Source organism: Streptomyces sp. NPDC088553, assembly GCF_044752965.1.
Lineage (GTDB): Bacteria > Actinomycetota > Actinomycetes > Streptomycetales > Streptomycetaceae > Streptomyces.
The window spans coordinates 55,905-113,575 of the sequence record NZ_JBIVMG010000007.1 but is presented as its reverse complement, the minus strand read 5'-3'; the positions used below and the strand labels follow the sequence as shown (position 1 = coordinate 113,575).

Annotated in this window: 45 protein-coding genes (1 of these 45 only partly in view); 16 read left to right on the top strand and 29 right to left on the bottom strand. The window is 71.0% G+C overall.

Features of this window, described 5'->3' with window-relative positions; all coding sequences use genetic code 11:
- From ACIP8Z_RS24330 to ACIP8Z_RS24270, 13 genes are all read right to left on the bottom strand, one after another.
- Positions 1–936, bottom strand: the 5' portion of a protein-coding gene (locus ACIP8Z_RS24330; protein ID WP_402086759.1) for a hypothetical protein. It extends 3 nt beyond the left edge of the window; only the first 936 of its 939 coding nucleotides appear in the window; its start codon is at positions 934–936; its stop codon lies off the left edge, out of view.
- Positions 937–1,128: 192 nt separating this feature from the next.
- Positions 1,129–2,298, bottom strand: coding sequence for an ABC transporter ATP-binding protein (locus ACIP8Z_RS24325; protein WP_402086756.1), 1,170 nt, complete (start codon positions 2,296–2,298; stop codon positions 1,129–1,131).
- On the bottom strand, positions 2,291–3,274 hold the full coding sequence (locus tag ACIP8Z_RS24320) for an ABC transporter ATP-binding protein (RefSeq protein WP_402086754.1): 984 nt from the start codon (positions 3,272–3,274) through the stop codon (positions 2,291–2,293). Before ACIP8Z_RS24320 ends, ACIP8Z_RS24325 begins: the two co-directional genes overlap by 8 nt.
- Before the next feature lie 6 nt (positions 3,275–3,280).
- On the bottom strand, positions 3,281–4,267 hold the full coding sequence (locus ACIP8Z_RS24315) for an ABC transporter permease (protein ID WP_402086752.1): 987 nt from the start codon (positions 4,265–4,267) through the stop codon (positions 3,281–3,283).
- Entirely contained in the window at positions 4,260–5,183 is a 924-nt protein-coding gene (locus tag ACIP8Z_RS24310; protein WP_319310063.1) for an ABC transporter permease, read from the bottom strand. The genes ACIP8Z_RS24315 and ACIP8Z_RS24310 overlap by 8 nt, the downstream gene beginning before the upstream one ends.
- An 82-nt stretch (positions 5,184–5,265) precedes the next feature.
- Positions 5,266–6,894, bottom strand: coding sequence for an ABC transporter substrate-binding protein (locus tag ACIP8Z_RS24305; protein WP_402086750.1), 1,629 nt, complete (start codon positions 6,892–6,894; stop codon positions 5,266–5,268).
- 177 nt (positions 6,895–7,071) lie between these two features.
- Positions 7,072–8,157: an ABC transporter ATP-binding protein gene (locus tag ACIP8Z_RS24300; protein ID WP_402086748.1), complete on the bottom strand. Its 1,086-nt coding sequence runs from the start codon at positions 8,155–8,157 to the stop codon at positions 7,072–7,074.
- Positions 8,150–9,208, bottom strand: coding sequence for an ABC transporter ATP-binding protein (locus tag ACIP8Z_RS24295; RefSeq protein ID WP_402086746.1), 1,059 nt, complete (start codon positions 9,206–9,208; stop codon positions 8,150–8,152). Before ACIP8Z_RS24295 ends, ACIP8Z_RS24300 begins: the two co-directional genes overlap by 8 nt.
- A 12-nt stretch (positions 9,209–9,220) precedes the next feature.
- The gene (locus ACIP8Z_RS24290; protein ID WP_402086744.1) at positions 9,221–10,168 is read right to left on the bottom strand and encodes an ABC transporter permease; all 948 of its coding nucleotides are present in this window, start codon (positions 10,166–10,168) and stop codon (positions 9,221–9,223) included.
- Positions 10,161–11,093 (bottom strand): ABC transporter permease, encoded by a 933-nt coding sequence (locus tag ACIP8Z_RS24285; protein WP_030320650.1) that lies wholly within the window; start codon positions 11,091–11,093, stop codon positions 10,161–10,163. Before ACIP8Z_RS24285 ends, ACIP8Z_RS24290 begins: the two co-directional genes overlap by 8 nt.
- A 174-nt stretch (positions 11,094–11,267) precedes the next feature.
- Positions 11,268–12,905, bottom strand: coding sequence for an ABC transporter substrate-binding protein (locus tag ACIP8Z_RS24280; RefSeq protein ID WP_402086741.1), 1,638 nt, complete (start codon positions 12,903–12,905; stop codon positions 11,268–11,270).
- A gap of 530 nt (positions 12,906–13,435) precedes the next feature.
- Positions 13,436–15,337, bottom strand: coding sequence for a translational GTPase TypA (gene typA, locus ACIP8Z_RS24275; RefSeq protein WP_385565472.1), 1,902 nt, complete (start codon positions 15,335–15,337; stop codon positions 13,436–13,438).
- 349 nt (positions 15,338–15,686) lie between these two features.
- Entirely contained in the window at positions 15,687–18,137 is a 2,451-nt protein-coding gene (locus ACIP8Z_RS24270) for an ABC transporter family substrate-binding protein (protein WP_402086739.1), read from the bottom strand.
- A 250-nt stretch (positions 18,138–18,387) separates the two neighbouring features.
- Here ACIP8Z_RS24270 and ACIP8Z_RS24265 point away from each other — a divergent pair, with 250 nt between their 5' ends.
- Genes ACIP8Z_RS24265 through ACIP8Z_RS24250 form a run of 4 tightly spaced genes read left to right on the top strand, consistent with a single transcriptional unit; the run spans position 18,388 to position 22,186 of the window.
- Positions 18,388–18,615: a hypothetical protein gene (locus ACIP8Z_RS24265; RefSeq protein WP_383865093.1), complete on the top strand. Its 228-nt coding sequence runs from the start codon at positions 18,388–18,390 to the stop codon at positions 18,613–18,615.
- Between the two features lie 16 nt (positions 18,616–18,631).
- The gene (locus ACIP8Z_RS24260; protein WP_030320640.1) at positions 18,632–19,453 is read left to right on the top strand and encodes a hypothetical protein; all 822 of its coding nucleotides are present in this window, start codon (positions 18,632–18,634) and stop codon (positions 19,451–19,453) included.
- A 1-nt stretch (position 19,454) separates the two neighbouring features.
- On the top strand, positions 19,455–21,416 hold the full coding sequence (locus ACIP8Z_RS24255; RefSeq protein ID WP_402086736.1) for a fumarate reductase/succinate dehydrogenase flavoprotein subunit: 1,962 nt from the start codon (positions 19,455–19,457) through the stop codon (positions 21,414–21,416).
- Positions 21,413–22,186, top strand: coding sequence for a succinate dehydrogenase/fumarate reductase iron-sulfur subunit (locus ACIP8Z_RS24250; protein WP_402086734.1), 774 nt, complete (start codon positions 21,413–21,415; stop codon positions 22,184–22,186). The genes ACIP8Z_RS24255 and ACIP8Z_RS24250 overlap by 4 nt, the downstream gene beginning before the upstream one ends.
- Here ACIP8Z_RS24250 and ACIP8Z_RS24245 read toward each other — a convergent pair.
- Together ACIP8Z_RS24245 and ACIP8Z_RS24240 are read right to left on the bottom strand one after the other, a co-directional pair.
- Positions 22,164–22,958: a transglutaminase domain-containing protein gene (locus ACIP8Z_RS24245; RefSeq protein WP_402086732.1), complete on the bottom strand. Its 795-nt coding sequence runs from the start codon at positions 22,956–22,958 to the stop codon at positions 22,164–22,166. The genes ACIP8Z_RS24250 and ACIP8Z_RS24245 overlap by 23 nt on opposite strands.
- Before the next feature lie 130 nt (positions 22,959–23,088).
- Positions 23,089–24,087: a hypothetical protein gene (locus ACIP8Z_RS24240; protein ID WP_402086729.1), complete on the bottom strand. Its 999-nt coding sequence runs from the start codon at positions 24,085–24,087 to the stop codon at positions 23,089–23,091.
- 200 nt (positions 24,088–24,287) lie between these two features.
- On the opposite strand from ACIP8Z_RS24240, the gene ACIP8Z_RS24235 reads away from it, so the two are divergent.
- Both ACIP8Z_RS24235 and ACIP8Z_RS24230 read left to right on the top strand, forming a co-directional pair.
- The gene (locus ACIP8Z_RS24235) at positions 24,288–26,393 is read left to right on the top strand and encodes a TPM domain-containing protein (RefSeq protein WP_402086726.1); all 2,106 of its coding nucleotides are present in this window, start codon (positions 24,288–24,290) and stop codon (positions 26,391–26,393) included.
- Positions 26,394–26,447: 54 nt separating this feature from the next.
- Complete coding sequence (locus ACIP8Z_RS24230) at positions 26,448–27,155, top strand: PspA/IM30 family protein (RefSeq protein WP_402086723.1); 708 nt, start codon at positions 26,448–26,450, stop codon at positions 27,153–27,155.
- A gap of 80 nt (positions 27,156–27,235) precedes the next feature.
- Here ACIP8Z_RS24230 and ACIP8Z_RS24225 read toward each other — a convergent pair whose 3' ends face one another.
- The 6 genes from ACIP8Z_RS24225 to ACIP8Z_RS24200 form a co-directional block, all read right to left on the bottom strand.
- Positions 27,236–29,806, bottom strand: coding sequence for a SpoIIE family protein phosphatase (locus ACIP8Z_RS24225; protein WP_402086721.1), 2,571 nt, complete (start codon positions 29,804–29,806; stop codon positions 27,236–27,238).
- Between the two features lie 144 nt (positions 29,807–29,950).
- Positions 29,951–30,373, bottom strand: coding sequence for an ATP-binding protein (locus tag ACIP8Z_RS24220; protein WP_402086719.1), 423 nt, complete (start codon positions 30,371–30,373; stop codon positions 29,951–29,953).
- A gap of 143 nt (positions 30,374–30,516) precedes the next feature.
- Positions 30,517–30,969, bottom strand: a complete 453-nt coding sequence (locus ACIP8Z_RS24215; protein WP_402086717.1) for a (deoxy)nucleoside triphosphate pyrophosphohydrolase — start codon at positions 30,967–30,969, stop codon at positions 30,517–30,519.
- 40 nt (positions 30,970–31,009) lie between these two features.
- Complete coding sequence (locus ACIP8Z_RS24210; protein WP_030320624.1) at positions 31,010–31,189, bottom strand: SPOR domain-containing protein; 180 nt, start codon at positions 31,187–31,189, stop codon at positions 31,010–31,012.
- Positions 31,190–31,343: 154 nt separating this feature from the next.
- Positions 31,344–33,104: a purine-cytosine permease family protein gene (locus ACIP8Z_RS24205; protein ID WP_402086714.1), complete on the bottom strand. Its 1,761-nt coding sequence runs from the start codon at positions 33,102–33,104 to the stop codon at positions 31,344–31,346.
- A 158-nt stretch (positions 33,105–33,262) separates the two neighbouring features.
- Complete coding sequence (locus ACIP8Z_RS24200) at positions 33,263–34,015, bottom strand: GntR family transcriptional regulator (protein ID WP_209496631.1); 753 nt, start codon at positions 34,013–34,015, stop codon at positions 33,263–33,265.
- 237 nt (positions 34,016–34,252) lie between these two features.
- On the opposite strand from ACIP8Z_RS24200, the gene ACIP8Z_RS24195 reads away from it, so the two are divergent.
- Complete coding sequence (locus ACIP8Z_RS24195) at positions 34,253–35,590, top strand: glycoside hydrolase family 18 protein (protein WP_402086711.1); 1,338 nt, start codon at positions 34,253–34,255, stop codon at positions 35,588–35,590.
- A gap of 187 nt (positions 35,591–35,777) precedes the next feature.
- Here ACIP8Z_RS24195 and ACIP8Z_RS24190 read toward each other — a convergent pair whose 3' ends face one another.
- Together ACIP8Z_RS24190 and ACIP8Z_RS24185 are read right to left on the bottom strand one after the other, a co-directional pair.
- Positions 35,778–36,983: a DUF4190 domain-containing protein gene (locus tag ACIP8Z_RS24190; protein ID WP_402086709.1), complete on the bottom strand. Its 1,206-nt coding sequence runs from the start codon at positions 36,981–36,983 to the stop codon at positions 35,778–35,780.
- A 250-nt stretch (positions 36,984–37,233) separates the two neighbouring features.
- Complete coding sequence (locus ACIP8Z_RS24185) at positions 37,234–38,805, bottom strand: S8 family peptidase (protein WP_402086706.1); 1,572 nt, start codon at positions 38,803–38,805, stop codon at positions 37,234–37,236.
- 175 nt (positions 38,806–38,980) lie between these two features.
- On the opposite strand from ACIP8Z_RS24185, the gene ACIP8Z_RS24180 reads away from it, so the two are divergent.
- Positions 38,981–40,117: a threonine synthase gene (locus ACIP8Z_RS24180; RefSeq protein WP_402086703.1), complete on the top strand. Its 1,137-nt coding sequence runs from the start codon at positions 38,981–38,983 to the stop codon at positions 40,115–40,117.
- Positions 40,118–40,236: 119 nt separating this feature from the next.
- Here the strand turns inward: ACIP8Z_RS24180 and ACIP8Z_RS24175 are convergent, their stop codons facing one another.
- From ACIP8Z_RS24175 to ACIP8Z_RS24165, 3 genes are all read right to left on the bottom strand, one after another.
- Positions 40,237–41,004, bottom strand: a complete 768-nt coding sequence (locus ACIP8Z_RS24175) for a DUF4232 domain-containing protein (protein WP_402086701.1) — start codon at positions 41,002–41,004, stop codon at positions 40,237–40,239.
- Between the two features lie 138 nt (positions 41,005–41,142).
- Positions 41,143–43,788, bottom strand: coding sequence for a BTAD domain-containing putative transcriptional regulator (locus ACIP8Z_RS24170; RefSeq protein WP_402086699.1), 2,646 nt, complete (start codon positions 43,786–43,788; stop codon positions 41,143–41,145).
- Between the two features lie 277 nt (positions 43,789–44,065).
- Positions 44,066–44,557 carry a cupin domain-containing protein gene (locus ACIP8Z_RS24165; RefSeq protein WP_402086696.1) on the bottom strand — a complete coding sequence of 164 codons (492 nt, stop codon included), beginning with the start codon at positions 44,555–44,557 and terminating at the stop codon, positions 44,066–44,068.
- A gap of 218 nt (positions 44,558–44,775) precedes the next feature.
- Between ACIP8Z_RS24165 and ACIP8Z_RS24160 the strand changes: the two genes are divergently transcribed.
- The 3 genes from ACIP8Z_RS24160 to ACIP8Z_RS24150 all read left to right on the top strand — a co-directional run bounded on the left by ACIP8Z_RS24160 (position 44,776) and on the right by ACIP8Z_RS24150 (position 49,365).
- Complete coding sequence (locus tag ACIP8Z_RS24160; protein WP_402086693.1) at positions 44,776–48,300, top strand: AAA family ATPase; 3,525 nt, start codon at positions 44,776–44,778, stop codon at positions 48,298–48,300.
- 142 nt (positions 48,301–48,442) lie between these two features.
- Positions 48,443–48,637, top strand: coding sequence for a hypothetical protein (locus tag ACIP8Z_RS24155; RefSeq protein ID WP_402086691.1), 195 nt, complete (start codon positions 48,443–48,445; stop codon positions 48,635–48,637).
- Entirely contained in the window at positions 48,634–49,365 is a 732-nt protein-coding gene (locus ACIP8Z_RS24150; protein ID WP_402086689.1) for a HEAT repeat domain-containing protein, read from the top strand. Before ACIP8Z_RS24155 ends, ACIP8Z_RS24150 begins: the two co-directional genes overlap by 4 nt.
- A 254-nt stretch (positions 49,366–49,619) precedes the next feature.
- Here the strand turns inward: ACIP8Z_RS24150 and ychF are convergent, their stop codons facing one another.
- Positions 49,620–50,708 carry a redox-regulated ATPase YchF gene (ychF, locus tag ACIP8Z_RS24145; protein WP_030320605.1) on the bottom strand — a complete coding sequence of 363 codons (1,089 nt, stop codon included), beginning with the start codon at positions 50,706–50,708 and terminating at the stop codon, positions 49,620–49,622.
- A 365-nt stretch (positions 50,709–51,073) separates the two neighbouring features.
- Between ychF and ACIP8Z_RS24140 the strand changes: the two genes are divergently transcribed.
- The gene (locus ACIP8Z_RS24140; protein WP_402087488.1) at positions 51,074–51,616 is read left to right on the top strand and encodes a DUF6542 domain-containing protein; all 543 of its coding nucleotides are present in this window, start codon (positions 51,074–51,076) and stop codon (positions 51,614–51,616) included.
- 111 nt (positions 51,617–51,727) lie between these two features.
- Here the strand turns inward: ACIP8Z_RS24140 and ppgK are convergent, their stop codons facing one another.
- A complete protein-coding gene (ppgK, locus tag ACIP8Z_RS24135; RefSeq protein WP_402086686.1) occupies positions 51,728–52,468 on the bottom strand; it encodes a polyphosphate--glucose phosphotransferase in 741 nt (246 codons plus the stop codon).
- A gap of 30 nt (positions 52,469–52,498) precedes the next feature.
- Complete coding sequence (locus tag ACIP8Z_RS24130; RefSeq protein ID WP_402086684.1) at positions 52,499–53,551, bottom strand: 4-hydroxy-3-methylbut-2-enyl diphosphate reductase; 1,053 nt, start codon at positions 53,549–53,551, stop codon at positions 52,499–52,501.
- A gap of 54 nt (positions 53,552–53,605) precedes the next feature.
- On the opposite strand from ACIP8Z_RS24130, the gene ACIP8Z_RS24125 reads away from it, so the two are divergent.
- The 4 genes from ACIP8Z_RS24125 (at position 53,606) to ACIP8Z_RS24110 (ending at position 57,640) form a co-directional block, all read left to right on the top strand.
- Complete coding sequence (locus tag ACIP8Z_RS24125) at positions 53,606–54,976, top strand: APC family permease (protein WP_402087486.1); 1,371 nt, start codon at positions 53,606–53,608, stop codon at positions 54,974–54,976.
- 254 nt (positions 54,977–55,230) lie between these two features.
- Entirely contained in the window at positions 55,231–56,448 is a 1,218-nt protein-coding gene (gene xseA / locus ACIP8Z_RS24120) for an exodeoxyribonuclease VII large subunit (protein ID WP_402086682.1), read from the top strand.
- Positions 56,449–56,529: 81 nt separating this feature from the next.
- The gene (locus ACIP8Z_RS24115) at positions 56,530–56,805 is read left to right on the top strand and encodes an exodeoxyribonuclease VII small subunit (RefSeq protein ID WP_402086680.1); all 276 of its coding nucleotides are present in this window, start codon (positions 56,530–56,532) and stop codon (positions 56,803–56,805) included.
- A 244-nt stretch (positions 56,806–57,049) separates the two neighbouring features.
- Positions 57,050–57,640, top strand: coding sequence for a malonic semialdehyde reductase (locus ACIP8Z_RS24110; protein ID WP_319310131.1), 591 nt, complete (start codon positions 57,050–57,052; stop codon positions 57,638–57,640).
- Positions 57,641–57,671 lie beyond the last annotated feature (31 nt).

Here is a 57,671-nt window from a genome sequence, read left to right as displayed (position 1 = left end):
CCAGCCGGGCGGCGGCGGGTAGGGCGGGGCCGGGGGCGGCATCCCGGCCGGCGGGTACGGGCTCGGCGCGCCGGCGGGGGCGCCGCGCCCGGCGAGCAGGACGAGCACCGCGATGCCGGCGAGCAGCCCGAAGAAGGCGGTGAGGACGCTCAGCCGGCCGGTGCTCGGGAGGTCCATGAAGTCGCCGAGCAGTTCGTAGCGGGTGGTCCTGGCGACCTCGGCGAGGCCGCCGGCCGCCAGGAACGCTCCGGCGAGCAGCCCGAAGGCCCGGCTGTGGCGGGCCCGTAAGAAGGCGGAGACGGCGGCGGTCCCGTACAGGGCGACGAGGATCAGCGACAGCCAGCCGGGCGGCGGCGCGAGGGCCGCCTTCATGATGGACCGGCCGCCGGTGAAGCGGTCGACGGTGATCTCCAGGGGCAGTTCGGTGGCCCAGTACAGCTCCCAGAGGGCCACGACGAGCGCGCCGGCCGTGAGGAGGACTCCGGCGGCGACGGCGGGGCCGGTACGCGGGCGCGTGGGGAGCGGCTCGTACGAGGCGGCGGGCGGGCGGCGGCCGACGGCCGCGGTGACGATCAGACCGGCGGCGAGGGCGAGTTCGAGGAGGGCGGTGACGAGGGCGCCGCTGTCGGGCTCCCAGAGGCCGGGGAGGCGCAGGGCCAGCGTGACGGTGCCGGTGGCGGCGAGCGCGGAGGCCGCGTGCCGGGAGCGGAGCGCGGCGGCCGCGGCGGCGGCGGAGACGACGAGCAGCACGGCGTCGATCAGGGAGGTGGCGGACCGTCCCCGGATGAGGAAGTGGTGGTCACCGGCCCAGTACCAGGCGAGGTCGGCGGGTGAGCCGAGCGCGGCGAGGTCCTTGAGGATCCACACGGCTGCGGTGAGGGCGAGCGCGGCGCAGAGCGCGGCGCCCGTGAGACGTGCCGGTCGTGTCACAGTCACGGTCCCGATACTCACGGTCGCCACCGACCGAAACAAGCGGTTCCGCGAAACCTGTGGGGCGCGGGGAACGCATGGGTCCGGGCCGGGGCGACAAGGCGCGCCCCGGCCCGGTTCACGGCACCCGCACGGCCGTACGCTGTCCAGTCTGGCCTGTTCGTATATCGGATCCGATTCGGTGAAGTTGCCTGTGCGTTAAGGCGATTCGGGCTTCCTGAAGAGTTCGTCTCCGTCGTCCGGCGGGGTCCCGGGGCCGTCGGCGCCGGTGACCGGCGGGGTCCCGGGGCCGTCGGCGCCGGTGACCGGCGGCATCCCGGGGCCGTCGGCGTCCTCCGAGGGGACGACGCGCTTCTCCTCGGCGAAGTGGCAGGCCGAGTCGTGCTTCGCCGGGCTGTCCGTGAGGCGGAAGACGGCCGGGACGGCGAGGAGCGGGACCTCCAGGGCGCAGCGTTCCTGGGCCTTCCAGCAGCGGGTGCGGAAGCGGCAGCCGGAGGGGATGTTGGCCGGGGAGGGGACGTCGCCGGTGAGGATGATGCGCTCGCGGTGGGCGCGCGCCTCGGGGTCGGGGACGGGGACGGCGGAGAGCAGCGCCTGGGTGTAGGGGTGGGTGGGGTGGTCGTAGATCTGCGCGTCGGTGCCGATCTCGACGATCCGGCCGAGGTACATGACGCCGACCCGGTCGGAGATGTGGCGCACGATCGACAGGTCGTGGGCGATGAAGACGTATGACAGGGAGAACTCGGACTGGAGGTTCCCCATCAGGTTGATGACCTGTGCCTGGACGGAGACGTCGAGGGCGGACACGGGTTCGTCGGCGACGATGATCTCGGGCTGGAGGGCGAGGCCGCGGGCGATGCCGATGCGCTGGCGCTGGCCGCCGGAGAACTGGTGCGGATAGCGGTTGATGTACTCGGGGTTGAGGCCGACGACGTCGAGGAGGTCCTGCACCTTGCGGCGCCGGTCGCCCTTGGGGGCGACCTCGGGGTGGATCTCGTACGGCTCGCCGATGATGTCGCCGACGGTCATGCGCGGGTTGAGCGAGGTGTACGGGTCCTGGAACACCATCTGGATGTTGCGGCGGACGGCCTTCAGGGCCTTCGGTGACAGGGTGGTGATGTCCTCGCCCTTGTACCGGATCGTGCCGGATGTCGGCCGCTCCAGGTTGACGAGCATCTTCGCGACCGTCGACTTGCCGCAGCCGGACTCGCCGACGATGCCGAGGGTCTCGCCGGCGGCGAGGTCGAAGTCGACGCCGTCGACCGCCTTGACCGCGCCGACCTGCTTCTTGAAGAGGACGCCCTGGGTGAGCGGGTAGTGCTTGTGGAGGTCCCGGACTTCGAGAATCGCCTCGGCCGTGTCAGCCATGGAGGCACTCCTTCCAGAAGTGGCAGGCGCTGGCGCGCGGCACGGGGGACTCGGTGACGTCGTACAGCGGGGGCACGTCGGTGCGGCAGACGTCCTGGGCCAGCGGGCAGCGCGGGTTGAAGGCGCAGCCGGGCGGGATGTTCAGCAGGTTGGGCGGCAGGCCCTTGATCGCGTACAGCGCCTGGCCCTTCTGGTCCAGGCGCGGGATCGATTCGAGCAGGCCCTTGGTGTACGGGTGGGCGGGGGCCTTGTAGATCTCGTGGACGGGGGCGTGTTCGACGATCCGGCCCGCGTACATGACGGCGATCTTGTCGGCGACGTCGGCGACGACGCCGAGGTCGTGGGTGATGAGGATGAGGCCCATGTTGAGTTCGCGCTGGAGCTCGGCGAGCAGGTCCATGACCTGGGCCTGGACGGTGACGTCGAGGGCGGTGGTGGGCTCGTCGGCGATGATCAGTTCGGGTTCGAGGGCGAGCGCCATCGCGATCATGATGCGCTGGCGCATGCCGCCGGAGAACTGGTGGGGGTACTGGCCGACGCGTTCCTTGGCGGCGGGGATGCGGACCCGGTCCATCAGTTCGACGGCCTTGGCCTTGGAGTCCTTGCGCGACATGCCCTTGTGGACCTGGAACATCTCGCCGAGCTGGTCGCCGACGCTGACGACGGGGTTGAGCGAGGACAGGGCGTCCTGGAAGACCATCGCCATCTTGGCGCCGCGGATCTTGCGCCGCTCCTCCTCCTTGAGCTTCAGGAGGTCCTGGCCCTGGAAGAGGATCTCCCCGTGGGTGATCTTTCCCGGGGGGACGTCGAGGATGCCCATGATGGCCTGGGCGGTGACGGACTTGCCGGAGCCGGACTCGCCGAGGACGGCGAGGGTCTCGCCGGCGTCGACGGAGTAGTCGACGCCGTTGACCGCCTTGGCGACCCCGTCCCTGGTGTGGAACTCCACGTGCAGGTCGCGCACTTCGAGCAGCATGGGTCCCTACCTCAGCTTGGGGTCGAGGGCGTCGCGGACGGCGTCGCCGAGCATGATGAACGAGAGCACGGTGATGGCGAGCGCGCCGGCGGGCCACAGCAGCATGTGCGGGGCGTTGCGGATGTACTGCGAGGCCGAGGAGATGTCGATGCCCCAGGAGACGGTCGGCGGCTTGAGGCCCACGCCGAGGAAGGACAGGGTCGCCTCCAGGGAGATGTACGTGCCGAGGGCGATGGTCGCGACGACGATGACGGGCGCGAGGGCGTTCGGGGTGATGTGGCGCAGCAGCATCCTGGAGTTGGAGGCGCCGAGTGCCCGTGCCGCCTGGACGTAGTCGTTCTGCTTGGCGGTGATGACCGAGCCCCGGGCGATCCGGGAGAGCTGGGGCCAGCCGAGCAGCACCATGAAGCCGATGACGGGCCAGACGGTGGTGCTGGTGACGACGGAGAGCAGGACCAGACCGCCGAGGATGACGGGGATCGCGAAGAAGACGTCGGTGATCCGGGAGAGGACGCCGTCCCAGGCCCCGCCGTAGAAGCCGGCCAGACCGCCGAAGAGGGATCCGATGATCGTCACGCCGAGGGTGGCGAACACGCCGACCTGGACGGACGCCCTGGCTCCGTACACCGTGCGGGTGTAGACGTCACAGCCCTGCCCGTTGAAGCCGAAGGGGTGGCCGGGCTGGGAGCCCTCCTGCGCCTTGGACAGGTCGCACTGGAGCGGGTCTCCGCTGGCGATCAGCTGGGGCCAGATCGCGATGATCACCAGGAAGAGGATGATCAGGCTGGAGATGATGAAGACGGGGTTGCGGCGCAGGTCGTGCCACGCGTCGGACCACAGCGAGCGGGGCTTGCCGGTGGGGCCGGTGCCGAGCGGTCCGCCCGGCGTCTTCTCAAGGGTCTCGGCCTCTTCCATGGCGAGGTCCGTGGCGCCGCCCGCTCCGGTGTGGTCGATGGCGCGCCCGTCGTCGAACGGCTCATAGGGCTCAGGCATAGCGGATCCTCGGGTCAAGGACGGCGTACAAGAGGTCGACGAGGAGGTTGGCCAGCAGGAACACCAGGACGAGGACGGTCACGAAGCCGACGACGGTCTGGGTGTTCTGGCGCACGATGCCCTGGTACAGCTGGTAGCCGACACCGTGGATGTTGAAGATCCGCTCGGTGGCGATGGCGCCGCCCATCAGCGCGCCGATGTCGGCGCCGATGAAGGTGACCACCGGGATGAGCGAGTTGCGCAGCAGGTGGCGGGTGATGACGCGGCGGCGGGGCAGGCCCTTGGCGACGGCGGTGCGGACGTAGTCGGCGCGCTTGTTCTCCGCGATCGAGGTCCGGGTGAGCCGGGTGACGTACGCGAGGGAGACCGAGGCGAGGACGAAGCCGGGGACGATCAGCTCGCTGAACGGGGCCTCGGGCGAGACGGCGGGCTTGATCCACCCCCATTCCACGCCGAGCAGCAGCTGGAGCAGCAGACCCGTGACGAACGTCGGGATCGAGAGGACGACCAGTGTCAGCACGAGCACGGTGCTGTCGATCGGCCGCCCGCGCTTCAGTCCGGTCAGTACGCCGAGGCTGATGCCGATGACGATCTCGAAGAGGATCGCGACGATGGTGAGCCGGATGGTCACCGGGAAGGAGCTCGCCATCAGCTCGGTCACCGGCTGGCCGTTGAAGGCGGTGCCGAAGTCTCCGGTGAACAGGTTGCCCATGTAGATCAGGTATTGCTGCCACACGGGCTTGTCGAGACCGAACTCCTTCTCCAGCTGGGCGGCGGTCGCCGGGTCGCAGGCGCGGTCGCCGCAGAGGCCGGCGATGGGGTCGCCCATCACGTTCACCATCAGGAAGATCAGCAGGGTGGCGCCGATGAAGACCGGGATCATCTGCAGCAGGCGCCGGATCACATAACGTCCCATGAGGGGCTCCGGGGGGTGTGGGGAAGGCGTACGGCCCGGCTCGCGCGGATCGCCGGGCCGGGCCGTACGCCGACGAGCTGCGTCAGTTGACCTTGATCTGGTCGTACACGGGGACGCTGAACGGGTTCAGGCTCACGTTGGAGACGCGCTCGGAGTAGCCGGCGCTGCCGTTCTGGTACCAGAGCGGGATGGCGCCCATGTCGTCGCGGAGGACGCCCTCGGCCTGCTGGAAGATCCCGACGGCCTTGGGGATGTCGGACTCGGCGTTGGCCTGGTTGATGAGCTTGTCGAACTCCGGGTTGGTGTACTTTCCGTCGTTCGACGAGGCGTTGGTGTAGTAGAGCGGCTGCAGGAAGTTCTGGATGAGCGGGTAGTCCATCTGCCAGCCGGCGCGGAAGGGGCCCTTCATCTTCTGCGTGCTGACCTGGCTGCGGAAGTCGGCGAAGGTGCCGACCGGGTTGCCGACGCAGGCCCTGTTGTTGCCGAGGGCGTTGTTGATGGAGTTGCAGACGGCGTCCACCCACTCCTTGTGGGAGCCGGTGTCGGCGTTGTACGAGATCGTCATCGTGCCGCCGGGGATGCCCCCGCCCTCGGCGACGAGCTTCTTCGCCTCGGCCGCGTCGTACTTGCAGAAGTCGCCGCAGACGTCCTTGAAGCCGCCCTCCTCGCCGAGGACCGGGGAGGTCCAGTCGACGGCGGGGGTGCGGGTCTTCTGGAAGATCGTCTCGGTGATCTGGTCGCGGTTGATCGCCATGGAGAGGCCCTGGCGGAGCTTCTCCTGTCCGGGCTTGTTCCAGGCCGGGTCGTAGAACGGGAAGGACAGGGTCTGGATGATGCCGGCGGGGACGTTGATGTACCGGTCGCCGAGGTCGGCTTGGACGTTCTTGAGCTGGGAGGCGGGGACGTCGTCGACGAGGTCGAGGTTGCCGGCCGTCAGGTCGGTGTAGGCGGTGTTGTTGTCGGTGTAGACCTTGAGGGTGATGCCGCCGTTCTGGGCCTTGTCGGCGCCGGGGTAGCCGTCCCAGCGCTTGAGGGCCATCTGGGAGCCCTTGGAGTAGGAGTCGACGGTGTACGGGCCGTTGCCGACGGGCTTCGAGAGCCAGGCCGCGTGGTCCGTGAAGAAGGCCTGCGGGAGCGGTGAGAAGGCCGCGTAGCCCAGGGTGATGGGCCAGGTGGAGAACTTCTGGGTGAGCTTGACCGTGAAGGTCTGGGGGCCCGTGACCTTGAGGCCGGACATGGTCTCGGCGGTCGGTTCGCCGCTCTCGGGGTGGACCTGGTCGTAACCCTCGATCTGACCGAAGAAGTAGGCGTTCTTCTGGTTGTTCTTCAGATGGGCGCCGTAGTTCCAGGCGTCGACGAAGGACTTGGCGGTGACCTTCTCACCGTTGGAGAAGGTCCAGCCGTCCTTGACGGTGATGGTGAAGTTGGTCGAGTCGGTGGTGTCGATCTTCTCGGCGAGCATGTCCTTGGCCTCGCCGGTCTTCGGGTCGTACTGCTTGAGCCCTCGGAAGATCATGGAGAGGACCTTGCCGCCCTGGACCTCATTGGTGTTGGCGGGCTCCAGCGGGTTCTGCGGGTCGCCCCACGAGGAACTCACGATGCCGTCGGCCCCTCCGCCACCGCCGCTGTCGTCGCCGCCGCCACAAGCGGTCGCCGCGAGGGCGACTGCGGTGGCCAGAGCGGCCCACTTGGCGTGCGTGGCTCCGCGCATGGAGTGCCTCCCGAATGTCCTAAGTCTGACTTAGGCCCCAATATCACCCGATATTGACGGTGCTGCACTTTTACGGCCGCCGGACGGTGCCCCGCGACCCGGGAGGGCACGACGAAGGGCGCCCCGTTCCGTACATACGGAACGGGGCGCCCTTCGTACTGTCTGCCGGGCGGTGCGTCAGTGCACCGGCACGACCTGCTTCTCCTCGGCGAAGTGGCACGCCGAGAGGTGGGCGGCCGGGGTGTCCTGGCCGTCGAAGCGCTGCGGGATCGCCAGGAGCGGCGTCTCCTGCGAGCACTTCTCCTGCGCCTTCCAGCAACGCGTGCGGAAGCTGCAGCCCGACGGCGGGTTCGCCGGCGAGGGGACGTCACCGGTCAGGATGATCCGCTCGCGGTGCGCGCGGGCCTCCGGGTCCGGCACCGGCACCGCGGAGAGCAGCGCCTGGGTGTACGGGTGCGTCGGGTGCTCGTAGATCTGCTCGTCCGTACCGATCTCGGCCATCTTGCCGAGGTACATGACGCCGACGCGGTCCGAGATGTGCCGGACGATCGACAGGTCGTGCGCGATGAAGAGGTAGGAGAGGTTGAACTCGTCCTGCAGCTTCCCCATCAGGTTGATGACCTGCGCCTGGACGGAGACGTCCAGGGCCGAGACCGGCTCGTCGCAGATGATGATCTCCGGGTTGAGCGCGAGGCCGCGGGCGATGCCGATGCGCTGGCGCTGACCGCCGGAGAACTGGTGCGGGTACCGGTTGATGTACTCCGGGTTCAGACCGACGACGTCGAGCAGCTCCTGCACCTTGCGGCGCCGGTCGCCCTTCGGGGCCACCTCGGGGTGGATGTCGAAGGGCTCGCCGATGATGTCGCCGACCGTCATACGCGGGTTCAGCGAGGTGTACGGGTCCTGGAACACCATCTGGATGTTGCGGCGCACGGCCTTCAGCGCGCGGCCGCTCAGCTTGGTGATGTCCTGGCCCTTGTAGAAGACCTCGCCGGCGGTGGCGTGCTCCAGGTTCATCAGGAGCTTGGCGACCGTGGACTTGCCACAGCCGGACTCGCCCACGATGCCGAGGGTCTCGCCCTGGTAGAGGTCGAAGGAGACCCCGTCCACGGCCTTGACCGCGCCGACCTGCTTCTTGAAGAGGATGCCCTGCGTCAGCGGGAAGTGCTTCTTCAGGTTGCGCACCTGGAGGATCGGCTCGCCGCGGCCCGCGGGGGCCTCGACGGCGGCCACGGCCTCGTCGTTCTTGCTGAGGTCAGCCATGGATCGTCTCCTTCCAGAAGTGGCAGGCGCTCGTACGGCCCGGGAGATCCGCGCCGTCCTGCTCGGTGACCGGCACGAGGGCCGGGATCTCCGTACGGCAGATGTCGTCGGCCTTGGGGCAGCGCGGGTTGAAGGCGCAGCCGGTGGGGACACGGAGCAGGTTGGGCGGGAGGCCCTTGATCGCGTAGAGCTCCTGGCCCTTCTGGTCCAGGCGCGGGATCGACTCCAGGAGACCCTTGGTGTAGGGGTGGGCCGGGCGCTTGTAGAGCTCGTGCACGGGCGCCTGCTCGACGATCCGGCCGGCGTACATCACGGCGATCTTGTCCGCGACGTCGGCGACGACGCCGAGGTCGTGGGTGATCAGGATCAGGCCCATGTTGTATTCCTGCTGGAGCTCCGCGAGGAGGTCCATGACCTGGGCCTGGACGGTCACGTCGAGAGCCGTGGTGGGCTCGTCGGCGATGATCAGGTCCGGCTCCAGGGCGAGCGCCATCGCGATCATGATGCGCTGGCGCATGCCGCCGGAGAACTGGTGGGGGTAGTCGGTGACCCGCGCCTTGGCGGCGGGGATCTTGACCTTGTCCATCAGCTCGACGGCCTTGACCGTGGCGTCCTTCTTGGACAGACCCTGGTGCACCCGGAACATCTCGCCGAGCTGGTAGCCGACGCTGAGGACCGGGTTGAGGGAGGACAGCGCGTCCTGGAAGATCATCGCGATCTTCCGGCCGCGGATCTTCCGGCGGTCCTCCTCGGCCATCTTCAGCATGTCCTGGCCGCGGAACAGGATCTCGCCCTGCGGGATCCTGCCGGGCGGCATGTCGAGGATGCCCATGATGGCCTGCGCCGTGACGGACTTGCCGGAGCCGGACTCGCCGAGGACGGCGAGGGTCTCGCCGGCGTTCACCGAGTAGTTGACACCGTTGACCGCCTTGGCCACACCGTCGCGGGTGTGGAACTCGACGTGCAGGTCACGGACTTCGAGCAGCGGACCGGTGTGGTCGGCGCCGTCGCGGGGCGACGGGACCGTCGCGGTGTTGTCGATGATGGTCACCTTTACGCCCTCCTAGCGCAGCTTGGGGTCGAGGGCGTTGCGGACGGCTTCGCCGAGCATGATGAACGCCAGAACGGTGATGCTGAGCATGATCGAGGGCCACAGCAGGATGTGCTGCGCCACTCGGATCTGGTCGACACCGGTGGAGATGTCCACGCCCCACGAGACGGTCGGGGCGGCGAGGCCCAGACCCAGGTAGGACAGGGTGGCCTCGGCGGAGATGTAGCCGCCGAGCGCGATGGTCGCGACGACGATCACGGGGGCCATGGCGTTCGGCAGGATGTGCCGGAAGAGGATCCGGCCCGTGCCGGCGCCGAGGGCCTTCGCCGCGTGGACGTAGTCGGCGTGCTTGACCGTGATCACGGCGCCGCGCATGACGCGGGCCATCTGGGTCCAGCCGAGGAACGCGAGGGCGAAGACGACCACCCAGACCGTGCGCTCGACGAAGGACTGCAGGACGACCATGGCGCCGAGCAGGAACGGGATGCCGAAGAAGATGTCGGTCAGTCGCGAGAGCAGCGCGTCGATCCAGCCGCCGAAGTAGCCGGCGAGCATGCCCATCACACCGCCGACCAGCGTGACGATCGCGGTGACCGTGACGCCGACGATGATCGAGGCACGGGTGCCGTAGATCAGTCGGGCGTAGACGGAGCGGCCCTGGCCGTCGTAGCCGAGCCAGCCCTCGGAACCGATGCTGCCGAGCTCCGGCTTGCCGAGGAAGTGCTTCACGAGGTCGCCCTTGGTGGGCGACGCGCTCGTGAAGACGCCCGGGAAGGCGGCGACGAGGAGCAGGAAGAAGATCAGCACCGACGCCACGAGGAAGTACGGGTTGCGGCGCAGGTCGACCCAGGCGTCGCCCCAGAGGCTGCGGGCCTTCTCCTGCTTCGCGGCGGGGGCCGGGTCGGCGGGAAGCGCGACGGCGTCCTCGACGGCGGTCGCGGTCTTGGTCACGTCAGGCATACCGGATCCTCGGGTCCAGGACCGCGTACAGCAGGTCGATGAGCAGGCTGGTGACGAGGTAGATGATCACCAGGATGGTGACGAGGCCGACCAGGGTCGACCCTTCACGCCGGGTGATCGACTCGGCGATGAGGCCACCGACGCCCTTGATGTTGAAGATGCGCTCGGTGACGACCGCGCCGCCCATGAGGGCGCCGATGTCGGTGCCGAGGAAGGTGACCACGGGGATCATCGAGTTGCGCATCAGGTGCACGCCGATGACACGACGGCGGGGCAGACCCTTGGCGACGGCCGTACGCATGTAGTCGGCGCGCAGGTTCTCCGCCATCGAGGTCCGGGTGAGCCGGGCGACGTAGGCGAGTGAGAGTCCGCCGAGCACGATGGCCGGCGCGATCATCTCGGACACCAACTGGTCGTTGCTGACGTTCGGTTCGATCCAGCCCAGCTCGAAGGCGAACACCATCTTGATGATGAAGCCGAGGACGAAGACCGGGATCGAGATGATCAGCAGCGTGAAGATGAGGATCGCGTTGTCGGCGAGACGGCCGGCCTTGAGACCGGCGATGATGCCGAGCCCGATGCCGAAGACCAGCTCGAACGCGAACGCCAGAGCGGCGAGCTGCAGAGTGACGGGGAACGCCTCACCCAGTACCTCGGTGATCGGGCGACCGTTGCGGATCTGGGTCCCGAAGTCGAAGTGCAGGATGATGTCGGTCATGTAGTTCCAGTACTGCTGCCAGAGCGGCAGATCCAGTCCCAGATCGTGTCTGATCTTCGCGAGGGTCGCGGGGTCAGCGCCCTTGTCCCCGAACATACCCGCCACGGGGTCGCCGGGCAGGCTGTAGACCATGAGGAAGATCAGCAGGGTGGTCCCGAGGAAAACCGGGATCATCTGGAGCAGTCGTCGTGCGACATAGCGCCCCATCATGCCTCCGTTGAAATATGACAGCAGCAACCGACGGGCCCTCCCTCGGCAGCCGCGACCCGGAACGGGTACGCGGATGTCGCGGAAGGGCCCCCCAGCCACATACGTAAGGCGCCGAACGCGGGGCTGACATCCCGTCAGCCCCGCATCGGCAGGCGGACTACGCTTGAGTGATTACTTCTTGACCTCGACGCCGGTCAGGATCGGGTCGCCGTCCTGGCCGTACGCCACGCCCGAGACCTTCTCGGAGTAGCCCGCGTTGACCTTGTAGTACCAGAGCGGGATGGACGGCATGTAGTTGACCAGGTCCTTCTCGATGGCCTGGAACTGCTTGACCGACTCATCGAGGGTCGCAGCCGAGTCCGCCTTGGCGATCTTGGCGTCGAGCTCCTTGTTGCTGAAGTCGCCCTGGTTGCCCGCCGCACCCGTACGGAACAGGTCCGAGATGAAGTTGGCGTTCACCGGGTAGTCGAGCACCCAGCCGGAGCGGTACAGGGACTTGACCTGCTTCGTCTTACGAGCGGTCAGGTCGGCCTGGAAGTCCGGCTTGCCGTCGCCGACGCACTGGACGTCGGTGGCCTGCTGGATGGAGTTGCAGACAGCGTCCACCCACTCCTTGTGGCCGCCGTCGGCGTTGAACTGGATGGAGATCTTGTTGCCGGGGACGCCGCCGCCGGCCTTGATGAGCTCCTTGGCCTTCGCCGGGTCGAACTTGGTGACGCCGGCGCCACCGTCCTCCTGGAAGCCCAGGACACCCTTGGCGACCCAGCCGGTCGCGGGCTCACGCGTACCCTGCAGCACCGTCTTGGTGATGGTGGCACGGTCGATCGCCATCGACAGACCCTGGACGACGCGCGGGTCGATCGCCTTCGGCTTCTTCCACTGGTCGGCGTAGAAGGCGACGGCGATGGTCTGGATCGCGGAGTACGGCTGGTCCACGGCGCGGTCGCCGAGGTCCTGGCGGTAGACCGGGAGGTCCTTCGGCGCGATCTGACGGAGCACGTCGACGTTGCCGGACTTCAGGTCCTCGTACGCGGCCTCGAGGGTGGTGTAGTTCTTGAAGACCACACCGCCGTTCTTCGCCTTGTTCGAGCCCTTGTAGGCGTCGTATCGAGTGATCTCGATCTTCTTCTTGTGGTCCCAGCTCTTGAACTTGTAGGGACCGTTGCCGACCGGCTTCTGGCCACCGGCCACCGGGTCCTTGTAGAAGGACTCGGCCAGCGGGGCGAAGACGATGTAGGCGAGCTTGTGGCCGAAGTACGGAACGGCCTTGGTGAGCTCGATCTTGAAGGTGGTCTCGTCGACGACCGTCAGACCGTCCATCTTGTCGGCGGTGGGCTTGGCGCCCTCGGCCTCGGGGTGGACCTTGTCGTAGCCCTTGATGTCCGCGAACCACGAGGACAGACCCTGGGCGTTCTTGACGTTGGCGTTCCAGTTCCACGCGTCCACGTAGGACTTGGAGGTCACCGGCGTGCCGTCGTGGAAGGTCCAGCCCGGCTTGAGCTTGACGGTCCAGGTCTTCGAGTCCGTCGTGGTGACCGACTCGGCGTTGATCATCTCCAGGGAGCCGTCGGCCTTGTAGTCGACCAGGGTCGAGAACAGGCCGGCCATCACGGCGGAGCCGTTGGACTCCATCGTGTCACCGGTGAGCAGGGGCTTCTCAGGCTCGCCCAGCTCGATGGAGAAGATTCCGTTCGGGTCAACAGCGCCCTTGGCGTCGCCGCTGTCGCTCTTACCCCCGCCACAGGCGGTCGCAGCAAGGGCAACGATGATCGCGCCCGTTACCCACTTGGCGCTCTTGGCACCGCGCATGGGTTCCTCCTCATGAGTCCACTTTTGTCACTACAAGAGGGGCACTCCGAGTTCTGCCGACACCCCTGACGGCATTGCACTCAAGTGCCCCGAGTGTGCTCGTGAGTCGGCACTCCCCACAGTGCGTGACCCATTGACCCGAGCTCAATGGAGCCAACTATTAAGTACGTCCGGGCTGTAAACCACACTTAAGTGGTCTCGTTTTGACAACATCACCACACCCCCGGATACCGAAATCCGGACAAACTGAGCACAGACAGACACCCCCGAAACGGACCGTTAACACACGTACCGGAGAGCGATGGCCGATATGCGGACACCCGGCCTCCGAAATGGAGTTGACGGAAGTTGACGAAAAGCCCGGACTCCCACACTCCTTGTGGGCGTCCGGGCTCCGGTGCCGGCGTCGTGTCGAACCGAAAGCGGGGTAGATCACAGGATCGTGATCTACCCCACTGTCATCAGCCGCATGCGGCCGAACTCAAGCGATCTTCAGCCGGCTCGGCCGTACTGCTTTCGGCCAGTCAGGCTCAGCCGTTCTTGGCGCGCGAGGACGCACGGCCACGCGCGTTCTGGTCCAGGATGACCTTGCGGATACGCACGGCCTCCGGGGTGACCTCGACGCACTCGTCGTCGCGGCAGAACTCCAGGGACTGCTCCAGGGAGAGCTTCCGCGGCGGGACGATCGCCTCGAAGGAGTCGGCGGAGGCGGAGCGCATGTTGGTGAGCTTCTTCTCCTTGGTGATGTTCACGTCCATGTCGTCGGAGCGCGAGTTCTCGCCGACGATCATGCCCTCGTACACCTCGGTGCCGGGGTCGGTGAACAGGACACCGCGCTCCTGCAGGTTCGTCATCGCGAAGGCGGTGACGGCACCGGCGCGGTCGGCGACCAGCGAACCGTTGTTACGGGTCGTCAGCGTGCCGAACCACGGCTCGTGACCCTCGTGGATCGAGTGGGCGATGCCCGTACCGCGGGTGTTGGTGAGGAACTCCGTACGGAAGCCGATGAGGCCACGGGACGGAACGACGAACTCCATGCGGACCCAGCCGGAGCCGTGGTTCGACATGTTGTCCATGCGGCCCTTGCGGACACCCATGAGCTGCGTGACCGCACCCATGTGCTCCTCGGGAACGTCGACCGTGAGGCGCTCGACGGGCTCGTGCACCTTGCCGTCGACCTCCTTGGTGACGACCTGCGGCTTGCCGATGGTGAGCTCGAAGCCCTCGCGGCGCATCTGCTCGACCAGGATGGCGAGCGCGAGCTCACCACGGCCCTGGACCTCCCAGGCGTCCGGGCGCTCGGTGTCGAGCACGCGGAGCGAGACGTTACCGATCAGCTCGCGGTCGAGGCGGTCCTTGACCTGGCGGGCGGTGACCTTGCGCTGCTTGACCGCGGACTTGGCGTCCGCGCCCTTGCCGGTGCCACCGCGGCCGACGAGCGGCGAGGTGTTGGTGCCGATGGTCATGGAGATGGCCGGCTGGTCGACCGTGATCAGCGGAAGCGCGATCGGGTTCTCCGGGTCGGCCAGGGTCTCGCCGATCATGATGTCGGGGATACCGGCGACGGCGCAGATGTCACCGGGGCCGGCGACCTCGGCGGGCTTGCGGGTGAGCGCCTCGGTCATCATCAGCTCGGTGATGCGGACGTTGGAGATCGTGCCGTCCCGCTTGATCCACGCGACCGTCTGGCCCTTGCGCAGCTCGCCCTGCTCGACGCGGAGCAGCGCGATGCGGCCGAGGAAGTTGTCGGCGTCCAGGTTGGTGACGTGGGCCTGGAGCGGCGCCTCCTCGTCGTACACCGGGGCCGGAACGTGCTCCAGGATGGCGGAGAAGAACGGCTCCAGGTTGTCGCTGTCCGCGGGAACGGTGCCGTTCTCCGGCTTGGTCAGCGAGGCGACGCCGTCACGGCCACAGGCGTAGACGATCGGGAACTCGATCTGGTCCTCGTCGGCGTCCAGGTCGAGGAAGAGGTCGTAGGTCTCGTTGACGACCTCGTCGATCCGGGAGTCCGGGCGGTCCGTCTTGTTGATGCAGAGGATGACGGGCTTGCGCTGCTGGAGGGCCTTGCGCAGCACGAAGCGGGTCTGCGGGAGCGGACCCTCCGAGGCGTCCACGAGGAGGACGACCGCGTCCACCATCGACAGACCGCGCTCGACCTCGCCACCGAAGTCGGCGTGACCGGGGGTGTCGATGATGTTGATCGTGATCGGGGCCCCGCCGTCCTTGGGGTGATACTTCACCGCCGTGTTCTTGGCGAGGATCGTGATGCCCTTCTCACGCTCCAGGTCGTTCGAGTCCATCATGCGGTCGTCGAGCTGCTGGTGGGCGGCGAAGGCACCGGCCTGCTTGAGCATGGCGTCGACGATGGTCGTCTTGCCATGGTCGACGTGGGCGACGATGGCGACGTTACGGATGTCGTGGCGCGTGGGCATGGGTGCTTGCGCTTCTCTCGGATCGTGGGATGCGGCGTCAGTTCCTCGTACGCCCGCCGGGCGGACGCGCCACGGCTATGTCCTATGGTACGGGGCTGCCGCGCAAGGGGCTTCCCCGGCCAAGATCCGAGAAGTTGCACTGCGAGTGAGCAAGGGTGTGGGGGAGGTCGTGCGGAGGTCGTGCGACCGGGTCAAAGGGCCGACGCGATCCTGCCCGCCGGGATCACCGGCGGGCAAGGAAATTGAGCTGGTTCTGAGGTTGTGACCTGCGGTTTCAGGGCTTTCAGGGCTTTACGTGCGTTCGGTGCCCCCGGGCGGGTGGCCCGGTCGCCCCGGGGGTGCGGTGTGCTCAGCGGTTGCGCTCGGCGCCCTTGGGGGTATCGCGCTTCTTGAAGCCGATGTCCTGGTAGCGCGGACCGCCCAGGCCCCAGGCTCCGGCGTTCACCAGATCCGCCTTGGCGGCGACGAGCTGGGGGCGCTGATAGAGGGGGATGGAGCCGGCGGCCGCCCAGATCCGGGCGTCGGCCTGGCGCACCAGCTCCCGGGCCTCCTCCTCGTCGAGCGTCCCCGCCGCCTGGTCGAAGAGCTGGTCGATGCGGTCGGTGCCGACCCGCGAGTAGTTCTGCTCGACCAGGAGGGAGCCGTCCGACGCGGGCTCGGGCTTGGCGAAGATCGGCCGGGCGTCGGTCGCCGGGAAGGCGGAGGCGGGCCAGGAGTAGAGGGCCAGGTCGTAGTCGCCCGAGGCCACGTGGTCCTTGAAGAAGCTGTCGTCGGAGACCTTGGTGACCTCGGTGCGGATGCCGACCGCGTCGAGCATCCGGACGATGCGGTCGCCGACCGCGCGCAGCGACTCGGAGCCGGGGCCGGACGGCAGGACGAAGCGGAGGCTGAGCGCCTTGCCGTCCTTGCCGAGGGCCTTGCTCGCCTCGGGCGCCGTCACGGGGGCGGCGGTGCCGCGCGGGGCGTAGGCGCCGGCGACGCCCTTGTCCGTGCGCGCGATCGTCTGGGCGGCGTGGGCGCCGGCACCCGTACCCGTGTCGAGTGCCTCGGCGCGGGCGAGGAGCGCGGCGCTCTGACGTGCGGCCGCGGGGGCCGGGGCGAGGATGCCGGTGCCGTTCTCGGGTCCGCCGGCGCCGATGACGGGGGCGGCGCGGCGCTCGCCCGGCTTGTCGTCGCCGACGATGTAGAGGCCCTCGTCGGACGCGGTGTCGGCGGCCCGCTTCTTGGCGTCAGTGGCGGCCGCGTCCTTCGCCGCGTCCTTCTCCGCCGCCTCCTTGTCGGCGCCTTCCGTCTTCGCGCCGCTCTCACCGGCCTTCTCCTTTTCACCGGCCTTTTGCCCCGCGGCCTTCTCCTCGGCCTCGCTGCCCGCCTTGGTGCCCGCTTCCGCGGGCTTCCTGACCGCGCCGCCGGGGACCCAGCCCGCGTCGGCGAGGAGGGCCCGCGCCTCCGCGGTGTCCTGGTTGCCGAGGGCGTCGCTGCTGTCCGCGTACGCGGCCTGGCCGGCGAGGGCCAGGTGGCTGCCGGGAGGTTCCGCCGGGAGGCCGAGCGGCTTGAGTACGGATTCGGCCAGTTCCCGGCGGTTGATCGCGCGGGCCACCGCGCGCCGTACCCGCTCGTCGGCGAGCGGCCCGGACTCGCCGTTCAGCGAGAGCTGGGTGTAGGCGGGCTCCAGGGACTTGCGGACGACGTACTTCGCCAGGGTGTCCTGGGCGGTCGCGTACGCGGCGATGGCCTTCTGGTTCTTCTCGCGGGCGGCCTGGACCTCCTGGGCCTTCTCGTCGTCGGAGCCGTGGGCCAGCGCCCAGGACTTCAGGGCCTTGGAGGGGGTGATGGAGGAGCCGGGCCCATGGGCGACGGCGGCCTGGGCGCCGCTGCGTCCGGCGCGGGCGTCGCGGAGGGCGAGGGAGATGCGTTCGGCGGTGGACCGGTCGATCTCGGCCAGGTCGAGGGTCCCCGCGGCCAGGGCGTCGGCCCGGTCGGCGCGGGCGACGGCCTTGAGGACCACGCTGTCGAGCTTGGCGGGCTGTCCCCACCAGCGGGGGTTGCGGGCGAGGGTGACATCGCCGTTCTTGCGGTCGATCGCCTTCAGCAGGAACGGTCCTGCGGTGGCCTTGAGGGTGGTGCGGGCCCCGTCGTTGAAGGAGTTCGGGGAGCCCATCACCTGCTTCGGGTAGAGCGGGGTGAAGAGGGACTGCCAGTCGGCGTAGGGCTTGGAGAAGGTGACCCGTACCTCCAGGTCGTTCTTGCCCCGCTCGATCTTCTCGATCCGCTCGTAGCCGGAGTTCCGCGCGGTCCAGTACGCGGTGTCGCGGCCGCTCAGCGCCCGCCACTGGGCCACGAAGTCGGCCGCCCCGATCTCGCGTCCGTCGCTCCACACCGCCTGCTGGTTGAGCTTGTAGAGGACGACCTGCTTGGGCTCCGTCTCGACGACCTGCGCGGTCTCCAGGTAGTCGGGGTTGAGCCGCGGCCGGCCCCGCTCGTCGAGCGTGTAGAGGGAGGGGAGTACGGCCCCGGCGATCCGGGACGTGGTGCCGTCGGCGTCGGCCTGGAACGTGTTGAGGGTGGTGGGGAGCGCGTCGACGGCCCAGCGCAGGGTGCCTCCGTCGGCGACCTTGTCGCGGGCGGCGGGCGCGTTGTCCTGGGCCGCGGCCCGGGCCTCGTCGGCCTCGTCGGTGGAGCTGCACCCGGCGAGGACGGCGACGGCGAGGACGGCGCTGGTCAGGGTGGCGACGGAGCGGAGCGTGCGGGAGCGGGGGCTCCTGGAGCATGTCCTCCCGCGAGGGGCGCCGATCTGGGACATGACTTGTACCCCTTCGTCCAGATTCATTCCATTTGGAGATGATCACACCTATTGCTCATACACTGAAAAGGACGGAGTGGATCCGGCCACGGCGACACGGCGGCACGTCCGGAAAACCCCACTCGTGCGGCCCAACCCGCCGGGGACCGGGACGCTCCGGACGGGTGGAATCACCTACGCACGGCTTCACAAGCGGGATGTGACGCGCGACACTCGCGTGTGACCCGCGCTCGCGGAAGTGAGGGCAACCATGTCCGTTCAGGACGATCTGGCGGCCGTCAGGCGTCGCCTGCAAGACCTGGAACACACGGTCGAAGAGCTGGAACGCCGCGTCGGTACGGAGCGGGGCGCGCCCCGGCCGCCGTCCGAGGGCCGCGCCGACAGCCTGGTGACCATCCCCGACACCCCGTACGACTCCGGGCTGTGGACGGACACCGACGACGAGGGACTGGGAGCACGCGACCGCCACGCGCCGTAGAGCCGAGGAGGGCCCGTTGGCCACAGGTACGGAACCGCCCGGATCCGCCACGGGGGTGCGCTCCCCGGGGCGCGCCGCCATCGCCGCCCGACATCTGCGCACCGACCGCTGGTGGCTCTCCCCCGCGGCGACGGCCGCCGGACTGCTCGCCTTCGTCGCGTACTCGACCTGGCGGGCCTTCGCCAACGCCGACTACTACGCCGCCCCCTACGTCTCGCCGTTCTACTCGCCCTGTCTGGCGGAGAACTGCGTCCCCATGAGGGGCGGACCGAACTGGGAGATCTTCGGCAGCTGGTGGGGGCTCTCGCCCGCCCTGCTGATCCTGGTCTTCCCGCTGGGCTTCCGGCTGACCTGCTACTACTACCGGAAGGCGTACTACCGGGGCTTCTGGGCCTCTCCCCCGGCCTGCGCGGTCGCCGAGCCCCACGCCTCCTACACGGGCGAGACCCGCTTCCCGCTGCTCCTGCAGAACCTCCACCGCTACTTCTTCTACGCGGCGCTGCCGGTGGCCGGAATCCTCACGTACGACACCGTGCTCACCTTCCGGAACGCCGACTACGCCTGGGGCCACGCGGGGCTCGGGACGCTCCTCTTCCTCGTCAACATCGCCCTCATCTGGGCGTACACCCTCTCCTGCCACTCCTGCCGGCACATCGTCGGCGGACGGCTCAAGCACTTCTCGAAGCATCCGGTCCGCTACCGGCTGTGGACCTGGGTGGGCCGGCTGAACACCCGTCACATGCTGCTCGCCTGGTCCTCCCTGATCAGCGTCGCCCTCTGCGACCTGTACGTGTACCTGCTCGCCACCGGCACCTTCGACGACCCGAGGTTCTTCTGAGATGACGCACGTCGATCGAGAGCAGTGGGACGTGGTCGTGGTCGGCGCGGGCGGCGCCGGGCTGCGGGCCGCGATCGAGGCACGCCGTGCGGGCGCCCGTACGGCGGTCATCTGCAAGTCCCTCTTCGGCAAGGCCCACACCGTGATGGCCGAGGGCGGCATCGCCGCCTCCATGGCCAATGTGCACCCGCAGGACGACTGGAAGACCCACTTCCGCGACACCATGCGCGGCGGGAAGTTCCTCAACCAGTGGCGGATGGCCGAACTGCACGCCCAGGAGGCCCCCGAGCGGGTCTGGGAGCTGGAGACCTGGGGGGCGCTCTTCGACCGCACCCCCGACGGCCGGATCTCGCAGCGCAACTTCGGCGGCCACGAGTACCCGCGGCTCGCGCACGTCGGCGACCGCACCGGTCTCGAACTGCTCCGCACCCTCCAGCAGAGGTCCGTCGGGCTCCAGCAGGAGGACCACCGCGAGACCGGCGACCACGAGGGCCGGCTGAAGGTCTTCCAGGAGTTCACCGTCACCCGGATCCTCAAGGACGGGGACGGGCGGGTCTCCGGGGTCTTCTGTTACGAGCGGGAGAGCGGGCGCTTCCTCGTCCTGGAGGCGCCCGCGGTCGTCCTCGCGACCGGTGGCATCGGCAAGTCCTTCAAGGTGACCTCGAACTCCTGGGAGTACACCGGAGACGGGCACGCGCTCGCCCTGCTCGCGGGCGCCCCCCTGGTGAACATGGAGTTCGTGCAGTTCCACCCGACCGGCATGGTCTGGCCGCCGTCGGTGAAGGGCATCCTCGTCACCGAGTCCGTCCGCGGGGACGGCGGAGTCCTGCGGAACTCCGAGGGCCGGCGCTTCATGTTCGACTACGTCCCCGACGTCTTCAAGGAGAAGTACGCGGAGACGGAGGAGGAGGGCGACCGCTGGTACGAGGACCCCGACCACAACCGCCGCCCGCCCGAGCTGCTGCCGCGCGACGAGGTGGCGCGGGCCATCAACTCCGAGGTGAAGGCGGGGCGCGGGTCCCCGCACGGCGGGGTGTTCCTGGACGTGTCGACCCGGATGCCGGCCGAGACGATCAAGCGGCGGCTGCCGTCGATGTACCACCAGTTCAAGGAGCTGGCCGATGTCGACATCACGGCGGAGGCCATGGAGGTGGGCCCCACCTGCCACTACGTGATGGGCGGGGTCAACGTCGACTCCGAGACGGCGGCGACGGTGGGGGTGCCCGGGCTGTTCGCGGCCGGTGAGGTGGCCGGCGGCATGCACGGCTCCAACCGGCTCGGCGGGAACTCCCTCTCCGACCTGCTGGTCTTCGGCCGGCGGGCCGGGCTGTACGCGGCGCAGTACGCGCTGTCGGGGGTCGGCGGCGGGATCGTCGCGGCGGACGTCGAGGCCGCGGCGGCGGAGGCGCTGGCTCCGTTCGGGTCGGCGTCCGGCGGAAGCGGCGGGTGGCCCGGGGAAGGCGCGGGCCACCCGGAGAACCCGTACACCCTCCACCAGGAACTCCAGCAGACGATGAACGACCTCGTCGGGATCATCCGGCGGGAGGGCGAGATGGCCGAGGCGCTCGACCGGATCGCCGCCCTGCGCGCCCGGGCCCGGCGGGTCGTGGTCGAGGGCCACCGGCAGTTCAACCCCGGCTGGCACCTCGCCCTCGACCTGCGGAACATGCTGCTCGTCGGCGAGTGCGTGGCCCGCGCCGCCCTGGAACGCACCGAGTCCCGCGGCGGGCACACCCGCGAGGACTACCCCGCGATGGACCGCGCCTGGCGCCCGGTGAACCTGCTGTGCCGGCTGGACGGCGACGGGATCGCCCTGGAACGGACCCGTACGGAGCCCATACGGCCCGATCTGCTCGCGCTGTTCGAACAGGAGGAGCTGGCGAAGTACCTCGCCGAGGACGAGCTGGAGGGCCGGGAGAGCACGGAAGGTCCGGAGGGCACGGAAGGGGGGCACGGCGCATGAGCACGTACGACGCGCGGTTCCGGGTGTGGCGGGGAGACGCCGACGGCGGCGAACTGACCGACTACACGGTGGAGGTCCACGACGGCGAGGTCGTTCTCGACGTGGTGCACCGCCTGCAGGCCACCCAGACGCCGGATCTCGCGGTGCGGTGGAACTGCAAGGCGGGCAAGTGCGGTTCGTGCTCGGCCGAGATCAACGGCAGGCCGCGGCTGCTCTGCATGACCCGGATGTCGGTGTTCGCCCGGGACGAGGTGATCACCGTGACCCCGATGCGCGCCTTCCCGGTCGTGCGCGACCTGGTCACGGACGTGTCCTTCAACTATGCGAAGGCCCGGGAGATCCCCGCCTTCGTGCCGCCCGCCGGGGTGGGTCCCGGCGAGTACCGGATGCGGCAGGAGGACGTGGAGCGCTCGCAGGAGTTCAGGAAGTGCATCGAGTGCTTCCTGTGCCAGGACACCTGCCACGTGGTGCGCGACCACGAGGAGAACAAGGAGGCCTTCGCCGGGCCCCGGTTCCTCATGCGGGTCGCGGAACTCGACATGCACCCGCTGGACGCGGCCGAGGAGGCCGGACTCGACCGGCGGCGGACGGCACAGGAGGAGCACGGACTCGGCTACTGCAACATCACCAAGTGCTGTACGGAGGTGTGCCCGGAGTCCATCCGCATCACCGACAACGCCCTGATCCCGATGAAGGAGCGGGTCGTGGACCGGAAGTACGACCCGCTGGTGTGGCTCGGCAACACGATCAGGCGGCGGAGGACGACATAGGGCTCGTGTCCCCGCCCGCGCCCGCGCTCCAGCGGCCGAGGAGCGGCTCGGCGAGGGTGCGGGCGGGGAGGCAGAGGGTCTGACCGTGCCGGGCGAACAGCTCGTCGCGGGAGGTGAAGCGGCCCAGGTCGGTCCGCAGGTGGGCGGAGAGGTCGCAGGGGGCCGATCCGGCGCAGGCGGCCGGGGCGTCCCAGTCGACGGTGGTCCGCGCCACGGCCTCGAAGAGGGTCTCCGCGCCGGCGTTGGTGAAGGCGTCCGCGGCGGCCGGTTCCGACTCCTCCCGGTTCGCGAAGAGCTCCGCGACCGGCACCCAGGTGTCGTCGAGCTGGAACTCGGGCCAGGCGAGCAGCACCTCCTCGGGCACGAAAGGGCGCAGCTTCGGGAAGCGCGGGTACCAGAAGGCGCCGTCGACGAGCAGGCCCCGCACCCGCGTGGGCACGTCGAGGGACCGGGCCACCGCCTCCAGGACCGCCATGCGCTGACTGCACGAGCCGCGCCCGAGCCGCAGCGTCCGCGACACCCGCCGCAGGTCCTCCACGGAGTACACCGGCCGCACGGTGGCGGCGATGATGCCGTGGGCGGTCCGGAGCCGGTCGCGGTCGGTCGTCGCGCCCCGCTCGTCCGCCTCGCGGCGCACCTGGTTCACGAGCCCGGCGACCCGGGGGTGCGCCAGGTCCAGGATCGGTGTGGGGCGGGTCGACCCCGCGGTCTCCGCGTCGGGTGCGGAACCCGCGCCTGCGGTCCGGAAGGGCATCAAGAGACGGCTTGTCATGGCGTACTCCCCCTGTGCGCGGCGGCGGTTCGCCGCCGATGGCCCCATCCTCCTCCGGCCCGACCAGCCCCGGCACGCGGGGTCGCTCCCGGGTGTACGGCGTCGTGCCCGGGTGACCCGCGGCAGGGGCTCAGTGCCAGTCGGCGCGATAGGCCGCCCAGTCGCCCTCCTCGGCGGCGAAGTCGACGTACAGAGCGACGCCGAACCGCGCGCGGTCGGGGTCGGTGCGCCCGAGGCCGAGTCGGACGCCCCGGACGGCGGCCTCGACGGTCTCCGCGTCCTCGTGGTGGCCGAGGTCGTCCTCGTGGAAGAAGGGGAGTCCCATCAGGAGGTCGGTCGACTCGGGGGTCACTTCGAGGGCGAGGCTGGTCTGCTGGGCGACGTATCCCCCGTAGAGGCTCTCCAGCGGCATCCACGTGTCGTACGACATGACGGCGATCTGGTCCACGCGCCGGGCGACCTGACCGAAGAACTCCTGCGACCACCACTTCTCCTTGCCCGTGAGCAGGCTGTTGGCCGAGTGCAGGCCGGGCAGGGGGTCGATCTGGTGGGCGGCGATCGAGAGCTGCGCCTTCCGCGGCCGGGTGACCTCTCCGAGGTCGTCGAGGAGGGAGAGGTAGTCGGCGTCGTCGGAGAGCAGCGGCTCCAGGTCGAAGTGGACCCCGTCGAAGCCGGCGTCCAGGATCTGCCGGGCCGAGGTCACCACGGCCGCGCGGGTCCCGGCCCTGTCGAGGTGCAGTCCGTCGGGTCCGTCGTTGGCCAGGACGTCACCGAGCCAGGCCTGCACCCGTATCCCGGGCATCGTGCGGTGCACGGCGTCGATGAACCACTTCGCGCGCGGGTATCCGGCGGCGGGCAGGGTGCCGTCGTGTTCCAGGGGCCCGGCGTGGACGTACAGGTCGCGTATGCCCGTGTCCTTGATCCGGGCGGCGAACGCGGCGAGGTCGGCCTCCTTCTTCCGTCCGTCGACCCAGGCGTGGCCGAGCCAGACGGCGTCCTTGTCCCGGGTCTTCGCGTCGTCCCTGAGGTCACCCGCGTAGCTGACGCGCAGGGCGACCGCGCCGAACAGCGGGGGCACCACGAGGACGAGGGCGAGCACGAGCACGAACCAGCGCCCCCGTCGCCACATTCTCCTCAGCCGTCCACTCACCCGAGCCCCCTCGTGCCGTCGTGTCACGTGTCCCACCGCGTCCCACCGCTTCTCACCGTAGCCGTGGCTACCGACAGTGACGCAGCGCTGTGGAGAATGGTTTCCGTGGGGCTGCGGTGGCACTCCGGCCGCGGGTCGTCCGGTCGCGGGGCGACATACCCGGACATAACCTCCCCCTTGTGACGCGAATAGCCACCCGAGCCCTTCTCGCGGTACTGGTGGCGGCGTGGTGGCTCCTCGTGCCCGCCGTTCACGGTGCCCGTGCCGACGACCCCGTCGCCCTGTCCCGTGACGGGCAGATCACCGACCGGGTGGACGCGCTGGGCGACCGCCGCGCCTCCGTGGTCCAGGCCCTCGACCGGCTCTACGACGACCGGCGGATCCAGCTCTTCGTCGTCTACGTACGGGACTTCTCCGGGCGCACGGGCCAGGCCTGGGCCGACGCCACCGCCGAGCGCAACGGACTCGGCGTCGACGACGTCCTGCTCGCCGTCGCCACCCACGACCGCCAGTACGGCTACTCCGCCGACCCGGACGCCCGCCTCACCCAGGGCCAGCTCGACACCGTGGCCCGGACCGCGATCGAACCGGCGCTGCGGCAGAACGACTGGGCGGGCGCCGCGATCGGCGCGGCCGACGGCTACTCCGCCGTCCTCGCCGGGCAGCCCGTCCCCGTTCCGGCCATCACCCCCGGCCCCGCCGATCCCGGCGGCGCGGTCGACGACGGCACCTCGGCGACCGATCTCGTCCTGCCGGTGGTCCTGGTCGGCGGCGCCGGCGCCGTGGCGGCCTACGCGTTCACCAAGCGGCGCCGGCGGACCGAGACCCGCACCACCCCCCAGGGCGGACAGGGCTGGGGCCCGCCGAAGGAACCCGCGCCGCCGTCCCTCGACGAGCTCGACGGGCAGGCCCGGCGGACACTGGTCGCCACCGACGACGCCGTCCGCACCAGCCAGGAGGAACTCGGCTTCGCGACCGCCCAGTTCGGCGAGGAGGCCGTCCGCCCCTTCACCGAGGCGGTCGCCTTCGCCGAGGAGCAGCTGACGGCCTCGTTCCGGCTGCGGCAGAAACTCGACGACGCGTTCCCCGAGGACGATCCGACCCGGCGGAGCATGCTGGAGGAGATCCTGCGGCGCTGCGCGGAGGCCGACGCCCGGCTCGACGCCGAGAGCGAGGACTTCGACAGGCTGCGGGCCCTGGAGCGGACCGCGCCCGAGGCGCTGGCCACCGTCGAGGCCGCCGTCCGGGAGCAGACCGGCAGGATGGGCATGGCAGAGGCGGCCCTGACGGCGATGCGCGAGCGGTACGCCGAGACGGCGGCCGCGCCCGTCGCCGGCGACGTCGAACAGGCCAAGGACCGGCTCGTCTTCGCGACGACCCACATCGGCCAGGCCCGCCTGCAGATCGACGAGGGTGACAACGGCGGGGCCGCCGTCCACATCCGGGCGGCCGAGGGTGCCGTGGACCAGGCGGCCCGGCTGGTCGAGGCGGTGGACCGGCGGGCGCAGGAACTGGCCGAGGCGGTCGGCAAGCTGCCGGGAGCCCTGTCGGAGACGGACGCCGACCTGGCGGAGGCCCGGGGGCTGCTGCAGGGGACGACCGAAGGGTCGACGGCCGACCTCCGGGGCCGGATCGCCCGCGCCGAGTCGGTGCTCGGAGAGGTGCGGCGGGTGATGGACACCGGGCGGTACGACCCGCTCGACTCCCTGCGCCGGGTGGAGGAGGCCGACACCGTGCTCGACGAGGCGCTGGAGGGCGCGCGGGAGCGCGAGTCGGGCAGCCGGCGCGCCCGCGCGCTCCTCGACCAGGCGATGCTGACGGCCCGCTCGGCGATCGGGGCGGCCTCGGACTACATCACCACCCACCGGGGCGCCGTGGGCAGTGAGGCCCGTACGCGCCTTGCCGAGGCCCAGCGGCGCTGGGAGAAGGCGCGGGGGCTCGCCGAGGCCGACGACCCGCAGGCCGCCCTCGCGGAGGCCCAGCAGGCGGACGCCCTCGCGCGGCGGGCCCAGGACCTCGCCGAGCAGGACGTCCGGAGGTATGGGAACCCGAACGGCCTGGGCGGTGTATCAGGGGTAGGAGGGGGCGGTGGCGGCGGGCTCGGCGGTGCGGTGCTCGGCGGCATCATCCTCGGCGGACTGTTCGGCGGGGGAAGGGGAGGCGGACATGGGGGGTTCGGTGGGGGTTCGGGCGGGGGTTTCGGGGGCGGAGGTCTCGGCGGCGGGCCCGGCAGCTTCGGCGGCAGCGGCACGCGCGGCCGGCTGGGCGGCGGAGGCCGTTTCTGAGGGCGGCGCGCTGCGCGTCCTCCCCCTTTTCTGTCCCTCTCAAGGAGAAGTGCCATGAGCAAGCAGACCATCCTCGGCCGGGTCACCCAGCTGGCGAAGGCCAACATCAACGCGCTGCTGGACCAGGCGGAGGATCCGCAGAAGATGCTGGACCAGCTGATCCGGGACTACTCCAGCAACATCGCGGAGGCGGAGGAGGCGGTGGCCGCGACCATCGGCAACCTCCGTCTGATGGAGCAGGACCACCAGGAGGACGTGGAGGCGGCGAAGGAGTGGGGCGGCAAGGCGCTGGCCGCCAGCCGGAAGGGCGACGAGCTGCGGAGCGGCGGGCAGGCGGCGGAGGCGGACCGCTTCGACAATCTGGCGAAGGTGGCGCTGGGTCGTCAGCTCCAGTCGGAGAAGGAGGCGCGGACGGCGGAGCCGACGATCGCCGCGCAGACCGAGGTGGTGTCGAAGCTCAGGACGGGCCTCGACCAGATGAAGGCCAAGCTCGGCGAGTTGCAGGCGAAGCGCGACGAGCTGGTGGCCCGCGCCACGTCGGCCCGGGCGCAGAACACGATGATGGACGCGGTGAAGAGCATCGACGTGCTCGACCCGACCAGCGAGCTGAGCCGGTTCGAGGACAAGGTGCGCCGGGAGGAGGCTCGGGCGATGGGCAAGCAGGAGCTCGCCGCGTCCTCCCTGGACGCCCAGTTCGAGCAGCTGGACGCGCTGGGCGACAGTGCCGAGATCGAGGCCCGGCTGGCGGCGCTCAAGGGCTGACCGGATGGCCGGCCGGGGTCGCCCGCGCGGCCGGGGCCGGGCGTGGGCTCAGGCGTGCGGTCGGGTGGGTGCGGCGGCTGTCAGAACATGCTGAGGAGCTGTTCCACCGTGGGTTCCGCCGCCCCTTCGCCGTCCGGCAGGGCCAGTTCGAACCAGACGGTCTTGCCGCGCGGGGTGCGGCGCGAGCCCCAGGAGGAGCTGAGCAGCCCGACCAGCTGGAGGCCCCGGCCACCCTCGTCGGTGTCCTTGGCGCGGCGGCGCCGGGGCTGCACCAGGCCGGCGTCCCAGACCTCGCAGACGAGGGTGCGGTCGCGGAGCAGCCGGAGCCGGATCTCGCCCTCGCCGTAGCGCAGCGCGTTGGTGACGAGCTCGCTGACGAGGAGTTCGACGGTGTCGACGAGCGGTTCGAGGTCCCAGGCCTTGAGCTGGGTGCGGGCGAGTTCACGGGCCCGGCCGACCGAGCGGGGTTCCCTGGGCAGCCGCCAGTCGCCGACGGCCTCGCTGGGCAGTCCCTGGATCCTGGCCATGAGGAGGGCGATGTCGTCCTCGCCGTGTCCGGTCTCCAGGCTGGTCAGGACCCGGTCGCAGACGTCCTCCAGGGGGCGGGCGGGGTCGGTGAGGGCGCGCCGGAAGGCGCTCAGGCCCTCGTCGAGGGGATGGTCGCGGGATTCGACGAGCCCGTCGGTGTAGAGCGCGAGGAGGGCGCCTTCGGGGAGTTCGACCTCGACCTCCTCGAAGGGTTCGCCGCCGACCCCGAGCGGCATCCCGGGGGGTACGTCGAGCAGCAGGGCCTCTTCGCCGGGTTCGACGAGCACCGGCGGGAGGTGTCCGGCGTTGGCGAAGGTGCAGCGGCGGGTGACCGGGTCGTAGACGGCGTAGACGCAGGTCGCGAGGTAGACCTCGGAGAGTTCGGGGCCGCGGGACTTGTGGCCGCGGGACTGCTGGGCGCCGATGGGGGCGCCGAGGCCGCGGGCGATCTCGTCGAGGTGGGAGAGGACTTCGGCCGGCTCCAGGTCGAGCTGGGCGAGGGTGCGGACGGCGGTGCGCAGTTCGCCCATGGCGACGGCGGCGCGCAGGCCCCGGCCCATGACGTCCCCGATGACGAGGGCGGTGCGGTGGCCGGGGAGTTCGATGACGTCGAACCAGTCGCCGCCGACCTCGGTGGCGGCGGTGCCGGGGAGGTAGCGGCAGGCGATGTCGAGGCCGGCCGCCTCGGGGTCGCCGGGCGGGAGCAGGCTGCGCTGGAGGATCAGGGCCCGCTCGTGCTCGCGGCGGTAGAGGCGGGCGTTGTCGATGCAGACGGCGGCGCGGGCGGCGAGTTCGACGGCGAGGGCGCGGTCGCGCTCCCCGAAGGACTCGCTGCCCTTGGTGCGGGAGAACTGGACGAGTCCGACGACGGTGTCGTGGGCGACCATCGGGACGACCAGGGTGGTCTGGACGAGTTCGCCGTCGAGCCCGGGCACGGTGCGGAGGCGGCCGGTGCGCAGGGCCCCGGCGCAGGGCGAGTTGAAGGGGTAGCGGTGGACGGCGCCGACCTCGATCGGTTCGGGTCCGCAACAGCTGCCGGCCGGTCCGTGGCTGTCCTCGGTTCTCCGGGGGGTGTCGGAGACGGCGCTGGCGAAGGCGACCCTGCGGAGTTCGGCGCTGCCGGCCCCGTAACCGACGTCGTGGGAGCTGCCCCATCGGCCGGGCGGTGCCTCGTCGCCGGTGAGCAGGCCCTGGTAGAGGTCGACGGAGGCGAGGTCGCAGAAGCCGGGGACGGCGACGTCCAGCAGCTCGCGGGCGGTGGCCTCCAGGTCGAGGGAGTTGCCGATGCGGGCGCCCGCCTCGTTGAGGAGGGCGAGGTTGCGGCGGGCGCTGGCGGCTTCCCTGGCGGCGTTGTGGCGGCGGGTCACGTCGATGCCGAGGCCGGCGACGCCGATCGGGCGGCCGGATCCGCTGTGCACGCGGTAGAGGTTGATGGACCAGTGGCGGCGGTCGCGGGAGCCGGGTGCGGCGCCGACGATCTCGAAGTCGGTGACGGACTCCCCGGTCTCCAGGACGCTGCGGAGGGCCGCGGTCATCCGGTCGGCCTCGGGCAGGTTGAGGTAGTCGTGGACGGTGCGGCCGCGGTGGTCGTCGGCGGAGCCGCCGAAGACGGTGGCGAAGCGCCGGTTGGCCCGCTTCACGGTGAGGTCGGTGCCGAAGAGGAGAAAGCCGAAGGGGGATTGGCCGAATATCGCCTGGGAGGCGGCGAGGTCGGTCTCGATGCGGCGCAGGGCGCGGACGTCGACGACGATGCAGAGCGCGGCCCGCTCCCCGGTCTGGGTCTCGCTCGGCATGACGTACATCTCGGCGATGCCGTGGGGCCGGTCGTCGCCGGGGATCCGGAAGGGGACGAGGCCTGTCCACTCCTTGCCGTCGAGGATCTCCCGGACCCGTCGGTGACCGCGCTCGCGCAGGTCGGCGGGCATGAAGGCCTCGACGGGGTCCTTGCCCCTGGCCTCCTCCGCGGTCACCCCGAAGAGGTCCACGGCCCGTCGGCTCCACTGCTCGACGAGTCCGTCGGGCCCGATGGAGAAGGACGCCACCCGGATGTAGTCATAGATGGAGCCGGGCGGGCTGCTCTGCCACACGACGCCGCCACTCGCCTTCTCAGGTATCTCGCTCACGCGACCGTCCCCTCCAGCTCACCGCACCGGACCGGCCATGCCCGCAGTATTCAATACGGCAGGCCCCGACGGCACGACGTTCACGATCACAGGGTGGTCTCGTTCGCTTCGCGCCGAGTACCGGTGATCGTTGTCCCACCCTGTTTACTCACCAGGGAGAGCCAGCTCGAACCATACGGTTTTGCCGGTCCTTCCTTTACGAGTGCCCCAGCGGCGTGCGGAACAGGCCACCAGACCGAGTCCGCGTCCCCCTTCGTCCTCGGGTCCGGGGGCGCGCTCGGTGGGGGGATCCGGAAGCGGATCGGAAACCTCCACGAGCAGCGCGGGCGGGTGGGCGGGGTCGCCGCCGTCGAGTCGGGGGCGGACGAGCCGGACCCCGATCGGTCCGGACGCGTAGCGCAGGGAGTTGGTCACCAGCTCGCTGACCAGCAGGACGGTCAGATCACCGAGGGCCGAGTCGAGGCCCCAGGCACGCAGCGTCTCGCGCACGGCATGTCGAGCCGTGCGCACGGCGTTCGCCTCCGCCGGGAAGTTCCACTCGGCGCGGTCGCCGTCGGTGTCGATCACACCCGATCACTTCCCCAGCCGTGCGTCAGCAGGAAGGACCACGTCCTCTTTCAACGGGTCAATCAGGACATACCCGGAATATGGGGCGGGATATCGCGCTGGGCGCAGCAGCGGGCGCACGGTGGCACGAACGGCGTAGAAAGTCAGCCGTGGGCTCCGATGTCGGGCGCCGCGGGGAGCCTGCGGGCGGCCTCGGCGACGGCGGGGCGGTCCTGGTCGAGCCAGTCGACCGAGTCGAGCTCGGACCGGGCGAGCCAGCGCAGGGCGTCGTGGTCCTCCAGCGGGCGCGGTTCGCCCGAGAGCAGCCGGGCGGTCCAGACCCGGAGGACGTATCCGGGCTTCAGCGGCCACTCGCCGGGGATCCGCTCGCCCGGCTCGACCTCGACGCCGAGCTCTTCGCGCAGCTCGCGGACGAGGGCCTCTTCAGGACTCTCGCCCGGTTCGAGCTTGCCGCCGGGCAGTTCCCAGCGGCCGGCGAGCTCGGCGGGGGCGCTGCGGCGTGCGGCGAGCAGCCGCCCCCGGTCGTACAGGGCGCCCGCGACGACGACCACGACGGGTTCGTGGGGCGCGGTGGGGTCGGTGGTGCGTTCGGTCATGGGCGCGAGCGTAGCCGGGCCCGGCCGGCGTCCGCCGGACTCAGAGCGCGGGGGTGCCGATGCGCTCGACCCAGTAGAGCTGCTTGTGGCCGCGATCGTCGAGGCTGTCCGCGATCTTCTGCGCTTCGTCCTCGGTCGCGTACCGCCCCACCCGGTAGCGGTTGCCGTTGTCGTCCTGCCGAATGACGAGCCAGGCGAGAACAGGGCCGCTCTCGGTCATCAGGCTTCTCCCTCCGCCGGTCCGGGCGCCGTTGAGGATCTCCGTGAAACCGCAATCCGCATATGCCGGAGCTTACGCCTGACCTTCACACAGCGGATACGGATTTACACAAAGAGATACGGATCGGCCGGGAACCGACGGAGGGAGGCCGAAGTCACGCGCCGGGGGCCGCCCCGGGCACGGTCGGCACGGGCATCAGGACGGGACCGCCGGCGCCCTCGGGGCCCTTGCGGCAGACGTCGCCGCACGTGGCGTCGAGCGAGCAGCAGAGGGAGCAGACCGGGCCGGACCGCACCGGGCAGTCGGCGATGTCGGGGAGTTCGTAGGCGGTCTCACACTCGGCGCAGGTGTGGGTCGCCCGCTCGTCGACGGCACCGGCGGCCGGACCGTTCACCGTGTTGGGGCGGGCCAGGTAGTAGCGGCCCTTGGTGGCCCAGGCGATCAGCGGGCAGAGGACGAGGGCGAGACCGGCCGCGATGAAGGTGGAGAAGGCCTGGGCGTAGGTACCGAAGGCACCGAAGAAGGCGAGGATCGAGACCATGGAGGCGACGACCATGGCACCGAAGCCGGCCGGGTTCACGGCGTACAGATAGGCGCGCTTGAACTCGATGTACGGGGGGCTCCAGCCGGCCCGCTTGTTGATGACGAGGTCGGCGGCGACGGCCGTGATCCAGGCGATGCCGACGTTGGAGTAGAACCCGAGCAGCTTGTTCAGGGCCGCGAACATGTTCATCTCCATCAGCGTCAGCGCGATGGCGAGGTTGAGGAAGATGTACCAGACGCGGCCCGGGTGCCGGTGGGTGACACGGGAGAAGAAGTTCGACCAGGACAGCGACCCGCTGTAGGCGTTGGTGACGTTGATCTTGACCTGGGAGACGATCACGAAGAGCGCGGCGGCGGGCAGGGCGAACGTCCCGAGCCAGGGCTTGAGCGCCTCGATCTGAGGGGCGATCGGCTCCAGGGCGTGGGTCTTGCCGACGGCCTCCAGGGCGACGAACGCGAGGAAGGCGCCACCGAGCTGCTTGGCCGCGCCGATGATGACCCAGCCGGGACCGGCGGCGAGCACGGCGAGGTTCCAGCGGCGCTTGGTGGCCTCCGTCCTGGCCGGCATGAAGCGCAGATAGTCGGCCTGTTCGCCGATCTGGGCGATCAGGGAGAGCGCGACGCCCGTGCCGAGCCCGAAGCCGATCCACGAGAAGCCGGCGCCGGCTCCCTCCGTACCGCCGAAGGAGGCGAAGGCGCCCCAGGCGTCGGGGGCTTCGAAGGCCAGGACGACGAAGGGCAGCACCATGCCGATGATCCAGACCGGCTGGGTCCAGGCCTGCACCTTGGCCAGGGCTCCCATGCCGCGGAAGACGATCGGGATGACGATGAGGGTGGTGATCAGGTAGCCGACCTCGACCGGCAGCCCGACGGCCTGATGCATGGCCTGGGCCATGATCGAGCCTTCGAGGGCGAAGAAGATGAAGGTGAAGGAGGCGTAGATGAGCGAGGTGAGCGTCGAGCCGAAGTAGCCGAAGCCGGCGCCGCGGGTGATGAGGTCCATGTCCAGGCCGTACGTGGCGCAGGCCCTGGCGATGGGGATGCCGGTGAGGAAGATGAGTGTGGCGGCGGTGAGGATCGAGGCGAGCCCGCTGCCGAAGCCGTAGGTGAAGACGATCGAGGCGCCGATCGCGAAGTCGGCGAGATAGGCGATGCCGCCGAGGGCGGTTCCCGCGACGGTCCCGGGCGACCAGCGCCGGAACGAGTGCGGGGCGTAGCGCAGCGAGTAGTCCTCGCGGCTCTCGTCGGCGGCCAGCTTGGCGTAGCTGCGGCGGGGGCCTCCGGGTGGCGGCGCGACCTCCGACGGCTCCTCAAGGGCCTGGGAGATGCTCCCACCCGGCTCCGGGGTGGGGGTGGTGACCGTGTCCGTCATGAGGGTTCCTGTCGTCCGACCGGTTCGCGGGTACGGACGAGGAAAGTAGGAGCCGGTCGTGACGGACGGCGGCGGCACGCGGTTGCGCCGGGGTTACGCGAGTTGACGCCGGGTTAACTCGCGGTCACGCAGCCCGGACGTCGGGGTCCGCTGAACGGTCACCGCACCGGCAGGTGGTACGAGAGGCGGTAGCGGTCGGCCGGGACCACGACGTCGGCGGTCTCGACGGCCCGGCCCGAGGCGTAGTACGTGCGCTCCACGACCATCACGACGTGACCCGGCACCCCGCCGAGCGCCAGGAGTTCCTCGGCGAGGCCGGGCCGGGCGCCGACCTCCTCCACCACGTTGTCCACGACCACGTCGATGGCCGCCATCCGCTCGACGACACCGCAGCCGCCCAGGGGGCCCTCCTCGGGCAGCATGACCGGCGTCCGGCCCGTGACGGCGAGCGGCTCCCAGGAGGTGGCGACCATCATGGGCTCGCCGCCGTCCCGGTACACGTACCGCGTGCGCATCACGCGCTCCCCCGGCTCGATGCCGAGCCGCTCGGCCACCTCGCCGCCCGCCGGCTCCTGCTCGCTGCTCGACTCCCAGGTGCCGCGGGCCCCTTCGGCCGCCTGCTCCTGCCGGAAGGGGCTGGCGCCCGACGCGGGACGGTAGCCGGAACGGGCGATCCTGCGCGGCACCGGGCGCTCCCGGACGTAGGTGCCCGAGCCGGAGCGCCCTTCCACCAGCCCCTCGGCCATGAGCACCTTGCGGGCCTCCAGCGCGACGGTGTCCGACACCCCGTACTCCTCGCGGATGCGTGCCTGCGAGGGGAGACGGGTATGCGGCGGAAGCGAGCCGTTCGCGATCTTCTCCCGCAGATCGCTCGCCACGCGCAGATAGGCGGGCTGCTCACCGAACGTCACTGGACACTCCCCTCAGGTTGACTGACAGCTACAGACTGACAACCGTCGGTCGCGATCCGCAAGCATGGGCCAAAGTTTCACTCGAAGTGATGACTCCGAGATCACACCTCTTGCTACCCACGGTCACCCCGGATAGGCGACGTCAGCCCTCTTGACCAGCATTGGTACAGACCAATACGTTCCTGCCAGCACGCTCCACTCCGCACGCGCCATCCCGCCTCGCACAGGAACGAGCCCATGCGTCCCAGAGCCATGACCAAGCTGACCTTCGGTGCGGCCGCCGCGGCCACTCTCGGTCTCCTCGCCACCCTGGCCCCCACCGCCGACGCGCACCAGCCGTCCGGGCACAAGCCCGAGCTGAAGCGGATCGGCTACTTCACCCAATGGGGCATCTACGGACGGAACTTCCAGGTCAAAGACCTGGAGACGAGCGGCACCGCCGCCAAGCTCAGCCACATCAACTACGCCTTCGGCGTGATCGGCTCGGACGGCAAGTGCCTCATGGGCAACGCACCCGGCTCCGACCCGTGGGCGGACTACGTGCGCCCGGTCGACGCCGCCACCTCGGTGGACGGCGTCGGCGACACCGCCGAGCAGCGACTGGCGGGGAACTTCAACGAGTTGCGCGAGCTGAAGGCCAAGAACCCCGGCCTCAAGGTCATGATCTCGCTGGGCGGCTGGACCGGCTCCGCGCACTTCTCCGACGCGGTGCGCACCGACGCCGGCCGCAAGGCCCTCGTCGCCTCCTGCGTCGACACGTACATCAAGGGCAACCTGCCCGTCGACGGCGCCCGCGGCGGCGCCGGAGCCGCCGCCGGGATCTTCGACGGCGTCGACCTCGACTGGGAGTGGCCCGGCTCGGACGGCGCCCCCGGGAACGTGATCCGCCCCGAGGACAAGCCCAACTTCACCAAGCTGGTACGGGAGTTCCGCACCCAGCTCGACGCCTACGGCCGCTCGCTGCCGAAGGCGCAGCGCAAGCACTACGAGCTCAGCGCGTACGTGCCCACCGCGCCCGCCAAGATCGACGCGGGCTTCGAGGTCTCCAGGATCATGCGGGACTTCGACTTCGTGAACCTCCAGGGCTACGACTTCCACGTCTCGGGCGAGAAGACCACCGCCCAGCAGTCCGCGCTCTTCGCCAAGGACGACTTCAGCGTCGACCAGACCGTCAAGGCCTGGCTGCGGCGCGGTGCCCCCGCCCACAAGCTCGTGGTCGGCATGCCGTTCTACGGCCAGGGCTGGACCGGCGTCACCGGCGGCGGCGACGGCCTCGGACAGCCGGCGACCGGCCCCGCCCCCGCGACCTGGGTGGCGGGCTCCGAGGACTACAAGTACCTGAAGAAGCTGGCCGATTCGGGCACGTACAAGCTCCACCGCGGCTACCGCAACGGCCACGCCTGGCTCTTCGACGGCACCAACCTGTGGACGTACGACGACCCGACCGTGCTGCGCACCAAGGCGTCCTACGTCCGGCAGAACGGACTCGGCGGCGCCATGGTCTGGTCCCTCGACGGGGACACCGCGGACGGTGAGCTGATCACCGCCATCGACCGGGGTCTGACCCGGCGCTGACACCCCGCCCCGGCCGCCGTCCGGCGGTGGCCGGGGCCCCCGGACCGCGGACCGGCCCCGCCGCTCGCGGTGGACCGGCGGCGGCGGTCGGTCACGGGCCGCCGCTCTCCGGACCACCGCCCGGTCCGCAGACGACGGGGCCGGGCCTCCCGAGGGAGACCCGGCCCCGTCTCCCGCACCCGCGGGCTCAGGCGGACGCGCCCCCGCCCGACGTGGCCGCCGGCGGTGTGCCGGTCAGGTCGAGGGCGGTGCGCGCGTCCGCGCCCAGGTCATCGGGGAGGACCTCCCACGCCGGGTCGTACGCCTCCCAGTAGGCGTCCGCGTCGGCCGCCGTCGCCAGCTTGAGCCACTGCTTCGACGCCGCCGCGAGCTGCTTGCGGAGCGCCGCGACGGAGGCGGCGGAGTCGGCGGGCCAGGTGCGCTGCCCCAGCCCCGCGTACGCCGTGTTGATCGCGCCCAGGAGCTCCGTGGCCCACACCTTGTTGGCGGTGAAGTCCTCGTCCGGGTCCTCCTCCGGCTCCCGGTACGTCACCGTCTCGATCGGGTTGACGGTCTTCAGGAAGGACTCCTGGTCGTCGCTGAGCAGGGTCGCGTCGGAGCGTACGGAGCCCTTGAACGGCTTCTTCTCGTCGGCGAACGTGCAGGTCACGGTGCGGTCGCCGAGCCGCCAGCTCTGGGCGCTGGGAACGTAGTAGTACGGCCAGACGTCCGCGGGGACGGCCCAGGTGTCCAGCGCGTAGCCGGCGCTGATCGTCTCGCAGCGCTTCTCCGCGATGCTGTCGATCGTGTCCTCGCCGGGCCATCCGTCGAAGCCGGTCAGCTTGAAGCCGCCGGTGACCTCGCCGTTGTGCGGGCGGTCGCAGTCGACGACCGTGACGTTCGTCGCGTACTCCTCCATCTTGCCGTCGGGGGTGAAGCACTGGCCGGCCCGCAGCGCGAACGGCGACTTCGAACGGGCCGCCTCGTCCACACCCTCCTTGACGCCGCCCCAGAACGCGCTGATGCCGCCGGTGGCGATGCCGGTCACGAGCAGCAGACAACTGAGGACGGAGAGGACGATGCCCGCGACGGCGAGCCCCTTGCCGGCCTGGTCCCGCTTCCTGATCTGCGGAAGGGCGACGAGGCCGAGCACCAGCCCGAGCGGCGGCAGGCAGCAGACGATGCCGGAGACGAGGGAGCCGACGGCGAGCCCGTTGGTGGTCCGCCGGGGCGGCTGCCCGTACGGACCGGCGCCGGGCATGCCGGGCGCACCGGGTCCGCCGGGCGTCCCCGCGTAGGGACCGGCCGCGTACGGCATCCCCGGCGAGGTGTACGGCCCCGGCGCGGGCCAACTCCCCTGCTGCGGCCCGCCCTGAGGGGACGGCGGCGGTGGGGTCGGCGGGGTCGGCTCCACGGGTACGGTGCTCCTGTCCGGGGCGAACGGCACGAACAAACGATCGGTCGCGCATCGTACGCGGCCCCGCGGAGGGGACGACATCCGGGGGACAACTCCGACGATCCCGGCAGCGACGGCGCCGCGGCCGGACCCATGCCCGGAAGGGGCGGCCGCCCTCAGGCGACCGCCCCTCACCGCTCACGATCCGTGCTGTTCACGATCCTTGCGGCTCACGATCCGTGCCGCTCACGATCCCTCGGGACCGGGGTCAGAACTGCAGGCCCCAGGAGTCGATCTTGCCGGTGTCGGCGTTCGCGTTGTCCGTGACCCGGAGCTTCCACGTGCCGTTGGCGACCTCCGAGGAGGCGTTCACGCTGTACGTGGTGTTGATGTTGTCCGAGCTGCCGCCGGTGCCGAAGGCCTTCAGCGTGTACGCCGAGCCGTCGGGGGCGATCAGCTGGACCTGGAGGTCACCGATGTAGGTGTGGACGATGTTCACCGGCACCTGGAGGGCGGCCGGGGCGTTGCCGGCGACGCCGCTGACGGTGACCGGGGACTCGACGGTCGAGTTGTCGGCGATGGCGAAGTCGGCGGTGTTCTCGAACTTCGGGCCGGGCGGGGTGGTGGTGCCGCCGCCGACGTAGAGCAGCCGGTTCGGGGAGCCGGAGCCGGGGTTGGTGACGACGTTCGGGGTGGCGGCGGTCGTCAGGGCCGTGGAGACCTGCGCCGGGGTCGCCGTCGGGTTGGCGGCGAGGTAGACGGCCGCGGCGCCCACGACGTGCGGGGTCGCCATGGACGTACCGGAGATGGTGTTGGTGGCGGAGTCGCTGGAGTTCCAGGACGAGGTGATGTTGGAGCCCGGGGCGAAGATGTCCAGGACCGCGCCGTAGTTGGAGAAGCTGGAGCGGGCGTCGGTGTTGGTCGTGGAGCCGACGGTGATGGCCTCGGCGACGCGCGCCGGCGAGTAGTTGGAGGCGTTGGAGCTGTCGTTGCCCGCCGCGACGCCGTACGTGACGCCGGAGGCGATCGAGTTGCGGACGGCCGTGTCGAGGACGCTGTCGACGCCGCCGCCGAGGCTCATGTTGGCGACGGCCGGCTTCACGGCGTTCCGCGTGACCCAGTCGATGCCCGCGACGACCTGCTCGGTCGTGCCGGAGCCGGAGTTGTCGAGGACGCGGACGCCGACGATCTTCGCCTTCTTCGCGACGCCGTACGACGTGCCCGCGACCGTACCGGCGACGTGGGTGCCGTGGCCGTGGCCGTCCTGCGCGGTGTTGTCGTTGTCGATGGCGTCGTAGCCGTAGGAGGCGCGGCCGCCGAAGTCGCTGTGGGTGATGCGTACGCCGGTGTCGATGATGTACGCGGTGACGCCCTGGCCCGCGGTGTCCGGGTAGGTGTAGCTCTGGTTCAGCGGAAGGGCCTTCTGGTCGATCCGGTCCAGGCCCCAGGACGGCGGGGACGGCTGCGTGCCGTCGACCGTGAAGACGCGGTTCTGGACGACGGAGGTCACGGCGGGGTCGGCCGCGAGCTTCCTCGCCTGCGCCTCGGAGAGTTCGACGGAGTAGCCGTTGACCGCCGAGGTGTACGTCCGCTTGATCTTCGCGCCGAACCTGGCGGCCACGGCCCGGCCCTTGGCGGTCTCCGCCTGCGCCGACTCGTCGAGGGTGACGATGTAGCTGCCCGCGATCGTGCCTTCGGCTCCCGCGTTCTCGATGACGCCCTCCGGGGCGGCCGGTGAGGCGGCGGCCGGGAGGGCGGAGAGGGTGCCGAGGGTGAGGGCGGTGACGGCGACGGCCGCGGCGGTGGCGATTCGACGCCGTGATTCACGCATCACTGACATGTGAGGGGTCCTCCTCATTGGTGGTGCGTCGCTGTGGGGGATTAGCAGGGACATGACAAGACGATGTGGCTCCACACCGCCTCGGACATCCGGCTGCCGAGCGAAAGATTGACTGATCCATAGGAATCTCACAAGGGCTCTCGACAGCCCGCAACACCCGCGCCACACAGCTGACATGCTGATCTTCATGACCTCGTACGTGTGCCACCGCTGCCAGGTTCACTCGCCCACGGACACCCTCACCTGGTGTTGTCCGAAGTGCCGCGGCCCCTGGGACCTTGAGTTCACCGGCGGGCCGGTTTCACTCCCGTCACTCGCGTCACGCCGAAATTCGTTGTGGCGTTACGAGGAAGCGCTGCCACCGATGCCGTACGCGGCGGAGGTGACGCTCGGGGAGGGCCGTACGCCCCTCGTCCCCCTGGAGGAAGGGGAGCGGGGATCGGTTTCCGCCAAGCTCGACTTCCTCATGCCGACGCTTTCCTTCAAGGACCGCGGCGCGGTGATGCTCGCCGCCCACGCGCTCCGCCTCGCACGGAACGGCGGCCTCCGCCGGGTCGTCGCCGACAGCAGCGGGAACGCGGGCACGGCGATCGCCGCGTACGGCGCACGGGCCGGGCTCGACTGCCTCGTGTACGTCCCCGAGGGCACCTCGCCCAAGAAACTGGAGCAGATCCGGGCGCACGGGGCGCAGGTCGTCGAGGTCCCCGGCGACCGCGAGGCCACGGCCCACGCCGCGCGGGCGGCCGCCGACGAGCCGGGCACCTTCTACGCCTCGCACGTCTACAACCCGTACTTCCTGCACGGCACCAAGACCTACGTCTACGAGCTGTGGGAGGAGTTGGGCGGCCGCCTCCCGGACACGATCGTCGTCCCCGTCGGCAACGGCACCCTGCTCCTCGGCGCCGCCCTGGCGCTCGACGAGCTGCACCGCCACGGACTCATCGACGACCGCCCCGTGCTCGTCGCCGTCCAGGCGGAGGCCGTCTCCCCGCTGGCCGCGGCCTTCCACGCGGGCGCGGAGGAGCTGGGCGAGGCCGTCCCCGCCCGCCCCACCCTCGCCGAGGGCATCGCGATCCCGGCGCCGCCCCGCGCCCACCAGATCCTGCGGGCGGTACGGGCGACGGGCGGCACGTTCCTGACGGTGACGGAGGACCAGATCCGTACCTCACAACGGGAGTTGGCCCGACGCGGACTCTTCGTGGAGTCCACCGGCGTGGCCTGCTGGGCGGCGGTCCGGGCGGTCGCGCCGAGGCCCGGTCTCACCGTCGTACCGCTGTGCGGGGCGGGGGCGAAGACCGGCCTGGCGCAGTGACCTCCGGAGCGGCCGGGGGCCGGCCGGGGGCCGGCCGGGGGTCAGGGAGCGGGCGTCCGGGGAGAGCGTCCCGGGGTGGAGCCGCTGACGGCCGGGTGGGGCGTCAGCGGTGAATCCGCTCAGAACTCGTCGGCGCCGTTGCGGAGCTCCTCCGTCCAGTAGCCCGTCTTCGCGGCGGCCTCGTCGACGGCGAGGCCGCCCGCGGGGGCCTTGACGACGATGCTGCCCTCGGCCGGGCCGTCGGCGGCGAAGAGGTTCACGTTGAAGCTCTTCACGACCTTGTTGTCCTCGTGGGCGCCGCCGAGCGCGACCCGCACGTTCGCGTACGCGGGCGCGCCGGGCTTCAGGACGACCGGGGCGGCCGGCTTGCTCTTCGCGACGGCCGGGACGTCCTTGGCGGTCTGGATCGGGCCGAAGGCGATCAGCGGGTACTCGAGCAGGGTGCAGGCGCTGCCGGAGGTGTTGGTGGCGGTGAGGACGATGTGCTCGGTCGGGACCTCGTCGGCCTTCGCCGCCGTGACCTTGATGTCGCCGTAGGCACAGGCGGGCGCCGCGGCGGAGGTCTTGCCGGAGGACTTGCCGCCGGTCGAGGACCCCGCCGTCGTCCCCTTCGTACCGCTGCCGCCGGAGGTACCGCCGGACGCCGTCGACCCCCCGGTCGTCGACCCACCGGCCGAGCCGGAGCCGCTCTTCGCGGCGGTCTGGTCGGCGGTGCCCGCGGCGGCGCCCGTCCCCGTGTCGGTGGCGCCCGTGTCCGACGGGGCGGAGCTCGCGCTGCCCGCGTCCTTCGCGCCGCTGTCCGTGCCGCCGCCGCAGGCCGTCAGGCCGAGCGAGAGGGCGGCGATGGCGGCGGCGGCCAGGACGGTGGACTTGTGGTGGGTACGCATGGTGGTTCTCCCCCGTGAAGCGTTCGGTCGGTGCGGATGCGCCGGGACGACTGCCCCTGCGCCACGGCTCCGGGTGCGTCGTGCACTCGGTGCTGTATCCAGCTTCCGGCCTCGCGCTGCCGTCCCGCTTGCGTACCGCTAACGATCCGCTGACAGGCGGGAAAGCCCCGCAGCCGCCCGAGCCGAACCCTCGGTGAAACCGGCCGCGTCGGCCGCCACGATCGCGCGTTCCAGCTGGTCGGCGGCCTCCTCCAGGCGGCCGATACCGGCCAGCGCCTCACCCTTGACGATCTGCAGCTGGGCCTGGACGACCACCGCGTCGGGCGCGACGAGTTCCCCGGCGCGAAGGGTGTGCGCGAGCGCCGCCTCGTAGTCCCCCGCCTTCATGCAGTGCCCCGCCAGGTGATGGAGGGTGAGCACCTGGGTGGACGGATGGCCCGTGCGGTCGGCGAGGGAGACGGCGTGCACCATGAGCAGCCCGGCCCGCTCGTGCTCCCCCGCCGCGTCCAGGACGGCGGCGTAGTTGACGTACGCGATCGCCTCGCTGATCGTGTCGCCGGCCCGGGCGGCCAGGCCGGGCGCCTTCTCCAGATGGACGAGCGCCTCGGCGTCCCGGCCCTCCTCGTGCAGGATCCAGCCGAGCAGCGCCCTGGTCCGCGACTGTGCGTCGAAGTCGCCCACGTGCTCGGCGGAGGCGAGTCCGGCCTCCAGGAGCGGCGTCCAGCCGTCCCCGATCCGCATGAGCATCAGCGGCCACTGCACCAGGGCGAGCCGCCAGGCCCGGTCGTGCAGGCCGAGGGCGGCCGCGGCGGTGACGGCGCCCTCCAGGGCCGCGCGCTCGGCCACGTACCAGTCGAGGGCCGCCGTACGGTCCTCGAACTCGAGGATCGCGGCGGGCCGGCGGGCGTCGGCGGGCAGTGAGTAGCAGGGCTGGGAGCCCGGCTCGGCGGCGGCGTCGGCCGCGAGCCCCGTGTACAGGTAGTGGTCGAAGAGCCGGCGCAGGCCCTCCGGGTCGGCGCCCTCCGCGAGGTGGCGGGCGTAGAGCCGTACCAGGTCGTGCGGCATCCAGCGGCCGGGGACGGGCTCCGTGAGCAGATGGGCGGCGGCCAGCCGGTCCAGGTCGGCCGCGGCCTGCACCGGGGACGTACCGACGAGCGCGCCGGCCGCGAACCGGTCCAGGTCGGAGCCGGTGTGCAGGCCGATCGCGCGGAACAGCCGGGCCGCGGAGTCGGGCAGCTGCTGCACGGTGAGGTGCAGCGCGGCGGAGACGCCCCGGTCCTCGACGTCGAGGAGCATCAGCCGGCTCTGTTCGTCGGCGAGTTCGCCGACCATCGCGTCGAGGGTCCACCCCGGACGCTCGGCGAGCCGTGCGGCCGTCACCCGCAGGGCGAGCGGAAGGCCGTCGCAGAGGCCGGCGAGCCGTGCGGCGGCGGCGGGCTCGGCGGCGACGCGCGTCCTGCCGAGGACGGTGGTCAGCAGCGCGGCGGAATCGGCCGGGGGGAGATGGCCGAGCGGCACCGGCCGGGCCGCGTCGGAGGCGATGAGGCCGCCGAGCCGGTCCCGGCTGGTGACCAGGGTGGCGCAGTGGTCGCCGCCGGGCAGCAGGGGCCTGACCTGCTCGGAGGAGCGGGCGTTGTCGAGGAGGACGAGCAGCCGGCGGCCGGCGGTCAGGGAACGGAACAGGGCGCCGCGCGCCTCGACGGCCTCCGGGATCCGCTGCGGCTGCACGCCGAGCGCGAGGAGGAATTCACGGAGGACACCGGCGGTCTCGGGTGCCGAAGTGTCGCTGAAGCCGCGCAGGTCGGCGAAGAGCCGCCCGTCGGGGAAGTCGGCACGGCGCTCGTAGGCCCAGTGCACCGCGAAGGCCGTCTTGCCGACGCCGGCGGGCCCGGTGACCAGACAGACGGGTCCGTCGCCGCCGCGTGCGGCCCGGTCGAGGGCGGCGAGTTCGGGGCCGCGCCCGGTGAATCCGCGCGGGGCGCGCGGCAGCCCCTCCGGCGCCGGGACCGCGACGGGAGCGACGGGCCGGCGCACGGTCACGGGCTCGGCGGAGCGGAGCAGCGTCGCGTACGCCTCGCTGAGCGTCTCGCCGGGATCGACGCCCAGTTCCTCGGCGAGCAGCCGCCGGGTGCGGTGGTACCAGTCGATCGCGTCCGACTGCCGGCCCGAACGGCCCAGGGCCAGCATCAGCGCGGCCGCGAGGGACTCCCGCAGGGGGTGCGCGACGGCCTCGGTACGCAGCACGGCGGCGGCCCTGGCATGCTCGCCGAGCTCTCCGTACGCCTCCGCGAGCGACTCGACGGAGGCGAGCCGCAGCTCCTCAAGCCCCCCGGCGGCGGCCTCCAGCGGCCTGCTGTGCACGGTCCCGGTGAGCGCGGGCCCCTGCCAGTACGACAAGGCCTCCCGCAGCATCCGTACCGCGTCGGCGGGCCGCCGCTGCACCCCGGCGAGCGCCACGAGCTCCTCGAAGCGGTGCGCGTCCACCAGGGACTCCGGCATCCGCAGCACGTACGCCGACCCCTGCGTGGCGAGCTCGACCCCGTACGCCTCCGCCCCGTGCTCGGCGAGCAGCGCCCGCAGCCGCGAGACGTGCCCCTGCAGCACGGTCTTGGCGTGGGTGGGCGGCTCCTCCTCCCAGAGCGCGTCGATCAGCTGACCGACGTTCACCGCGCTGTTGGGCCGCAGCAGCAGCATGACGAGAAGACTGGACCGTTTGGCGGGCCCCAGGGCTACGTCCCCGTCCTCCGTCACCAGCGCAACGGAGCCGAGCAGCCGGAACTCCACCAGTACACCTCCGCGATCCGTCTCCCCTGTTCACCAGCTGTCGAGGATACGTGGGGCGGGAGGGCCGGCCGACGGCTCGGCCCCACGGCTGGCGGAAATCGCCGGGGTCGTTCCATGGAGACGGGACGGATTCCGTACGGAAAGAGGGCTCCGTACGGAAAGAGGGCCGTACGGAAAGAGGGCTCCGTACGGAGTGAGGATGAGGGGCCGGGCTCGAATCAGCGCGGCGCCGCCTCTCGAGAATCCGCCCGTCCCTACTCCACCTCCGCCCCTGCCCCTACTCCACGAAGTAGGAGTCGTGGCGGACGAAGAACTCCGCCCGCTCCTCGTCCGTCGCGTCCGCCATCGCCGCGAGGCCCTCGAAGTACTCCTCGCGCGGGGCGCCAGGGGCGAAGATCATCAGCATCTCGGCGGGTGCGTCCGAGTCGTTGCGGAAGGCGTGCAGCCCGCCCTGCGGCACGTACAGGAAGTCGCCCTTCCTCGCGTCGACCCAGCCCTCGCCGTCGAACAGCCGCACCGTGCCGTCGAGCACGAAGAACGACTCCGAGATCGTCTTGTGGAAGTGCGTCTTGGGCCCGCCCGCCCGGGCGCTCATCTCCACCCGGTAGAGCCCGAACTCCCCTTGCGTGGACGCCTTGGTGGCCAGGTAGTGAATCGCGTCCTTGCCCGCGACACCGAACTCGGGCGGGGTGTCCACGGTCCTGAAGACCGCACTGACCTCGCCCTCCTCGCGGTGGTAGACCTGCTCCGGATACTCCGGGTACGACATCGGATCCCCCTGGGTCGACGGCCCCGCCGGGTGCGGCAGTTCCTGTCCGTGATCAACCACCGTCCGGCGGGCGTATTCCGGAAAGGACGGTCCCCGGCCCCCGGGCTCGTCGGCCGCTTCGAGCATCGGAGGGGTGACTGTCAGTGGCATCCGGCATGCTGGAACAGCTCGGTCACGGAGGGGGTCAGGACATGGGTGGGGTCGACACGGCACGGGGTATGGGTTTCCAGACGGCGTGCGCCATTCTGCAGTTGATCCGTACCCCGGATCAGTATCCGGAGGCGGAGACCTTCCGCGTGGAGGGCGCCGACGAGGCCATCGACTTCGAGGTGCGCGACGGGCGGGATCGGCCGCTCCTGCTCGCCCAGGCGAAGACCCGCGTCGAGCCCCGCTCGTGGTCGGGGCCGGAGCTGGTGCGGCTCGCCCGCCGGTGGGGAAAGGCCGACCCCGACGGTACGGCGGTGCTGCGGTTCCTCTCGGACGGACCGGTGCACACCTCGGGGCAGGCCGTCCGCGACGCGGCGGAACGGGCCCGCGCCGTGACGGACCCGGAGCAGTGGCTGACCGCGTGCGAGGGCCTGGGGACCTCGATCGCGCTGACGGCCGAGGACCACGCGCTCATGCGCCGACTGGAGATCAACACCCGCACGGGCCCGTGGGAGCAGATCCTGAACGAAGCCCGGGTGGAGCTGTTGCGGCTCTCCCCGACCGCGATGGCGGCGACCGAGATCGACGGCACCGTCGACGCGTTGTTCGTGAAGATGTTCCAGTGGTCCGGAGAGCGCCGACTCGATCGGCGTACGGTACGGCTGGACGAGCTTCCGGGACTCCTGGGCGGCAGCCGCGCCGCGCCCGGAACCGGAGCGGGCGGCCCGCCGGGGCCGAGGCGCGCCCTGTTCCGCGACGTCCCCTCGGCAACGGGCCTGCGGGGCCGGGAGAAGGAACTGGACGCGCTGCGGGAGCGGTTCGACGGAGAACCCGACACGGGAACGGCCCGCGTGGTGGTGTCCGGCCTCGGCGGCATCGGCAAGTCGAGCATCGCCAGGCTGTACGCCCACCGGAACCGGGGAGCGTACGAGTTCGCCTGGTGGATCCCGTCCGACACACGGGAGAACGTGATCGCCGCGTACCGGCGGCTGGTCACCGAGGAACGCCAGGAGGCGGCCGAGCCGGCCACCGAGGCGGAGATCATCGCCCAGGTCGGCCGCCGGCTCGCCCCCCTGGGCACCCGCCTCCTGCTCGTCTACGACAACGTCGCGGACCGGGAACAGCTGCAAGGCCTCCTCCCGGCCTGTGAAGGCGCCCATGTGCTGGTCACCACCCGCGACTCGGCCTGGGCGGCGGCGGACGGCGGACTGGTCGTGGACCGGATGACGGAGGACGAGGCCACCGCCTGGGCGGTGGAGCGACTGCCGCGTGTCGCCGAGACCGAGGTGTCCGCCCTGGTCGACGCGGTGGAGCGGATCCCGCTCGGCATCGCCCAGGCCATCGGCTACATCGCGGCGACCCAGTGCCCGGTCGACGTCTATCTGACGGAACTCGCCGACTGCCGGGCCCGGTTGCTCGACAACCCCGGCTTCGTGCCGCTCGACTACGGGGAGGGCGTCACGCTGACGGCGGCGGTGACCCTCAGCGTGGGAAGGGTGATCGCCCAGGCGCTGGAGTCGCCCGACGCCTCGGAACAGCAGCTCGCCGCCGAGTTGCTCGCGCGCTGCGCCCTGCTCGCACCCGACTTCATCCCGCTCCATCTCGTCGCCCTCGACCTGCCGGCCGGCTCCGCCGTGTACGGAGCCGTGGCGGAGCTGCGCCGGTTCTCCCTGGTCGCCCCCCAGGACGGCATGCTGGCGATCCACCGCATCGTCCAGGAGGTCGTCCGGGCGCTGATGGACAGCGACGCCGCCACCAGGATGCGCGGGCGCTTCCAGTACGAGCTGGTGGAACAGCTGGTCGACTGCCAGAAGCGGAGCCGGTGGACCGAGGCGGCGACACTGATCGAGCACGCGGTGCACGTCGCACACCATCTGCGCGAGAGCGGTCACGCGGACGGCAACACCGTCGCGTTGCTCGCCAATGTCGCGGGAGCCATCTCGAACGTCCACGGTGATCTGGCGCGGAGCGAGGCCCTGCTGCGGGAGGCGTTGGCGGTCGTGGAGGACGCCGACGAGGAATCCATGGACGATCCCGTGTACCGGCGGGCGGCGACGACGACCTCGCTCGCCCACTGTCTGCAGAACCAGCTGAGGTTCGACGAGGCCGCGGAGGCGGCGCGGGCGGCCTGGACCCTGCTCGAAGGCGTGGACGCGCTCGACGCGGAGGGTGTGGAGCATCTGCTGCTCGCGCACGTCGCCGAGATGAGGGCGGCTGTGGCGACGGACCGCTTCGCCGACATCGCCCGCGCCGCCATGAGGGTCGAGGCGGTGCTGGGGCGTGAGGAGGTGGCTCCGTCGGTCGCCCTGAAGATACGTCTGGATCAGGCGCAGACATTCGTGTGGATCAAGAACTGGGACGACGCGGCCGCGGTGATCGAGCTGGCCAAGGGTCTCGTGGGCGCCGAGGAGGAGCCACACGCCGAACTGCTCTTCCTGGACGCCATCGTGAAGGCGTCCACGGGGCTGCTGGAGGAGGCGCTCGCCGTCACCGCGAGCATCCCCGAGCCCGCCGCGCAGGCGGCCGTGACGATCATGCGCCACCACGCGGATCAGATGGTGGACGCGGCCCACGGCCTCATGGTCGGCAGCCTCCACAGGCGGGAGAAGGGGCTGCCCACCGACGCCTGGATCCTGAACGCCGCGGAGTCGTTGCTCGACCGGGCCGAGACCCTGCTGAAGGCACACACCGAAGCGGGGCCGGACATCCTGGCCCACCTCCGGCAGCGGCAGGCGGTACTGGCCTGGACGAGGCATCGGCTGGGGCATCCGGACGGTGACCCCGACCTGTGCCGCGCCCTCATGCGCGAGAGCCTGGACATGTTCGAGGCGGCGGGCCAGTCCCACGCTCCGCTCGCGTCCACCGCTCGCGCGTTCCTCGCGAGGGACGGGCAGGACGACGAGGACGACCTCGGTGAACGGGCGGACGCGGACGGCCCTCCGCGCACCCCCGCGGCGTCGGCGTCGGCGAACGGCGGAGGTACGTACCCGATCTCGGCGTTCCCCTGGCAGACCACCGTCGCCTGGGCCCACGCGGCACCGGCGGACGCCCGCTCGCTGTACGCGCTGCTCGGGGCCACCGCCTACCACCTCGGCGAGCAGGAGGCGCCGTCACCCGCCTTCCTCGCCCTGGCGGTCACCGCGGCCCTGCGCTCCATGGGCCTGACGAGCCGCATGATCCCGACGACGCTGGAGGTGACCCGCGACGGTGCGCCCCTCGACCTGCCCGGCTGGCAGGTCCCGCCGACCGTCACACGGACCGGCGAGGTCCAGGGCCATGTGACCCTCTGGTGCGAGGAGGCCGGCCGCCTGGTGGACCCGGCCCTGCTGCTCGGCCAGAGCCGCTTCCCGCTGGACGCCGAGCAGCGGGACGTCTTCCGCACCCCGGCGGTGTTCCCGGCCCCCGACGTGGACGCCCTGCTCGCCTTCAGACCGGCCACCCACCGCGAAGGCCACCTGCTCGCGTACGACTTCCGTCCCGACTGGGAGGAGCAACTCATCGCCGTCCTCAGGCACCTGGACAAGACGGCGGTGGCGGCCTTCGCCCAACAGATCGTCTCCTCGGCGGAGGCCGCCACGAGAACCACCGCTCGGTAACCGCACGAGGAGCCGGACCTGTGCGAGTGTCCTGCTGACCGGCCGCGGACGGGCCGGGGGTGCCGGGGGTGCCGGGGGTGCCGGGGGTGCCGGGCAGCGAAATCGATGGCACACCAGCGGGACCTCCAAGGAGACTGCGCAGGTGAGTGACTCCTACCCCTGCCCGTGCCGCGGGCACCGCGTGCTGGGCGTGCCGCTCGACCCCGCCTGGCGCCCCATCGACCTGGCACGGGACTCCTTCCAGGACCGGGCGGCCGAGGACCGCGCCCCCTGGCCCGACGACCACTCGGTGCTCTGCCAGAGGCTGCCCACGTTCTGGCGCCGGGACCACCCATGACCCCTCACATCGAGAGACTCATCCAGCAGCTCGACGACTCGACCGGCCCGTCGTACGACGCCCGCGCAGAACTGATCTACATCGGCTCCGACGCCATCCCCGCCCTCATCGACGGACTGCCCTCCCTCGACCGCTTCGGCCAGCTGACCGCCATCGAGGTCTTCGAAGAGACGGCGGACCCACGCTGCGGCCCCGCTCTGATCGCCCTCCTGGGCAGCGACGACTCCACCGTCCGGGAATGGGCGGCGATGGCCCTGGCGAGCCTGAAGATCGACGGCGCGGTCGAGCCCGTACGCCGCGCCTATCGCGCCTGCCTGGAACGGGCGACGCCACCGGACTGGAGCGAGCCGGAAGGCATCCGCTGGGCCCTGACGGAACTCGGCGCCCGCACCCCCGTCGTCCCAGCGCTCACCGCTCGCCTACAAGCCACTGCGGCGGACGACGCCCCCGGCTGGGCCTCGACCCACTTCACCGAGATCATCAACGATCTGGCCGACCACGCCCAGGTGATCCTCTACTCCCAGTTCTGGCGGGTGGACGCCGGCCGCACGTACGGCATCTCCGACACCGGCCTGGACCGGGAACTCGACTGGACCGCGCCCTGGGAGCACCTGGTCGAAGAGTCCCGCACCTGGTCCCTCCTGGAAGCCTCCGAAGCCCCCACCGCCGCCAACATCTTCGTCGCCCCCACCTGGATCGACCGTAGCGACCTGTACCCGGAAAGGTGACCGATGCCGTCCCAGCACCCCAAGGAGACCGGCTACGGCCATGCGATCGAGAGCTATGTGACGAGGAGGTGCCCGAGCCCCTCCGCCACCTGCTCGTTCGGCCTGTGGGCACGAGACCTGGTTGCCGCTGACCCCACGTCAGGACATCCAGCACTCATCCAGCGGGGTGACGGCGAAGGGGCCGGACTCGACCGAGCCCAACCCCTTCTGACCTGTGTGTTTGCCACGTCAGCGACGTGGCGTCATTCATCCGCTCAGACGTTGAAGCGGAACTCCACCACATCGCCGTCCTGCATGACGTACTCCTTGCCCTCCATGCGGGCCTTGCCGGCCGCGCGGGCGTCGGCCACCGAGCCGGTTTCCACCAGGTCGGCGAAGGAGATGACCTCGGCCTTGATGAAGCCCTTCTGGAAGTCGGTGTGGATGACACCGGCCGCCTCGGGGGCCGTCGCGCCCTGCTTGATCGTCCAGGCGCGGGATTCCTTGGGGCCGGCCGTCAGGTAGGTCTGGAGGCCCAGGGTCGCGAAGCCCACGCGGGCGAGGGTCGCCAGGCCCGGCTCCTCGGCGCCGACGGACTGGAGGAGCTCCATGGCGTCCTCCTCGTCCAGCTCCGCCAGGTCCTGCTCCAGCTTCGCGTTCAGGAAGATCGCCTCGGCCGGGGCGACCAGCGCGCTCTGCTCGGCCTTGAACGCATCGTCCGTCAGCTCGTCCTCATCCACGTTGAAGACGTAGAGGAACGGCTTGGTGGTGAGGAGGTGCAGGTCGTGGAGGAGCTCCGCCTTCTCCGAGCCCTGCACGATGCCCTGCGAGAAGAGGGTGTCGCCCTTCTCCAGGATCGCCTGCGCGGCCTCGACCGCGGCGACCTTGGGCGCCGTGTCCTTCTTGATCCGCATCTCCTTCTGGAGGCGCGGCAGGACCTTCTCGATCGTCTGGAGGTCCGCGAGGATCAGCTCCGTGTTGATCGTCTCGATGTCGTCCTTCGGCGAGACCTTGCCGTCGACGTGCACGACGTTCTCGTCCTTGAAGGCGCGGATGACCTGGCAGATCGCATCCGACTCGCGGATGTTCGCCAGGAACTTGTTGCCGAGGCCCTCGCCCTCGCTCGCGCCACGCACGATGCCCGCGATGTCGACGAAGTCGACCGTCGCCGGGAGGATCCGCTGCGAGGAGAAGATCTCCGCGAGCTTGGTCAGGCGGGCGTCGGGGACACCGACGACTCCGACGTTGGGCTCGATCGTGGCGAACGGGTAGTTGGCCGCCAGCACGTCGTTCTTGGTCAGGGCGTTGAACAGGGTCGACTTGCCGACATTCGGCAGACCGACGATTCCGATCGTGAGCGACACGGTGGCGACTTCCTGAAGTGTGGACGGGGGGCCGATCCCCCAGTTTACGGGCGGGCCGAACCGGCCAGTGACGCCGACCTTCGGTCGTTCTCGGGGGCAAGGTCACCCAAAGGGCGTGTCCCGGACCCTGTTGCCGCCCCTTTCCGACCTACGTTGGTGGAGTGGAGCAGCACAGGACAAGTCAGCCGCAAGGCCGCCGACGGCCGCAAACCCCCGTCACGCCGCCCGTCACCCCGCCCCCCGCGCTCGTGGAGGGCGCGGCCGTGTACCGGGTGACCGGCCGGACCCGGCGGGGCCCCGCCGGCCCCCGCGTCCAGCGGGCCGGGGCGCCCGGAGCGGCGGCCGGGAAGCCGACGGGACGGCCCGTGCCGCCGGTCGTCCTCGCGCTGCGGCGCCTCCCCCAGCCCCGCCTCACCGGGCTCGGCGCCGGGCTCTTCGCCTCCGCCGTCATGCTGACGCTCGGCTTCCTCGACCGGCTGCTCCTCGACGGCTCCCCCGTCGTCTACGGACTGCTGTTCCTGCCGGTCAGCGCCCTGACCGCGCTCTGGGTCCGGGCCGCGGACCTCGTCACCGCCCCCATCGGCGTGCCCATCGCCTTCGCCGTCGGCGTCGTCCCCATCGCGGGCGGCTCGGGGGGCTTCGGCGGCCAGGCGATGGCCGTCGTGACCGCCCTCGCCGTGCACGCCGGCTGGCTGTACGGGGGGACCCTCGTGGCCGGGCTCATCGCGAGCGTACGGAAGGTGCGGGAGATGGGGCGGCGCCAGCACCTCGTGCGTACCGCCGCCGCGGCGGCGCAGGGCCCGGCCGGGGTCTCGGCCGGCCCCTCCGCCGCGGCCGGTGAGGCGCCCGGGGCCGGTGGAAGGGGACCCGCGTCGGGCCGGACTCCTCGGCGCCGCCCCGTCGCCTAGTCGGCCGGCCCCGGCACCGTAGAGCCTCTGACGCCGCCCCCGGCGCCCACTCGGCCGGCACCCACACCACCGCGTCGCCCAGTCCGGGCCGCCCCGGCGCCGTAGAGCCCCCTACGCCGCCCCCGCCGCCATCCCCGCGCCCACGATCCCCGCGTTGTTCTGGAGTTCCGCCGGGACGATCTCCGCCCTGATGCCCTCGATCAGCGGCAGGAACCTGTCCGCCTTACGGCTCACCCCGCCGCCGATGATGAACAGTTCCGGCGAGAACAGCATCTCCACGTGCGCGAGGTACTTCCGCACGCGGCGCGCCCAGTGTTCCCAGCTGAGGTCCTCGTCCTCCTTGGCCTTCGTCGACGCCCTGGTCTCCGCGTCGTGGCCCTTGAGCTCCAGGTGGCCCAGCTCCGTGTTCGGGACGAGGCGGCCGTCGACGAAGAGGGCCGAGCCGATGCCCGTGCCGAAGGTCAGCATGATCACGGTGCCCTTGCGGCCGCGGCCCGCGCCGAAGGTCATCTCGGCGACTCCGGCCGCGTCGGCGTCGTTCAGGACGGTCACCGGGAGGCCGCCCATGCGGTCGCTCAGCAGGGTGCCCGCGTCCACGCCGATCCATGACTTGTCGACGTTCGCCGCCGTACGGACGGTCGAGCCGGTCACCACTCCCGGGAAGGTCACCCCCACCGGTCCCGTCCAGCCGAAGTGCTCCACGACCTCCGCGACGCATCCCGCCACACCGTCGGGTGTGGCGGGATGCGGGGTCAGTACCTTGTGGCGCTCCTCGGTGAGCGCCCCGCGCTCCAGGTCCACGGGGGCGCCCTTGATGCCCGATCCGCCGATGTCCACTCCGAAGACGTTCATGGAATCCACGGTACGGGCTGGGGTGCCGGGTTACTCCTTGGCGGAGGCGGCGGGCTCGCCCGCGCCGAGCTTCTCGGCGACGGCCCGCAGGTCCTTGTTGCGGAGCTCCTTGGGCAGCGAGAAGGTGAGGGACTCGTCGGCCGTCTTGACGATCTCCACGTCCGCGTAGCCGCGCTCGGAGAGCCACTCCAGGACCTCCTGCACGAGGATGTCCGGGACGGAGGCGCCGGAGGAGAGGCCGACGCTGGTGACGCCCTCCAGCCAGGCCTCGTCGATCTCGCTCGCGAAGTCGACCAGGTACGCGGCGGGGACGCCGGCCTGCTTGGCGACCTCGACCATGCGGATCGAGTTCGAGGAGTTCTTCGAGCCGACGACGATGACGAGCTCGGCCTGGCCGGCCAGCTCCTTGATCGCGATCTGGCGGTTCTGCGTGGCGTAGCAGATGTCGTCGGACGGCGGGGAGATCAGCTGCGGGAACTTCTCCTTCAGCGCGTCGACCGTCTCCATCGTCTCGTCGACCGAGAGCGTGGTCTGGGAGAGCCAGACGACCCGGGACGGGTCGCGGACCTCGATCTTGGCGACGTCGCCGGGGCCGTCGACCAGCTGGATGTGGTCGGGGGCCTCGCCGGAGGTGCCGATGACCTCCTCGTGGCCCTCGTGGCCGATGAGGAGGATGTCGAAGTCCTCGTTGGCGAAGCGGACGGCTTCCTTGTGGACCTTGGTGACCAGCGGGCAGGTGGCGTCGATGGTCGCGAGGCGGCCCTGGCGGGCCTCCTCGTGGACGGTCGGGGCGACGCCGTGCGCGGAGAACATCACGATGTTGCCCGGCGGCACCTCGGTCGCCTGGTCGACGAAGATGGCGCCCTTCCGCTCCAGGGTCTGGACGACGTACTTGTTGTGGACGATCTCGTGCCGGACGTAGATCGGGGCCCCGTACTGCTCCAGGGCCTTCTCCACCGCGATCACGGCACGGTCCACGCCCGCGCAGTAGCCGCGGGGAGCGGCGAGCAGGACACGCTTCGGGCGGTTCGTCGCGGAGGCGGAATCGGGCGTCGACGCGGGCGTTGCAGTCATGCGTCCCATCGTAAGGCCGCGTCGGTGAGCGGTTTGATCGGTGCCGTGGCCGAAACTGTGGCCATGGCCGAGGAATCGCAGGTGGCGGCGCGCGGGGAAGACGCGGAACACACGGGACTTCGTCGGAACCTCGGGTTCCGGGACCTGGTCGTCTACGGGCTGCTCTTCATCGCCCCCATGGCGCCCGTCGGCGTCTTCGGCACGCTCGACGCGAAGTCCGGCGGCTCGGTCGCACTCGTGTACGTCGTGGCCACCGTCGCCATGGCGTTCACCGCCTTCAGCTACGCGCAGATGGTTCGGGTCGCGCCCCAGGCCGGCTCCGTCTTCACGTACGCGCGCAAGGGCCTCGGCGAAGGGCCGGGGTTCATCGCCGGCTGGATGGCGATGCTCGACTACCTGCTGATCCCGGCGGTCGCCTACCTCTTCGCCGGGATCGCCATGGAGGCGCTGGTCCCGGAGGTCGACCGGTGGGTGTGGACCGGGATCGCCGTCGTCCTGACGACCCTGCTCAACCTGTGGGGCGTACGGGCGGCGGCCCGGGTCGGCTTCGCGGTGCTCGCGATGGAGATCGTCGTGCTGCTCGTCTTCGTCGTCTCCGCGATCGTGGTGCTCGCGCAGGACGGGGCCCGGCGCGACTGGTGGTCGCCGCTCACCGGTGACGGGGCGTTCTCCCTGGCCGCCGTCATCGGCGCGGTGTCCGTGGCCGTCCTGTCCTACCTGGGCTTCGACGCCATCGCCTCCTTCGCGGAGGAGGTCACGGGCGGCTCGGCGAAGGTGGCGCGGGCGCTGCTGTTCTGCCTGGCCCTCGCGGGTGTGCTGTTCATCGCGCAGACCTGGCTGGTGGCGCTGCTCGAACCGGTCTCCTCGGCCGAGCTCGCGGCCGACCCGGGGAAGCAGGGGTCGGCCTTCTACGACGCCGTCGAGAGCGCGGTCGGCGGCTGGCTGCACGACCTCGTGGCCGTCTCGAAGGCGATCGGCGCGGCCTTCGCGGCGCTCGCGGGGCAGGCGGCCGGTGGCCGCCTCCTCTTCGCGATGGGCCGCGACCGGCGCCTGCCGCACGTGCTCGCCCGGACGGACGGGGGCGTGCCGCGGGTGGCGCTCCTGGTGTCGGCGACGGTGACGATGATCGCGGCGGTGTGGGCGGCCCGGCGGGACGACGGCCTCGACCACCTGGTGTCGGTCGTGGACGTGGGCGCCCTGACGGCCTTCGTGCTGCTGCACGCGAGCGTGGTGGGCTGGTTCGCGGTGCGGAGGGCGGAGGGGCCGCCGCACTGGCTGAAGCACGTCGTGCTGCCCGTGGTCGGCGCCGCGATCCTGATCGCGGTCATCGTGGAGGCCTCGGTGGCGGCGCAGGTGGTGGGCGTGGTGTGGCTGGGCGTGGGCCTGATCGTCCTGGCGGTGCAGGGCGCGACGAGGACACCGGCGGGCCGCTGAGCCGCGCGAGACCTCGCGGGGCGAGGGCAGGGCGGGACGGGGCGCTGGGGGGGCACCGCGGGGGCGCTGCGGGGCGGGCGTTCGCGGTCAGTCGGCGCTTGGCCGGGCGTACGCGGCCAGCCGGCGCCGGGCTGCGGTGGTCGCGGAGCCGGTGTGGCCCGTGTGGCCCGTGTACCCGCGTCCGGACCCGGGTGGGGTGTGCGCGGGCGTGCGCGTGCCCTGACGTTGTCGTACCGCGCGGTTACGCTCGGTCCATGGCTCTGACTACGTCCGCCGAAGCACCGCTTCCCGTCGGTGAGGTCTCCCGTCTGATCGGGGGGTGGATCGACCGGCTCGGGGCGATCTGGGTCGAGGGGCAGATCACCCAGCTGTCCCGGCGCCCCGGCGCCGGGGTGGTCTTCCTGACGCTCCGGGATCCCTCGTACGACATCTCCATCGGCGTCACCTGCTACCGCCAGGTCTTCGACGCCGTCGCGGACGTCGTGTCGGAGGGCGCCCGGGTCGTCGTGCGCGCCAAGCCCGAGTGGTACGCGCCGCGCGGCCAGCTGTCGCTGCGGGCGGTGGAGATCAAGCCCGTCGGGATCGGCGAGCTGCTCGCCCGGCTCGAGCAGCTGAAGCGGAGCCTGGCCTCCGAGGGGCTGTTCGCGCTCGACCGGAAGAAGCCGCTGCCGTTCCTGCCGCACCGCATCGGCCTCGTCTGCGGCCGCGCCTCCGCGGCGGAGCGGGACGTCCTGGAGAACGCGCGCCGCCGCTGGCCCGCCGTCGCCTTCGAGGTGCGGAACGTGGCGGTGCAGGGCGTGAAGGCCGTGCCCCAGGTCGTCCAGGCCGTCAAGGAGCTCGACGCCCACGAGGACGTCGACGTGATCATCGTCGCCCGGGGCGGCGGCAGCGTCGAGGACCTGCTGCCGTTCTCGGACGAGCAGCTCGTCCGGGCCGTCGCCGACTGCCGTACGCCGGTGGTCTCGGCGATCGGCCACGAACCCGACTCGCCCCTCCTCGACCTCGTGGCCGACCTGCGCGCCTCGACGCCGACGGACGCGGCCAAGAAGGTCGTCCCGGACGTCGGCGAGGAGCTGGACCGGGTGCGCGGGCTGCGGGACCGGGCCCTGCGGACCGTGCGCGGGCTGCTCGACCGGGAGGAGCGCGGTCTCGCGCACGCGCTCGGCCGGCCCGTCATGGAGCATCCGCAGCGCATGGTCGAGGTCCGCGAGGACGAGCTCGTCGCGCTGCTCGCGCGCAGCCGCCGGGTCCTCGGGCACCTCCTGGACCGGGCGGACTCCGAGCTGTCGCACACGCGGGCGCGGGTCCGGGCGCTGTCGCCCGCCGCGACGATGGAGCGGGGGTACGCGGTGCTCCAGCGGGCCGACGGCTCGGTGGTCCGCTCCCCCGGGGAGGTCGCGGCGGACGAGGAGCTGCGGGCCCGGGTCGCTGAGGGCGAGTTCGCGGTACGGCGCGTGGCCGACCCGGCCTGAGCAGCACCGCGTAGGACCACGCAGGACACGCAGGACCACGCAGGACGCAAGAGAAACCGGTTACGGAGGGTGGAGCGGCACATGGCAGCGGGAACGGGTACGGCGGGATCGGGTACGGACGAGTCGGCGCTCGGGTACGAGCAGGCGCGGGACGAGCTGATCGAGGTCGTACGGCGGCTCGAAGCGGGCGGGACGTCCCTGGAGGAGTCCCTCGCGCTCTGGGAGCGCGGTGAGGAGCTGGCGAAGGTCTGCCGGCGCCGCCTCGAAGGGGCGCGGGCCCGGCTGGACGCCTCGCTCGCCGCCGAACGCGCGGCGGAGGAGGCCGAGGGCGCCTCGGGCGGCGACGGGGACGAGTAGCCGCCGTCGGCACGAACCGCCCGCACCGGCCGGTTCGCACCTGCGGACCCCGCCGCCACCCCCGCACCGGCCGACCTCACGCCGCCGACCTGCGGCGACTCATCGACACGGCGTACACTGCGAGTGAAGCGGATCACTATCCGGATGGATTAGTTGAACTTTCACCAATCATGGGCGTACTGTCGAGGACATCGCTTGAACCCCCTACGAGCGACCCCCTTTTGCAGTCCGGAAGGTACGCAGCATGTCTCTCGCCCTTGACGCCGCCGCTCAGGATCTCCTTTTCCGCGAGGCCCGCACCGCCAACACGTTCACCGACGAGCCGGTGACCGACGAGCAGGTCCAGGCGATCTACGACCTGGTGAAGTACGGCCCGACCGCCTTCAACCAGACCCCGCTGCGCATCACCCTGGTCCGCTCCCCCGAGGCCCGCGAGCGCCTGGTCAAGCACATGGCCGAGGGCAACCGGCCCAAGACCGCCGCCGCCCCGCTCGTCGCGATCCTCTCCGCCGACAACGAGTTCCACGAGGAGCTCCCGGCCCTGCTTCCGCACTTCCCGCAGGCCAAGGACATGTTCTTCGCCGAGCGTCCGGTCCGCGAGCAGTCCGCCGTCCTGAACGCCGCCCTCCAGGCCGCGTACTTCATCGTGGGCGTCCGCGCCGCCGGCCTGGCCGCCGGCCCGATGACCGGCCTGGACTTCGCCGGCGTCCAGAAGGAGTTCCTGGACGACGACCACACCCCGCTGATGGTCATCAACATCGGCAAGCCGGGCGAGGACGCCTGGTTCCCGCGCTCCCCGCGCCTCTCCTTCGACGAGGTCGTCACCACCGTCTGAGTCCGCTGACACGGCGATGACACGCAGAAGG

Excerpts from the sequence above, each read along its gene's own strand:
- ACIP8Z_RS24325 (WP_402086756.1), bottom strand. The coding sequence starts at position 2,298 with ATGGCTGACACGGCCGAGGCGATTCTCGAAGTCCGGGACCTCCACAAG.
- ACIP8Z_RS24320 (WP_402086754.1), bottom strand. The coding sequence starts at position 3,274 with ATGCTGCTCGAAGTGCGCGACCTGCACGTGGAGTTCCACACCAGGGAC.
- ACIP8Z_RS24315 (WP_402086752.1), bottom strand. The coding sequence starts at position 4,267 with ATGCCTGAGCCCTATGAGCCGTTCGACGACGGGCGCGCCATCGACCAC.
- ACIP8Z_RS24310 (WP_319310063.1), bottom strand. The coding sequence starts at position 5,183 with ATGGGACGTTATGTGATCCGGCGCCTGCTGCAGATGATCCCGGTCTTC.
- ACIP8Z_RS24305 (WP_402086750.1), bottom strand. The coding sequence starts at position 6,894 with ATGCGCGGAGCCACGCACGCCAAGTGGGCCGCTCTGGCCACCGCAGTC.
- ACIP8Z_RS24300 (WP_402086748.1), bottom strand. The coding sequence starts at position 8,157 with ATGGCTGACCTCAGCAAGAACGACGAGGCCGTGGCCGCCGTCGAGGCC.
- ACIP8Z_RS24290 (WP_402086744.1), bottom strand. The coding sequence starts at position 10,168 with ATGCCTGACGTGACCAAGACCGCGACCGCCGTCGAGGACGCCGTCGCG.
- ACIP8Z_RS24285 (WP_030320650.1), bottom strand. The coding sequence starts at position 11,093 with ATGGGGCGCTATGTCGCACGACGACTGCTCCAGATGATCCCGGTTTTC.
- ACIP8Z_RS24280 (WP_402086741.1), bottom strand. The coding sequence starts at position 12,905 with ATGCGCGGTGCCAAGAGCGCCAAGTGGGTAACGGGCGCGATCATCGTT.
- typA (WP_385565472.1), bottom strand. The coding sequence starts at position 15,337 with ATGCCCACGCGCCACGACATCCGTAACGTCGCCATCGTCGCCCACGTC.
- ACIP8Z_RS24270 (WP_402086739.1), bottom strand. The coding sequence starts at position 18,137 with ATGTCCCAGATCGGCGCCCCTCGCGGGAGGACATGCTCCAGGAGCCCC.
- ACIP8Z_RS24265 (WP_383865093.1), top strand. The coding sequence starts at position 18,388 with ATGTCCGTTCAGGACGATCTGGCGGCCGTCAGGCGTCGCCTGCAAGAC.
- ACIP8Z_RS24255 (WP_402086736.1), top strand. The coding sequence starts at position 19,455 with ATGACGCACGTCGATCGAGAGCAGTGGGACGTGGTCGTGGTCGGCGCG.
- ACIP8Z_RS24250 (WP_402086734.1), top strand. The coding sequence starts at position 21,413 with ATGAGCACGTACGACGCGCGGTTCCGGGTGTGGCGGGGAGACGCCGAC.
- ACIP8Z_RS24245 (WP_402086732.1), bottom strand. The coding sequence starts at position 22,958 with ATGACAAGCCGTCTCTTGATGCCCTTCCGGACCGCAGGCGCGGGTTCC.
- ACIP8Z_RS24240 (WP_402086729.1), bottom strand. The coding sequence starts at position 24,087 with ATGTGGCGACGGGGGCGCTGGTTCGTGCTCGTGCTCGCCCTCGTCCTC.
- ACIP8Z_RS24230 (WP_402086723.1), top strand. The coding sequence starts at position 26,448 with ATGAGCAAGCAGACCATCCTCGGCCGGGTCACCCAGCTGGCGAAGGCC.
- ACIP8Z_RS24215 (WP_402086717.1), bottom strand. The coding sequence starts at position 30,969 with ATGACCGAACGCACCACCGACCCCACCGCGCCCCACGAACCCGTCGTG.
- ACIP8Z_RS24210 (WP_030320624.1), bottom strand. The coding sequence starts at position 31,189 with ATGACCGAGAGCGGCCCTGTTCTCGCCTGGCTCGTCATTCGGCAGGAC.
- ACIP8Z_RS24205 (WP_402086714.1), bottom strand. The coding sequence starts at position 33,104 with ATGACGGACACGGTCACCACCCCCACCCCGGAGCCGGGTGGGAGCATC.
- ACIP8Z_RS24195 (WP_402086711.1), top strand. The coding sequence starts at position 34,253 with ATGCGTCCCAGAGCCATGACCAAGCTGACCTTCGGTGCGGCCGCCGCG.
- ACIP8Z_RS24185 (WP_402086706.1), bottom strand. The coding sequence starts at position 38,805 with ATGTCAGTGATGCGTGAATCACGGCGTCGAATCGCCACCGCCGCGGCC.
- ACIP8Z_RS24180 (WP_402086703.1), top strand. The coding sequence starts at position 38,981 with ATGCTGATCTTCATGACCTCGTACGTGTGCCACCGCTGCCAGGTTCAC.
- ACIP8Z_RS24175 (WP_402086701.1), bottom strand. The coding sequence starts at position 41,004 with ATGCGTACCCACCACAAGTCCACCGTCCTGGCCGCCGCCGCCATCGCC.
- ACIP8Z_RS24165 (WP_402086696.1), bottom strand. The coding sequence starts at position 44,557 with ATGTCGTACCCGGAGTATCCGGAGCAGGTCTACCACCGCGAGGAGGGC.
- ACIP8Z_RS24160 (WP_402086693.1), top strand. The coding sequence starts at position 44,776 with ATGGGTTTCCAGACGGCGTGCGCCATTCTGCAGTTGATCCGTACCCCG.
- ACIP8Z_RS24150 (WP_402086689.1), top strand. The coding sequence starts at position 48,634 with ATGACCCCTCACATCGAGAGACTCATCCAGCAGCTCGACGACTCGACC.
- ppgK (WP_402086686.1), bottom strand. The coding sequence starts at position 52,468 with ATGAACGTCTTCGGAGTGGACATCGGCGGATCGGGCATCAAGGGCGCC.
- ACIP8Z_RS24130 (WP_402086684.1), bottom strand. The coding sequence starts at position 53,551 with ATGGGACGCATGACTGCAACGCCCGCGTCGACGCCCGATTCCGCCTCC.
- ACIP8Z_RS24125 (WP_402087486.1), top strand. The coding sequence starts at position 53,606 with ATGGCCGAGGAATCGCAGGTGGCGGCGCGCGGGGAAGACGCGGAACAC.
- xseA (WP_402086682.1), top strand. The coding sequence starts at position 55,231 with ATGGCTCTGACTACGTCCGCCGAAGCACCGCTTCCCGTCGGTGAGGTC.
- ACIP8Z_RS24115 (WP_402086680.1), top strand. The coding sequence starts at position 56,530 with ATGGCAGCGGGAACGGGTACGGCGGGATCGGGTACGGACGAGTCGGCG.
- ACIP8Z_RS24110 (WP_319310131.1), top strand. The coding sequence starts at position 57,050 with ATGTCTCTCGCCCTTGACGCCGCCGCTCAGGATCTCCTTTTCCGCGAG.